The organism is Georgenia deserti (assembly GCF_042680605.1).
In the GTDB taxonomy this organism is placed as follows: Bacteria; Actinomycetota; Actinomycetes; order Actinomycetales; family Actinomycetaceae; genus Allobogoriella; species Allobogoriella deserti.
Genome location: NZ_JBHUEE010000003.1, coordinates 269493 through 326098, shown reverse-complemented (window position 1 = coordinate 326098; position 56606 = coordinate 269493). Strand labels below are relative to the sequence as shown.

Here is a 56606-nt window from a genome sequence, read left to right as displayed (position 1 = left end):
CGCCATGCCGCTCGGCACTTGGCGCGATCTCGACAGGCCACGGTAAGGGCAGTTGGGTCGCTGAAGGCCCAACAGCTGACCACTGACAACCGGAAATGAAGATTGCGTGCGGTCTATGTCAGTGTTGAAGAGCGGCCTGATCATGGGGTACAGCCATATGCACACTTACAATCGCCGTGGCCGGCCGTCCAGGAAACGGGGGATTTGTGTGCGGACAGGGACGCGTTGCCGTGCCGCGGCGGTGACCGCGTGCGCCATCGCTGTGGCGGTGGCGGCTTGCGGCCCGCCGTTGCCCAACTCCGTCGTCGCAGATTCAAGCGTTGCGGTCGGGTGGTCGGAGAGACTGACCAGCACGAACGCGGCCGCCGAGCGATCTGCGACGTCTGGAAACCTCGATATTGCCGCAATGACGCGTAGTCAGTTCGCCGAGCCTGTCGAGGACGGGTTCGAACTCGACGAGAGCTTTGGCGAGGTTGCGATCGCGGACCCGGAACCCGATTCGTTTACGGTGCGCTACGACCTGACCGAACCGCAGTGGTCGGACGGCATACCTGTGGACGCCGCCGACCTTCTCCTTGCCTGGGCCGCCGGATCCAATGCGCTCGCCCCGGAAGGCTTCGATCCCGAGGACAACCGCGGTGATGACGGGACGGTTCAGGTGCCGGCGAACGTCGCCTGGTTCGACTCGATGCCCAGCGACCTCGCCAGGAGCGAGGAGATCCCGCAGATCGACGAGTTCGCGCGGTGGATGGACGTGCGATTCACCGAACCGGTGACCGGGTGGCGCACCGCTCTTAACGTCGCCGTTCCCGCTCATGTGGTCGGGGAACGGGCGTTCGACGTCTCGGACCCCATGGAGGCCAAGCAGGCTGTCATCACCGCGATCCAGGAGCGTGATACGACCGCGCTTGCCGCGATCTCCAGGGTGTGGAACGACGGGTTCGACCTCGGTGACGGCGATGGCAGCGGCATTCCCGAGGACGCGCTCCTATCCAGTGGCCCGTACCGGGTGACCGAGGTCGACCAGAGCGTCGCCGACGCTCAGCGAGTGCGCCTCGAGGTCAACCGTGAGTACACCGGCCGCGAGATGCCCGAGTTCGAGCGGGTCGAGCTGGTACGGACCTCGTCGTCGAGTCCGGTCACGGATGTTGGCAACTCCGTGAATGTTGTGCAGGTTCAGCCCACGTCAGGGAACCGCGAGCCGGTGCGTGAACTCGAACGACGGGACTATGGGTTCTCCGCCTCGCACGACGGCACGGTGTGGGCGCTCGTGCTGCGATCGGACAACGGGGAGTTCACGAGCAAGCGAGCGCGAGAGGCGTTCCTGCGTGCTGTGCCCCGGGAGGATGTTGTCGCGCAGGCCGCCGGCCCGTGGGCCACCGAGTACGGATCGACCGACTCGCTGCTGTTCCCGCGGGGGACCGACGGTTACGACATCTCCCGTCAGGACGCCGGCTTCGATGGGGCGTTCGACGGCTCCGTCGGTGACGAGGCGATCGAGGAACGGCGGGCGGCCGGTGTTCCGGACGGCGCGCTCATCTGCGCCCTTTACGACACCGGGGACGAGTTCGCCTCGGCGGCCTTCGAGGCGCTCAAGGCCGGTGTCAGAGAGGCAGGTTGGGATGTCATCGACTGCGGCCAGGACGACGCGCAGTCGGTCGCCGAGGACAGCGACCACTGGCACGCCTACATCGCCCGGATACCGGTGCCGACGACTCCCGACGACGTTTTCGAGTACTGGGGAACCGACGGCGCATCGGCACTGACCGGCACAAAATCGGACGAGCGCGACCGGTTGATCGAACAACTGAGACACACCCCGGACGAGTACGAGGCACGCGACCTGCGCGTGCAGATCGAAGCATCCATTGTCGACGACGCAATCGCCCTGCCGCTGAGCGTGAATCCGATCGTGGCGCTGAGTGATCGGACGGTCGAGGGTGTTGAACTGCGGGCCGGCCCGGCGGCACCCCTGACCTCTCGAGTGTTCGAATGGGGGCTCGCGGAGGAGTAGATGGCATCGGATCACGCGAAGTTCGGACCGCACGGCGACCGGGTCGCCGCGTTCCTCGAGGAGGTCCGGGCGACCGACAAGGCCGGCTGGCACACGTTCGCCTCGCTCCCGCGGGAACCCGGCAGCGGCCGGCAGGCGTCAGCCGCGTTGCGCGAGATCCGGCTCCCCGGTCCCGTACAGAGCGCCGTCCACAGCGCGGCGTTGGCCGCGTTCCGCTCGCTCGAGCTCAAGGCGGACGACCTGCCGGACGGCTATCGGATCATGGCGATCCCGACGGCGATCGACGGTGCCGTGCGGGCGCTCGCGGCCGGGCCGGACCTCGCCCCCGAACATCGCGAGGCGTTGCTCGGCGAGTTCGAACGTGCCGGGTTCACGTCGGTACGGACTGACTGATGAGCTCGCGCTCTCGGCGCATCCGCGGTGACCGAGCGTGCGCCCGAACGCTCACCTGAGCACCACCCGCTCGGGTGGGCTCCACTCCGCCCTCGCTCGCGTTGCCGCCCTCCTCCGGCCCTCTTAGCGTGGCCGGTGGGGAGGGAGACCATGACCCAGCAGCGGACCGTCACGGTCCTTCTCGAGCGGCACGGCACCACGTACGCCGCTCAGGCCGGCATCACCGTGAAGGACACGCCGTCCCCGCTCTATCGGCTGCTCGTGCTGAGCCTGCTGCTCTCCGCCCGGATCAGCGGCGAGATCGCCGTCCGCGCCGCACGCGAGCTCTCGGCGGCCGGATTCCGAACCCCTCGGCGCATGGCCGACGCGACCTGGCAGCAGCGTGTCGACGCCCTCGGCCGCGCCGGCTATCGCCGGTACGACGAACGCACCGCCACCATGCTCGGCGACGGCGCGGACATACTGCTCGAGCGGTACCGCGGCGACCTGCGCCGGCTGCGGGCCGAGGCCGATGGCGCGCGCTCGCTGCACTCCGCCGTCCAGCAGTTCCCCGGCATCGGCAAGGTCGGCGCCAGCATCTTCTGCCGCGAGGTCCAGGCAGCCTGGCCGTCGCTGGCGCCCTATCTCGACCAGAAGGTGCTCGACGGCGCGCAACGGCTCGGCCTACCCACCAATCCTCGGAGGCTCGCCCGCCTCGTCGACGATGCCGATCTACCGCGCCTGGCGGCCGGGTGCGTGCGTGCCGCCCTGGATGACGAGGTTGTCCGGGACGTTCGCGACCACGCATCGTGATCCGCGACTGAACGAGGTTGCGAGATTCGTCGAAAATCTGACGGATTCTGCAACCTCGTTCGCGGCCGGCCCTACTCCCGCAGTGCGGCGACGACCTGCGGTAGCACGCGCGGATCGGTCTGGATCACCAACGTCGTCACCACGGATTCGCGCCACGCCACCGCCTGCTCGCGCAGCTGGGCGGGGTTCCCGGCGAGGGCGACGTCGAGCACCAGGTCCGTCGGCACCGCGGCGGATGCGCCCCCTCGGTCGCCGGCGGTCCACCGCCGGGTCACCTCGGCGCAGGCAGCCTCGTACCCCAACCGCTCGATCGCCCGGCGGTGGAAGTTCGTCGACGCCGACCCCATCCCGCCGATGTACAGCGCGAGATGTGGCCGGAGCCGGTCCGCCGCCTCTGCCACGTCCCGCCCGAGCGAGACCGGTACCGCGGCCGCGACCTCGAACTCCGACGCCGGCCGGGCTTCGGCGGTCCGACGTGCGAACCCGGCGGCCAGGCGCTGCGCATAGACGTCCGAGAGTCGCGGCGAGAACAGGAACGGCAGCCACCCGTCCGCGATCTCCGCCGCCAGCTCGGTGTTCTTCGGCCCCTGCGCCGCGAGCAGAATCGGCAGGTCGGCCCGCAGTGGGTGCACGGTCGCCCGCAGCGCCTTGCCCTGGCCGGTCCCGCCCGATAGTGGGAGCTGGATCTGCCGGCCGTCGAGCCGGACCGGCTCCTCGCGTCGCAGCACCTGCCGGACGACGTCGACGTACTCGCGGGTGCGTTCCAGCGGCCGCGCGTACGGCTGGCCGTACCAGCCCTCGACCACCTGGGGCCCGGAGGCCCCGAGCCCGAGGACGAACCGCCCGCCCGAGAGATGGTCGAGCGTCAGGGCTGCCATCGCCGTCGCCGTCGGCGTGCGGGCCGGCATCTGGGCGACCGCGGTGCCCAGCCGGACACGGGAGGTGCGGGCGCCCCACCAGGCCAATGGGGTGAGCGCATCGGAGCCGTAGGCCTCCGACGTCCACACCGAGTCCAGGCCCAGCTCGTCCGCGGTCGTGACCGCCTCCGCGGCGCCGGGCTGCGGTCCGGCGGACCAGTAGCCGGTGGCGAACCCGAGGCGGAGTGAGTCTGCCGTGTTCATCGCATCCCTTCGATCAGGTGCGCCGCCGCGCGGGCACCCCCGAGGGCGCGGAGGTCCGCGCCCAGTCGTGCCGCGCGTGACCGGAATGAGGCGTCGGTCGAGACGCGTCGGTACGCCGCCTTGATCGCCCGTGGCCGTGGCGTCCCGGTGCCGAGGTCGACGCCGGCTCCCAGCCAGTCGATCCGGGCGGCGATCTCCGGCTTGTCGAGATCGCCGCCTGCGACGACGAGCGGGACGTCGTGGCGCAACGCCTGAACAACCCCGCCGAAGCCGCCGTTGGTGATCACGACGGAGGTGCGTGGCAGCAGCTCCTGATACGGGATCATCTCGGCGACCCGGACGTTGGCGGGCAACGCTCCCCTCAGCGGCGCAGTTCGGTGACCCAGGCCGACCACGAGAAGGAGTTCCTCGTCGGCCAGCGCGTCGATCGTCGGTCGGATCAGGTCGGACGGATCGACGTTGGCCGTGCCCTGCGTGACGTGGACGACGGGCAGCTGTGCCGACTCCACGTCGTCCCACCACGCAGGAAGAGATGAGCGGGGGATGGCCGATTCCCCGCCGTCGTCCATGAGGTCACCGACGAACCGGACGTGACCGGGCAGGTCCGTACGCGGATAATCCAGGCTCGGGGCTCCGGGCGAGATGAGCAGCTGCGGCGAGTACCACATGGTCGGGAAGCCGACTCGGGTGCCTGGAAGCCCAGCCTCGGCCCGTGCCCGCTGATACGCCCGGTCCACCGGTGTCATGGCGAACCGCGTCACCTGGGTCAGAACGGCGTCACGAACCAGGCCGGTGGCTCCGGTCGCTGGGCGCAGGCCGAGCCCCGCCGGCGGTATGCCGCGGCCGGGAAGCCACGCCGGCACGGGGGCGAGCGTGGCCCACCGGGAGCGGGTGCGCTCGGCCGCGAACCGCGTGCCCAGCGCCAGCGGGTCGCCGACGAGGACGTCCCAAGGCTCGTCCTCGTACGCCGCGAGGAGGTCCTCGGTCTGTGCCGCTGCCGTCCCGATGAACAGGTCTTCGAGGTTGTGCAGCACCTGGCGCGGCCCCTTGCGTCCACGCATCCGCGGGAACGTGGCCGCGAGGTCCCGCTCGTCGAAGTCGGGGGCGGCGCGCCACGGGATGCCACGCGCCCCGACCGACTCGAACATCTCGACGTACGCCCGTCCGGTGTACGCCCGCACGGAGTGCCCGCGGCGGACCAGCTCCGCGGTCACCGCACGAATCGGGCGGGCGTGCCCCGCGAACGGCATCGCGGTGACCACGATCGAGGCCACGGATCAGACCTTCGGCATGACCTCGGCCGCGATGAGATCGAGCATCTCCAGGTCCGTCATGTCCAGGCACTGCAGGTAGACCCGCGTGATGCCCAGCTCGGCCAGGGCGCCGATGCCGTCGACCACCTCGGCCGGTGTCCCGGCGAGCCCGTTCTCACGGAGCTCTCCTACCTCGCGGCCGATGGCTTCGGCGCGCCGGGCGATCTCGGCCTCGTCGCGCCCGACGCACGCGACCAGCGCGACGGAGTAGACCAGGTCTTCGCCGGCGCGCCCGGCCGCCTCGGCCGCCGCGCGGACCCGGCCGATCTGCGGCCCGATCGCGTCCTTGGCCGGGAACGACTGGTTGTACTCGGCCGCGTACCGAGCGGCCACCCGAGGGGTCCGCCGCGGGCCGTTGCCACCGATGATGATCGGCAGCGGCGACTGGACCGGCCGCGGCAGGGCCGGGTTGTCGGTGAGCTGGTAGTGCTCGCCCGAGAAGCTGTAGGACTCGCCCTCGGGCGTCGACCACAGGCCGGTGAGGATCTCGAGCTGCTCCTCGAGCAGGCCGAACCGCTTGTCCGGGAACGGGATCCCGAGCGCCTTGTGCTCGGCCTCGAACCATCCGGTCCCCAGTCCGAGCTCGACGCGCCCGCCCGACATCGCGTCCACCTGAGCCACCTGGACGGCCAGCACGCCCGGGAAGCGGAACGTGGCCGAGGAGACGAGGGTGCCGAGCCGGATCGTGGACGTCTCCCGGGCCAGGCCGGCGAGGGTGGTCCAGGAGTCCGTCGGGCCGGGGCGCGGGTCGCCGCCGCCCATGCGCAGATAGTGGTCGGAGCGGAAGAAGGCGTCGTAGCCCAGCTGTTCGGCCCGCTGAGCCATGGCGACGTGGTCGTCGTAGGAGGCGCCCTGCTGCGGTTCGGTGAAGACACGAAGATCCATACGCTCACCTTGCCAGGTTCCGGCCGACTCAGCGCTCGACGGCGGGGGCCGGTTCGGCATCCGACCGGTCCGCAGCCTCATCCGGAGCACCACGCCGGCGATGGACCAGTGTGAGGACCCGGTCGATCACCAGCCCGAGGACCAGGCCCAGGCAGGTCGCGGACAGCATGCCCAGCAGCGGTCGGTCGGAGAACCAGGCGCCGCCGATGGTGCCCAGGGTGAGCATGTACAGGCTCCAGAGGGTGGCCGACAGCGCCGTCAAGGGCCGGTACGTGCGGCGCGGCACCCCGGTGGCCCCTGCTGCCAGGCCGATCGCCACGCGGACGCCGGGCACGAAGCGGCCGGCGAGCACAGCCGTGGACACCCGGCGGCGCAGGCCGGCAGCGGCTCGTACCGTGTGCCGTGCGAACCAGGGCCGGCGCATCCACCGGAACCGCCGCAGCCCGATGGCCCGGCCGATCTCGTAACTGAGGTTGTCCCCCACGAACGCGGCGACGGCCGCGACGATGCCGAGCACGGGCAGCATGGGCCGGCCGGTGACCGATCCGATCGCGGCCAGCCCCATGACGAGTGACTCGCTCGGCAGGGCGGGCACGAGCCCGTCGACCACGGTGAGGACGAAGATCGCCACCAGCGCGACCGGCGACCCGGCCGCGTCGAGGACCCACTGGCTGACGTTCTCCACGGCACCAGTTCACCCGATGATCGGCTCGCGCGGTATGGGGAACTCCCCCGATTCTCGTGGCAGCTACCCGTTCTCGGCCGCGCGTGGGCGGGTGCCCGTATCGTCCGTGCCCATGACGACGGCGGAGCTCGGCCTGCTCCGGCTGGTCGCCCAGCGGGTGGCCGGTCCCGGCCTGCCACGCCCGGCCGACGTCGTGCGGCACCTGACCGCCATGCAGGCGCAGGCCTTCCCGGCCGCCGTCGAGGCGGTCACCGTGCGGACGGCGGACCGCGACCCCGACGCCGTCGTCGGGGCCCTCAACAGCGGCGAGATCGTCCGGTCGTGGCCGATGCGCGGAACACTCCACCTGGTACCGGCCGAGGATCTGGGCTGGATGCTGGACATCACCGGGCAACGGCAGACGGCGAGCTCGGCGCGACGCCGGGCCGAGCTCGGTGTCGACGCCACCGTTATCGAGCGCGCGTCGACCGTGGCCACCGACGCCCTGAGCGGTGGCCTGGCGTTGAGCCGGGACGAGCTGGTGACGTTGTGGCGCGAGGCCGGTCTCATCGGTCCCGGGCAGGCCGGCGCCCATCTGCTCAGCTACCTCGCACAGCGTGGCCAGCTCGTCCTCGGCCCCGTCCGCGACCGCCGGCAACGAATCGTGCTGACCGAGGAGTGGATCACCGCCCCACGCCGCCTAGTGCGGGAGGAGGCACTCGGCGAGTGGGCGCGCCGCTACTTCCGCAGCCACGGCCCCGCCACCGTGCGGGACTTCGCGTGGTGGACCAAGCTCACGCTGGCCGACGCCCGGATCGGTCTCGACCTGGCCCGACCGGAACTCGACCGCCTCGAGGTCGACGGCACCACGTACCACCTCGACCCGGAGGTCCCCGAACGACTCGCCGGCCTGCGGCGGGCGGCCCGCCGGCCGCTGCTCCTGCCGGCGTTCGACGAGATCATCCTCGGCTACCAGGACCGGTCGGCCGTCCTGACGCGTGAGGAGGAACGCCTGGTGGTGCCGGGAGGTAACGGCGTCTTCCGCCCGATCATCGCCTCGGGCGGCCGCGTCGTCGGGACGTGGCGCCGAGAAGGCGCCCGCCGCGACATCACCATCGAGCCGTTCACCACGCTCCGGCCGGCGGCACAGCGGGCCGCGCTAGGGCTGATCCGGCAGTACCCGACCGCTCCGGTGACCGGGTGACGGGGCGTCGATGGTGAGATCTCCCCACAGACGGCGGCTGCGCCCGGGCTCTACTCTGTCCCGCAAGGGGGAACGATGCGCAGATGGCTGGCGGCGGCCGCGGCAATCGTGGTGGCCGGGACGGTAGCGGGGTGCGAGCCCGGGGAGCCCTCCCCGGAACCGTGCTCGGAGCCGGACCAGCCCGAGGGCCGCCCCGGGCAGGCTGCACCGCTGCTCAGTCTCGGCGGGCCGTCCGGCACCCGCGGGGCCACCCAGGTGCTCTACGAGGACGGGTGGGTCCTCACCCAGGAGGCCGCCGATGCCGACGGCCCGGCCGCGGTTCGGCCGATGTACGCCGGACCCGTCTACGACGACGACCCCCGAGTGTGGCGCAGTTCGTACGTGGGCGCCTGCGAGATCGAGCAGGTGCGCGAGCTCGCGGCCGAGACCTTTGTCGAGGGCATCGAGTTCGGGTCACCGACGGTGACGGACATGCCCTCGACCACCATGACGTGGTACGGGGACGGGAAGCCGGTCGAGGTGAGTGCCTACGCCCTCGGTCACGAAGGCGAGTACGACGGGACCAGCCGCGACGAACGGGCTGCGCGCGAGCGGCTGCATGTGCTGATCGAGCTTCTCGATGCGGGTGTGGCCACGGGGGACGTGGCCCCCACCGGCTACCTGCGTGTGGCGCGGCTCGGCTCCGAGATCGAGGATCCGCCGGACTGGCCGGGCCCGCCGACCGCCGAGCTGCTCGCCGATCAGGAGTGCGGGCGGATCGACGGCGAGGATGCCGTCGTCGTCCACGACCACCTGCTCGCCGGTGGGCAGGCACCGGAGGGCGTCTGGATCGCTGTGGGGCCGATCGGCGTCGAGCCGTGCCCGTGAGGACCGAACCATGCCAGTGAGGTGAGCCGCACCGGTGAGATCGAGCCGTACCGGTGAACAGCGGCGAGGCCGTTGCGGCGTCATCGACTCAGGACCGGTTCCTGAGGGCGGACACGTGGCGCCTCTTCGAGTGTGATCCCGAACAGCTCCCGGTACGCCGGAAGGACCGCCTCGTCGGCGAGGGTCTCCTCATGCCTCACGCCGTCGCGGGTGCGGGCGAGCTCGTTGCCGCTCAGGGTCAGCCGGCCGTCACCGGTGACCAGGGAGCACACGAGGGAGCCGGTGAACCGGGAGCGGGGCGAGGTCTGCGTCCACCAGCACGTCGGTTCGAACTCGGTGAGTAGTCGCGGGCGGGTCTCCAGGCGGTACTTGGGTGCGCCATCACAGGTCAGCAGCAGGTCACCGGAGCCGGTCTCGGACAGACGGAAGGTGCCCTCACGGTCGAGCTGGTCGGAGCGGTCGTCCAGGCGTAGCGGGTGGTACGCGAACCCGCGGCCGAAGCCGACATCGGCCAGCCACGGCCCGTCCGGCAGGTCGACCCGGACGGCCATGTGCACCAGCGGGGGAAGGGCGAGACCGTCGGCGAACGTGCTCGCCCCGAGCAGGCTGACCTCGAACCCGAGCGCCGACAGCAGCGCGGCGAATGCGCCGTTGAGTTCGTAGCAGAAGCCGCCGCGGCGACGCGCCACGATCTTCTCCACCAGCGCCGCCTCGTCGAGGACGACGGGCTCGCCGAGATGGATGCTGAGGTTCTCGAACGGGACAGACCGCTGGTGGCGGACGTGCAGGTCCCGCAACGCCTCGGCGTCGAGCTGCGCGGGTCGGTCGGCGCCGATGCGGTCGAGGTAGCCGGCCACGGCCTCGGGGGTCATGTGCTCAACGGTGCTCGGTGCCGGCCACCGACGGCAAGTCCGTTCCCGCGACCCGGCCGGTGCACGCGCTGGCGGCCTGCTCTGCACAGCAGGGGGCACACCCGGTGCGGACGTCAGCGCGGCGGCTGCCGACGACGCCGCCCGGACGGCAGAACCTGTCCGGGCAGGGAAGAACCCGCGGGGTCCCGGCCGAGACGGCCAGGGTCCGTGGTGGACGAGATCCACGGCCCCGCGGGTTCCGGTGACCACCTGGTACTCGCCGCCCGTCGAGCGGGAGGACCATCGGTCCGTCCATGACGGGCTAGCGGGTGGTCACCTCACGCGTCCGAAAGTTCTTCACCTCTGGACCACCTCCTTTCTCGTGTGTCACCACGCTACGGCGGGCACGGGGACCGTGTCACCGATTTTTCCGACGGCGTACCGGCCCACCGGCGGTCCCGACCGCTTGCACACCACCCCGTGGCAGGCTGCGGGCATGTCCCTTCTGGTCGACGACCCGGACCATCACGACCGGTTGGCGCGCGAGAGCCGCCGCCTGCTCGGATTCGCAGCCGCCAGCCGGAACGCGGCCGCGTTCGGATGGCTGGACGACCGCGGTGACTTGACGCCGGGCCGCCCGGACTTCCTCTACGTCACCTGCCGCATGACGCACAGCTTTGCCTTGGGCGGCCTCCTGGGGTTCCCGGGCGCAGCGGACCTCGTGGACCACGGCCTCGCGGCACTGCGGACCACGTTCGCCGACGAGCACCACGGCGGGTGGTTCACCGCCGTCGGCCCGGACGGCGCGCGAGCGGACCGTAAGTGGGCCTACCCGCACGCTTTCGTCCTGCTCGCCACGGCGAGCGCCTCCGTCGCCGGCCGAGCGGGGGCACGCGACCTCCTGGAGCAGGCGGCCGAGGTCCTGCGAACCCACTTCTGGGATGAGGAGGCCGGGATGCTCCTCGAGGAGTGGGACGCCGCGTTCAGCACCCTCAGCGACTACCGGGGCGCCAACGCGAACATGCACGGTGTCGAGGCCATGCTCGCCGCAGCCGACGCCACCGGTGACGAGGCGTGGCTGACCCGTGCCGAACGCGTCGCCGGCCGCATGGTGGACGCCGCGCACCGTCACCGTTGGCGCCTGCCCGAGCATTACGACGCCGCCTGGCGTCCCGACCACACCTACGGCAGCGAGCATCCCGACGATCCGTTCAAGCCGTACGGCACCATGCCCGGCCACAGCCTGGAGTGGGCGCGGCTGCTCCTCCATCTGCGTGCCGGGCTCCGGGCCCCCGGCCGCGCCGTGCCGGACTGGATAACCCGGTCGGCCGTGGCGCTCGCCGAGCGGGCGATCTCGGACGGCTGGGCCGCGGACGGCGCGCCGGGGTTCGTCTACACGGTGGACCCGGAAGGACGCCCGCTCATCCGGCAACGGCTGCACTGGGTGCTCTGCGAGGCGCTCGGAGCGGCGGCGTGCCTGTGGCGGGTCACCGGTGACGAGATCTGGGCGCACCGGTACGCCGAGTGGTGGTCGCACGCGGAGACGGCCTTCATCGACCCCACCGGGTCGTGGCACCACGAACTCGATCCGGCCGGGCGGCCGGCGGCGAAGATCCGCCCGGGCAAGGCCGACGCCTACCACGCGCTCCAGGCCACGCTGCTCCCGCGGGTGACGATCACGGCCTCCCTCGCCGGCTCGCTCGCCGCCCGCCGCGCCGCCGGCGGCGAGGCTGAGCCCGAAGCCGACCGGCCCGCTGGCACCATGGACGCATGACCGACGACTCGCCGCTGCCCGCCGATCCGAACCGTCCGTACCGCATCCTCGTCGTCTGCACCGGCAACATCTGCCGCTCGCCGATGGGTGCCGTCGTGCTGCGCGAGCGTCTGCGCGAGGCCGGGCTGGACCGCGCCGTCGAGGTGGACTCGGCCGGCATCAGCGACGAGGAACACGGCAACCCGATCGATCCCCGGGCGCAGTCCGTCCTCGCCGAGCACGGCTACCCCGTGCCGGCGCACAGCGCCCACCAGGTGACGGCGCATGAGCTCACCGATTACGACCTCGCGCTGGCCATGACCGCCCAGCACGAGCGTGCCCTCGCCCGGCTCGCGGACCGGGCGCCGGGCGAGGCGGCCCGGATCAGCATGTGGCGTGAGTTCGACGCCACCGCCCCGGCTCGCGGAACAGGGGGTGCGGACCTCGACGTCCCGGACCCGTGGTACGGCCCGCACGACGGCTTCTACGACACGCTGGCGGTCGTCGAGCGCGGCGCCGACGGCCTGGTCGAGCACCTGCGCGACCGGGTGGCGCCCACCGGCTGACCGGGGCACACGGAGCCGCTCAGGCCGCCGGCTGTGAGACCGATCCGGTGACCGCCGCGAGCACGGTGTCACGCAGGCGGCTCGCGGCTGCCGAATCCGGTGCGGCAGGGTCCCCGGCGAGCATGCTCAGCGCGACGCCGACGCAGCTCGAGGTGATGAGGCGCGCCGCGTCCTCGCGCGGCACGGCCAGACGACGCTGCGCGGCGCAGCGATCCAGCGAGTCGAGCAGTTGCTCGTGGATGCGCGCCAGCACCGTCTCGGACGCCAGCACGCCAGGGGCGAACATGGCTCGGTACTGGGTGGGTTGCCGACGGGCGAACTCCAGGTGGGCGTCCCACCGGTACGTGAGCTCTTCGACCGGATCGAGGTGGTCGGGCAGGGTCGCGGTCGCCTCGAGGTACTCGCCGAAGCTGTGCTCGATGATCGCGGTGAGCAGACCCACCCGGTCTCCGAAGTACTGGTTGACGGTCGCCGGAGTGACCTCCGCCGCTTCGCACAGCTCACGGACGGCGATCTCCCCGTCCGGCGACATCGCCAGCACAGTGGCGCCCGCGCTGACGATCCGTTCTCGTGCCCCCATGGTGTTTCGACACTAACACTGCAGGTCAGAGCGACGGAGGTCGAAACAAGACCTGCGGGAAACCGCAAACGTGACGGTCTCCGCTGCGGTTTCCCGCAGACCCTTAGCTGCCCTGGCGCCCGCCCGTCGTCGTCGAACGGTCGAGGTGCGAGAGCGCGGCTGCGAGGCCGGCCCGGGACGAGGTGCCCGTCTTGCGGAACAGCTGGGTGACCGTGGCCTCCACCGACCGGACCGAGAGGTACAGCTCGGCAGCGATGTCGCGGTTCCGCATGCCTTTGAGGATGCGGGCGGCGACGTCCGTCTCCCGTGTGGTGAGGTCGAGCGCCCGGGGCGGCACCGGCCAGTCCTGGCTCTCCAACACCGAGGCGCCGGCCAGGGCGCGTGCACCCTGCGGAGCGAGCGTGCGTTCGACGGCGGGCACCGCCCACGCCGGCACGCCGGTCAGGTCCGGAACGGTCGCACCGTCCTCCAGCAGCGCCTGGGCCAGGCGACGGGCACGCTCGGCATGCGGGGACTCACCGGCCCGTGGATGCAGCGCGGAACGGACGTAACGGCGCGCCTCGTGCAGCCGGCCGGCACGGACGCACAGGGCCACCTGCAGCACGGGTCCGACGAGTTCGAGATCCACCTGGCCGAGGGTGGTCCCGCGCGGAACGTCCCCGCGCGAAACCGCCCGGTTCACCTGGTTGAGCAGTCGCTCCGCCTCCTGCGTGTCCCGGCCGGCGGCGAGTAACCACGCGGCACGCGCGAGATCGACGTGCGCCCGGCGCAGCACTTGTGCGGCTCCGCTCGCCATCGTGGCCGCCGCCTCCACCCGAGCTGGCAGAGCCACGCGAGCCGCGACGGCGGCCGTCCGCAGGTGCGAGACCGTTCGGGTGGTGGGCATGAAGTGTCCGAGGACCTGGAGGTCCTCCAGCTCGGTGAGATACCGGGTGGCGTCCTGCGCCCGTCCGCGTGCGCTCTCCACATGGGCGCTCAAGGCCAGCACGACGGCCCGGTGCAGCGGCGAGAGCTGATGGCCGAGCTGGGCGCGCAGGTGCCGCGCCGCGACGGCGGTCTCCTCGTGCGCGGCGATCTCCGCATGTAGGTCGAAGGAGAGTTCGTGCGAGTCGGTGGTGTCGACGAGCCACCGCCGCAAGTGACGGCGCAGATCCGGCGTCGCGACTCCCGGGGTGAGGCGGAGATGCAGGTACTGCCAAGCCGGGGTTTGCCGCTCGTGGGCGGGCAGCTGCGGCTCGACGAGGTCGAGCACGTCTTTTGCGCCGGCGAGATCGCCGAGGGCGATCGCGGTGAGGGTGAGCGTCCGGGCGAGTCGCGCCGTGGCTTCGGGTTCGTGCTCCACGTGCACGAGGAGTTCATCGATGAGCGCGCTGAAGCCGACCTCCTCGCCGAGCAGCGCCCGGGACAACAGGGCGATCCGGGCGAGTTCGAGACGTTCGCGGGACGGCGCCAACCGGGCGAGATCGTCAGCCGCCAGGTCGGCGGCGTCCTGGAGATGCCCGCTGAGGAAGGCGACCAGGCTTCGGGCTGCGGCGAGCTGAGGGTAGGTCTCTGCCGTGCTGTGCGCCATGGTGAGCGTGATGAGCTCGTACGCGCGGCCGATCCGGCTGTGGGCAGCGGCGTCGACAGCGGCCGCAGTCAGCGCCGGCACGAGCGCGGTGTCGCGGTCGGCGACGGCGGCCGACAGCAGCAGCCGGTCCTCGTCCGGCAGGACCGTCTCCGCCGCCGCGAGAACCCGCCGGCAGGCGTCCTCGCGGGTGCAGCTGTCACGGTAGGCGAGGTACCGGGCGACGATCCCGTCTGCGACGCAGACACGTGCACCGACCGACCGAACGAGCTGAGCCTGGCGGAGTCGACGCTCGTCGACGCCCATCTCGTGCGTCAGTGCCGTGAATGTCGGTTCGTCGAGGTTGCCGATGAGTGCCACGATGGTCAGAACGTTACGGATCTCGGGAGTGACCTGCGCGAGAGCGCGCTCGGCGTGACGGCGGGTCGGTTCAGCCGGCGGACCGGGCATCAGTCGGCGGGTCCCGGCCAGCGCACTGGTTGTCGTGGCCTGGATCAGGCCGGCCAACATGGTGGTGTGGCCGCCGGTCCACTCGTGCAGCAGGCGGGCCACGCGCGCCGGCGGTGGGAAGCCGGTCTTCGATTCCACCGCGGCACGGACGCCGTCGACTGTGAGTGGCTCGAGTTCCAATCGCTGGTAGGACTCGAGCGCCGGGACCGGCCAGGTGGCTGTGCAGACCACCCCTCCGGGCAGGTGTGCCGTGCGCGCGATGACGTACCGCAGACCCCGGACGAACTCCTCATGCAGGGCGTCCACGTCGTCGACCAGGATCCAGACGGGACGGGGGTCGCCGTCGCCGGCGGCAAGGAGGCGCTCGACCTGCCGGACCAGCTCGGTACCCGGATCTGCGCCCGGTCCAAGAGCCGGCGGCGCGTCGCCGCCTGGAGCGCCCTCGGCACCGAGAAGGTCGTCGACCTGGGCGGCGGCCGCATGCAGCAGCATCGTCTGGTCCTCGAGCGAGCCCCACATGACATTAAGGCGGATCACCCGCCGGCCGGGTGCCCTCGCCAGCCGGTCCAGCATGGCCGTCTTGCCCGAGCCCTGCTCACCACGGACGACCAGGCAATCGACGCCGGAGCGGATCTCCCGGTCGAGCAGGCGCGTAGCCTGTGGTTGCAGCCGTTCGACGAACTGCACGCGTATCCCCCCAGTGGTCGTTCAGGTACTCACCGATGACATAGCCGGAGGGAGGCGGATCATCGTTGATGCAAGAGGGATGCTATCGGACCGCGCCGGAACCGGAAGAGGGCTGTCACACCGTGGACGCTGCGCACGGCGTTGACGAGAAACGAGGGGCCCGATGAGCGAAAGCCGGCACCTCTGGTTCGGGGTGAACGGCGATCGGGACGACGGCGGCGGCATCTGGGCCGGCACGCTGAGCACGGCCGGCACCGTGACCGGCGCCCGCCGCGTCGCCGCCGTCATCAACGCCTCCTTCCTGGCGCGCCATGCCCGGCTGCCCGTCCTGTACACCGTCTCGGAGCAGGCCGGCGGCACCGTTGCGGCGTACGCCGTCCGTCCGGGTCAGACCCTCGAGCCCCTCGGCCCGCCGGTGCCGGTCGGGTCCGCGCCGTGTCACCTCCTCGTGCATCCGGACGGCGGCTGGCTCTACGCCGCGTGCTACGGCGACGGCACGACGGCCGCGGTCCCGCTGGCCGACGACGGCCGACCCACCGACGCCGTCGTCCGTCTGCGGTACAGCGGGTCGGGGCCGGTGAGCTCCCGGCAGGAGGGACCGCACGCCCACTCGAGCCTGCTCAGCCCGGACCGGAAGGATCTCCTCGTCGCGGATCTCGGCAGCGACAGCATCTGGGCGCACCGCCTGGCCGCCGGCCGACCCGAGCCCGACGCCCACCGCCTCGCCATGCCCGCCGGCTTCGGACCCCGCCACCTGCTCGTCCACGCAGGCCGGATCCTCGTCACGGGCGAACTCAGCGGCGAGGTGGCCGCCGTGGCTTGGGACGGGACAGCCGGCAGGGTCGAGCAGATCGTGCCTGCCGCCACGTTCCCGGCGCGTGACGACGGCCCGGCACACCAGCTCTCCCACCTGGCCGAGGTGGACGGACACCTGCTCGTCGGGGTCCGCGGTGCGGACACGCTGTCCTGGCTGCGTCTCGGCACCGACGCCCCCGTGCTGACCGGCGAGGTGACGACGACCGCCTCGCCCCGCCACTTCGCCGTCGTCGACGATCACGTGGTCGTGGCCGGGGCGGGAGCGGGTGAGGTCGGCGTGCACCGGCTCGACGACGGGGCCGTGGGACCCCTTCGCGAGCGTCATCGCCTGCCCGGGGTCATGTCCGTGCTGGCCGCCTGAGCCGGCCGGCTCCCGCGGCGCGACCGGCGAGCCTACTCCTCGCGTGATCCGCTCAACGCGGAGCGCAGAGCGAGGTACACCACGACCGCGACCACGGCGACGACCGCGAGCTTGGCGAGCATCCACATGAGAGAGAAGAGCGCGTCGACCAGGAACCAGGCGACGACGATCGCCACGATCACACCGACGACGGTCCAGAAGCTGCGGCTCACCGGGCCAGCCTACGGGGCCGGGCGGTCGTGCCGCGTGCTACCGGCGGACAGAGACGTGGACGTGATCGTAGTGACCGCCGGTGGCATCGCTCGGGTCGTAGACGCCACCACCGTCGTAGCGAGCCCAGCCCTGGTCGGCACGGTCGGCACGCCAGATCCGTCCCTGCCAGATGAGGTAGCGGACCTCGAGTGCCTCGGCGTGCCTGCGGAGCCACTGGGCCGCGCGCCAGCCCTCGAGGAGATCGGCAGTGGCGGCGCGCTCGCCGGCCGAGCCGAAGAACAGGTCACATCCGCGCCCGGCAGGATGGTCCGAGCGCGGGTTCCAGGCGTGCTCCGACCAGCAGGTCACGGGCACGTCGCCGAACGCGGTGTCGACCTCGCCGACGAGCCACGCCGTCGCGGCGGTCACGCATCCCTCCGTCCCGGTGGGATCCGGCACGGTGCACCCGGTGGACTCACCGGACCACGGCCGGGGAGGGGCCGGAAGCGTGACCGCGGGCCCCGGGTTGCGCACCGGCACCGACGCCGGTGGGCGGTCCAGCAGGTCCGTGACGACCGCAGCCACCAGCACCAGGGCGGCGAGCACCATCAGGCGCATCAGCCGCACCCGGCGCCGGACCATGCGCCGCCGCGCAGCCGGTGGCCGACGTCGAGGGGTCACCGCCCCACTCAAGCACGGCGGGCGGACGGGTGCGGGGCACGTCCGCTAGGTTTACGACGTATGACTCCCCGTCCGCCCTCTCGTCGCCCGCAAGGTCGCCACGCCGGGATCACCCGCGCCGCGGTGCTCGACGCCGCGCTCGCCTTCGTCGACCGCGAGGGCCTCGAGGCGCTGTCGATGCGTCGCCTCGGCGGTGAACTCGGTGTCGAGGCGATGACGCTCTACCACCACGTGGGTAGCAAGGAGGCGCTGCTCGACGGAGTGGTGGAGCGCCTGCTCACCGACCTCGTGCCGGAGCGCGAGGACGCGGCGTCCTCCTGGCGTGAGCTGCTGCGCACCTCGGCGTGGGCGCTCTACGACCGTCTTGCCGCCCACCCTCACCTCATCCCGGTCGTGGCCACCCGTCCGGCGGTCACTCCCGGGACGCTCGCCGTCCTCGAGCGCGAGGTCGCCGCCCTCCACGCGGCCGGGTTCGCGCCCGCCCGGGCGCTGGAGATCGCCTACGCCGTCATCGGCCTCGTGCTCGGGCATGTCGGCGTCGGCGGCCGGTTCGACGACCTCACAGGCGAACGCAGCCGAAACCTGGCGGGCGCCGATCTCAGCGACTACCCGTTGCTGTGCCGCGCGGTCGAGGACGGCGTGGACGTTGACGGGTCGAGCTCCTTCACCCTCGCGCTGGACGCCGTGCTCGACGGACTTGCGCCGCCGCGGTAGAGCGCTGCGGCCGCGGTAGGGCGCCGCGGCCGAGCAGTCTCGGCCGGCGTCGGGCCTCCTGGACTACTCGGCCATCGCCTCGTTGCCCGCCTCCTGCGCGCGCTGCAGGGCCTCCGGGACCGGGATGTCGCCGAGGAACATGTCCTGCAGGATCGGCACGAGCGCGTCGTTGCCGGCGTTGACGTTCGGTCCGAGGGGCGCCGGTGCGGTCTCGCCCTCCGCGGCATCGAGGAACGGCTGGAGATCCACGTCCCGCTCGGCCCAGTAGTCGACGAAGGTCTGCTGGGCATCGACGGCGGCCGGGAAGGCCACGCCCTGGCTGGCGAGCGCGCTCTGCCCGTCGGCGGAGCCGAGCCACCGCAGCACTTCGGTGGTCGCCTCGACGTTCTCCGAGTTGGCATTGCCGACCGCGGCGACGCCGTGGACGACGCCGATGCGCCCCTCCGGGCCCTCGACCATCGGCGCGATCCCCCACTCGAACTCGGCGTTGTCGGCGATGGTGCGCAGGTTGTAGGGGCCGGACTGGTAGAGCCCGAGCCGCTGCTGCAGGAACATATCTCGCGTGATGTCCCCGTTCGGGTTGGTGTCGGCGGCGGACGGGGCCACGTGGTGGGTGTTGATCATGTCGACGAGGTACTGGAAGGCCTCCTCGCCCTCCGGGGTGGCGAACGCGAACTCGTCACCGTCCTGCCACGTACCGCCGTTCTGCGCCAGGAAGTCGATGTAGATCGCCTGCAGGTCGGCCTGGGAGTTGAACCCGAAGACCTGGGTCGAGCCCCGATCGAACCCGCGCTGACCTGGGTGGCGGCCCTGCTCGTCCGTGGTCAGCGCGCGGGCCGCGTCGAGCAGCGTGTCCTCCGGTCCGGCGTCCTGACCGCCGGCCTGAGGCGGCTGCCAGCGCAGCGACTCAGGATCGACACCGGCCTGCTCGACCAGGTCCGCGTTGTAGTAGAGCGCGATCGAGTCCCACAGTTGGGGCACGCCCCACAGCGAGCCGTCGCGCTCGTACAGCTCGGCCACGGAGGCTTCCCACTCGTCGTGGTCGGTTCCCAGTGCCTCGCTGATGTCGATGAGGTCGCCGCTGTCCGCGTACCGACCGAAGTTGGAGGTGTTGGTCCAGAAGATGTCCGCCATCTCGCCGGAGCTGAGGTCCAGCGGCAGCCGCTCCCAATAGTCCGCCCACGGGACCACCTCGACCTCGACCCGGATGTCGGGCTGCTGGGCGTTGAAGGCGTCGAAGGACTCCTCGTACGCCGGCGCGGCGCGCTCGTCCCAGAGCCGGAACGTGACCGTCGTGCCGCCACCCTCGCTCGCGCTGCCGCCGTCGTCGGCGTCGTCCGCGCCGGGGGAGCAGGACGCGAGGACCACGGCGGCCGCGGCGGCGGCCGCCGTTCCCAGGGTGCGGCGTCGCCGGCGCGCGGTTGTCATGTGCCCCTCCTCGACAGTTCCCCCTGCGGGGGCGGCCTGGCGCAAACTTACTGCTCATGGGGCCGATTTTGCTAATCGGACAAGGTCTCGCTGCCGAACCGTGACCTTTCTCCGCGGTTGGTCAACGCAGCCCGATCCCGATCGAACGCGTGATCTGTTTCTGGAAGACGAGGAACAGCACGACGAGCGGCAGCAGTGCGATCGTCGTGGCAGCCATGACCAGCGTCCAGTTGCCCGAGTACTGGGTCTGCAACGAGGCCGTGGCCACCGTGATGACGTTCCACTCCGGGGCCGGGGCGATGATCGACGGCCACATGAAGTTGTTCCACTGCGTGACGACCGTGATGAGCAGCAGCGTGGCGAGGATCGGCCGGTTCATCGGCAGCATGACGTACCACAGCCGCCGCAGGACCCCCGCGCCGTCGATGGTGGCGGCATCGAGCAGCTCCCGCGGCGTCGAGCGGAAGTTCTCCCGCAGGAGGAAGACCGCGTACGGGCTACCGAGCAGGAACGGGACGACGAGCCCGGCGAACGTGTTCCGCAGTCCCGCCTGCGCCATCATCGAGTACAGCGGGATGATGACCACCACGGCGGGGATCATCAAGGTGGCGACGTACGCCCAGAAGATGACGTCCCGGCCGGGGAAGCGCAGCGTGGCGAACGCGTAGGCGGCCAGGACCGAGGCGGTCATCTGACCGGCCACGAGCACGAGGACCACCTGCGCCGTCACGGCGATCGGGACGACGAAGTCGTAGGTGTCGGTGAACAGTGTGGTGAAGTTCGCCGTCGTCAGTGGCTCCGGCAACGACAGCGGGACCGTGGTGCTGAACTGCCGGGGTGTCTTCAGCGCGGTCATGACCGAGAAGACGAACGGTCCGACCATCAGGCCGGCACCGGCGAGCAGCATGAGGTACGTGAGGGTGTTGGCGAGCCAGCGCGTCGTGCGCGCCGAGAAGCGCGGCGCCCGGGCAGTGGCGGGCCGCGAGGTTCCGGGGGCCGGGATCGGCGTCTGGGGAGCAGTCATGTCATGTCGTAGGTGATCCGGCGGCGGAAGTAGCGCTGCTGCAGGAGGGTCACGGCCACGAGCACGACCATGAGCAGCACCGCCATGGCGGCGGCTCGGCCAAGCCGCAACGCGACGAACGCCTCGTCGTAGATGTGTGCGGCGATGATGTCGGTGGACCCGGCGGGGTACCCGCGGGCGGCGCCGGTGAGGCCGTAGACCAGGTCGAACACCTGGAAGGACGCGATCATCGACGTGACCGTGACGAAGAACGTCGTCGGCCGGAGCAGCGGCAGCGTCATCGAGACGAGCATCCGGACCGGGCCGGCGCCGTCGATCCGTGCCGCCTCGTACACCGACGGCGGAATCTGCTGCAGTCCGGCGAGGAAGAACAGGGAGATGTAGCCGACCGTCTGCCACACGTAGACGAAAGCGACCGCCGGCAGCGCGAGCGACGGGTCGGACATCCACTCGACGCGCCGGCCGAGCAGGGTGTTGACCGCGCCGGTGGTCGGGTCCAGCAGCCATCGCCAGACCACGCCGAGAGCAAGCGGGGCGCACACCCACGGCAAGACGTACAGCACCCGCAGCAGGGAGGTCCCCGGCAGGCCGCGGTTGACGGCGACGGCGAGCAGCAGTCCCAGCGCGATCGACGTCGGCAGCGACATGAGGGTGAACAGCACCGTCACGCGCAACGAGTTCCAGAACGCGCCTGAGCCCAGCAGGTGTGTGTAATTGCCCAGCCCCACCCACGACGGGTCCGAGATGAGGTCCCACCGCGTCAGCGAGATGAGGACGACGAGCACGACGGGAACGAGGAGGAACCCGCCCACGCCGATGATGCTGGGCAGGAGCAGCGCGTACCCCGCGAGCGCCTCGCGGCGCCGGCGTGCGCGTCGGGATGCCGGGACGGCGCTCACGTGCCCGTGTGGACCAGGTCCGTGTCCTGATCGGTGGACAGGATGCGGGCCAGCTCACGCTCGTACGCCGGACCGGGCGAGACGGCCTGGCCGCGGTAGGTCCAGTGCAGGAGGTACGCCGCGTTGAAGGAGCGGTCGCACCGCGAGCAACTCGCGGGCCTGCTCGGGCGCCGGTGTCGCTCGAAGCTGTGGCCGTGCGGGCAGACGCCGCGCCACGGGGCGGGGGGTCTCGGGGCGTCGGCGTCGACGAGCCGTCGGCCGCTGCAGCCGATGCGGTGTGCGGTCGCCCGCCACACCGCGTCGTGCCCATGCTCGGGTCCGACCAGCGCGTGCGCGATCTCGTGCAGCACGGTGTCACGGACGTCGTCCTCGTCGTAGAGCGCCATCAGGTGCCGGGAGACCGAGATCGTCCGCGCGTCGAAACGGCAGGCACCCGCCCGCCGTTTCGCGTTGTCGAAGCGGAGCCGCCACTCGGTCAACCCGTGCTCGGCCAGGAGCCGCTCACCGAGCGCCCGCACTGCCGTCAGCTCCACCCGCCACCTCCGCGACGATCACCACGACTGGAACGCCGCCCAGCCTACGAGCCCGCGCCCACAGGAGCCGCACGCCGGCCGGCCCGCACGGGATGTGAGACACGCGAACCGAGCGGCCGGCTCCTGCTCCGGCCGGGGCCGGCCTCAGCCGGCGGGGCGGACCTTGGGCTCGGGCAGCGGAGGCGGCGTCGCTGCGGGCTGCTGCTCCAGCAACGACAGTGCCTCGGTGATCGCCCGGTCGAGCTGCGGGTCGTGCTCGGCGAACAGGTCGGACGGGGTGTGCACCACCTCGATGTCGGGGTCGACACCGTGGTTCTCCACGTCCCAGCCCTTCCGCTCGAGCCAGAACGCGTACCGCGGCTGCGTGATCGCCGTGCCGTCCACGAGGTCGAACCGGCCGTCGATGCCGACGACTCCGCCCCAGGTGCGCACACCGACGACGGGTCCGACGCCCAGCGCCTGTGCGGCGGCGTTGACGATGTCGCCGTCCGAGCCGGAGAACTCGTTCGCCACCATCACCACCGGGCCGCGTGGTGCCCGCTCGGGGTACGTCGTCGGCGCGGCGTAGTGCCGGGAGGTCGCCCAGCCGACCACACGGGCCGCGAGCCGGGTGATGACCAGTTGGCTGGTGTGCCCGCCGCGGTTGTACCGCACGTCGGCCACGATGCCCTCGGCCTCGCTCGCCAGCCGCAGGTCGCGGTGCAGCTGGGCCCAGCCGTAGCTCATCATGTCCGGCACGTGCAGGTAGCCCAGCCGGCCTCCGGTGCGCTCGCGGACGTACTCGCGCCGAGACCGCACCCAGTCCTGGTAGCGGATGACCTCCTCGTCCGCGAGCGGGACCACCACGACGCGGCGGTCCTCGCTGCCGCGGCGCAGCGTCAGCTCGACGGGCTTGTTCGCCGCACCGATCAGACCGGCGGCGGGTCCGGCCGCCGGGTTGACCGGCACCCCGTCGACCGCGACGACGAGGTCGCCCTCGCGGGCGTCCACGCCGGCCGCACGCAGCGGCGAGCGGGCGTCGGGCTCGCTCGACTCACCCGGCAGGATGCGGTCGATCCGCCATCCGCCGTCGGCAGGGGAGAGGTCCGCCCCGAGGAAGCCGAGGCGCCGATCCTTGTTCCCCAGGGGTGCGGCGGGCATGACGTAGGCGTGCGAGGTGTTGAGCTCGCCCACGGTCTCCCACAGCAGGTCGACGAGGTCGTCGTGGGTCCGGACGCGTTCGACGACGGGGCGCCACCGGGCCACGACGCTGTCCCAGTCGACGCCGTCCATGTCGGCCCGCCAGAAGTGGGTGCGCATGATCCGGGCGTTCTCGTCGAACATCTGGCGCCACTCGGCCGGCGGATCGACCTCGAAGCGGAGCCGGTCGAGGTCCACGGCGACCAGCTCGTCGTCGTCCTCCTCGACCTTGCGGGTAGCGGGGGTGACCGTCACCGCGTCCTGGTGCCGGACCACGAGGCGCTCGCCGTCGCCGGAGACGGCGAAGGCGTCCGCCTTCTCGACGATCGTGCTGACCTTGCGGTCCGGGAACGACCACCGTTCCACCCGGTCCGGGGTTCGCTCCCCGCTCACGCCCGCCCGGCGGCTGCCCAACGTGCCCTCTTCCTCGGTCACTCGGATCCACACGACGCCGTCGCTGACCGCGCGCAGGTCGCGGTACTCGGCGGACGGGACCGGGAACGGCACGATCCGCGCCTCGGCGCCGTCGGCGTCCAGGTCCGGGCAGGTGACGGGCTTCGGCGTGTCCTTCGCGGTCTCGTCGGTCGGTTTCGAGACTCGCCACCCGTCGGCGCTGGGCCCGAACGGCGGCGGCTCGGTGGCCGCGAGCGGGATGAGCCAGGGGCGCGTGGCCGCGGTGAAGGACAGCGCGAACTCGTGCTTGTCGTAGTCCGGGTCGAAGGTCCGGTCGGAGAGGAAGACGACGTACTTCCCGTCCAGCGTGAACGCCGGCGAATGATCGTGGTACTGCCCGGTGGTCAACGGCACGGGAGTGGCCTGAGGGCGGGTCACCTCGAGCACGACGATCTGGTGCAGCTCGCCCTCGCCGCCGGTGGGTTGAGACCAGAGGAGGTAACGACCGTCCGGGGAGAAGCTCGGGTCGAGCGCCTCACCCTGGAGCGACCGGCCGACCTCGCGGACGGTTCCGGCGACCGGTTCGACGAGGCGGATCGCGCCGTCGTGCGAGATGACCGCCAGCCGATCACCGGCCGGGTCGGCCGCCAGGTGCAGCACCCGGCCGAGCTCCCCGCCGAGGAGGCGCTCGGGCGGCCGGGAGCCGTCGAGCGTGTGGATCTCGAGCGCATCCTCGCCGTCGGCATCGGTGACGACGGCGGCCCGGCCGGTGCGGCCGAGGACGACCGGTTCGCGCACTCGGACACCGGAGGAGGCCACCAGGGCGTGCGCCGGCCCCTCGCGGTGCGCCAACCAGAACGCGGTGCCCCGCCAGGAGACCAGGCTGTGGTCGCCGCCGTGGTCGGGGGCCAGGGCCGTGAGGTTCTCCGTCGGGGCGGCCGTGGTGCGCGCCGGCGCGGTGCCCGGCAGGCTCACCTCGAGCGAGCGTGGCGCGGCGTCCACGCTGTCCAGCAGCCAGATCCGGCCACGGCTGTGCCAGGTGACGCGAACGCCGTCGGTGGTGGCGTCACGGACGTAGCCGGTCGCGGCGTCCTGGGTGGTCAGCTGACGCGGCTGCGAACCGGGCACGGTGGGCTCGTCCCAGACCCACAGGTTGGCCTGCTCGTCCGCGCGGTCCGGGAAGCGGGCGGCGCGGTCGGAGACGAACAGCAGGCGGTCGCCGATCCAGAGCGGGTCGACCAGGGACGCGTCCTCGTCCGGCAGCAGCCGTTCCCACCCGCCGTCACCGGACCGGTCGAGCCACAGCCGCGGTGCCGTCCCGCCCCGGTAGCGCTTCCAGTGCGCGGGCGGACGGCTCCACGGCGTGCTCAGCGCGACGGCGCCACCGGGGTGGACCGCCAGGCCGGAGGCTGCGCCGTACCGCAACCGTTCGCTCGTGCCATCCAGCGCGACCGCCTTGACCACGGCGTGGCGGATGCTGGCCTCTCCGGCGTTCGAGGCGACGAGGATCCGCCCGTCGGCGGACCAGTCGAGCATCGTGGTGACCGTCCCTCCCCACCAGGTGAGCCGGCGGACCTGCCCGGAGTCGACGTCGGCGACCATGACCTCGGGGTGCCCGTCCCGGTAGGAGACGAATGCGACGGCGCTGCCGTCCGGTGCCAGTCGCGGTTGACGGACCGGTGCACGGTCGGTGGTCAGGCGCCAGGCGCGACCGCCGTCGACGGTGGTGAGCCAGACGTCGTCGGCGGCGACGAACGTCACGAGGTCACCTCGGACGTGGGGATAGCGCAGGTACGGGGTGGCGGCAGATGCGTCGGTCACCCGCTCAACCTAACCAGGCCTCTCGGTGAGGCCTAGGGATTTGCCATCGCCCCGGCCCGGGCTCTGCTGTGTCCCCGGCCTGGCGGCACGTGACCTGGGGCACGGCCTGCCGCGGAAGCAGTCGCCGGCGGTTCGTGTTGACGGGGTATGACCACGCCCGCACCGACCCGCCGCGCCGACGTCGTGGTCGTCGGGGCCGGGCAGGCAGGCCTGTCTGCCGGTTATCACCTGCAGCGGCGTGGCTTCGTGCCGGCGTCGCCGCACCAGGTGGCTGCGGACGACCCGGGCGCAACGGGTACGTTCCTCGTCCTGGACGCGGAGAGCGGTCCGGGTGGTGCGTGGCGGCACCGCTGGCGCTCGCTGCGCATGGCGACCGTCAACGGCATCTTCGGCCTGCCAGGGATGGACGTACCCGATGTCGATCCCTGCGAACCGAGCCGGGAGGCGCTGCCGCGCTACTTTGCGGACTATGAGGCCGACCGTGGTCTCCCGGTCCTCCGTCCGGTGCGAGTGAGAGCGGTCCGGCGCGCGGACGACGACCCCGCCGGCAACCTGCTCGTCGAGGTGAGTGGCGAGGCGTTCACCGGCACGATCGCCGCGCGCGGCGTCATCAACGCCACCGGCACCTGGAGCAAACCGTTCTGGCCCGTCTACCCGGGACGAGCGGACTTTCGCGGCCGGCAGCTCCACGTGGCCGACTACGTCGGGGCCGAGGAGTTCGCGGGCGGGCACGTCGCCGTCGTCGGGGGCGGGATCTCCGCGGTCCAACTCCTCGACGAGATCTCGCGGGTGGCGACCACCACCTGGTTCACCCGTCGAGAGCCCCGCTGGCGCGAGGACTTCGACAGTGAGGCGGGCCGCCGCGCCGTCAGCATGGTCGCCGACCGGGTCCGCCGCGGTCTGCCGCCACGGTCCGTGGTCTCCGTGACCGGGCTGATCCGCACGCCGGAGGTGCGTGCCGGGCAGGCCCGGGGCATCTACGACCGGCACCCGATGTTCACCCGGATCGAGCCCGAGGGGCTCCGGATGGCCGACGGCTCGTTCCTGGCGGTCGACGCCATCGTCTGGGCCACCGGGTTCCGCGCCGCCCTGGATCACCTCGCGCCGTTGCGGCTGCGATCGCCGGGCGGCGGAATCGTCATGGACGGCACCGCGGTGGCCGCCGAACCGCGGCTGCATCTCGTCGGGTACGGCCCCTCGGCCTCGACCGTCGGCGCCAACCGGGCGGGCCGCGACGCGGTGGTTCACCTGAGCGAGCGGCTCGCCCCGGTGGCCGCCTGAGAGTTGCGGCGCCGATCGCGCTGCCGCGAGACTGCCCCCACCCGTGCGGTGACGACGCCGCCTGGTCCGACGAGGGGCTGCACATGGAACTGAACCTGCTGCTGGCGTTGGCACTCGGTGTCGCCACGATCGTCGTCGTGGTGCTGTTCACCAGACTGGACGCGTTCGTCGGCCTCATCGCGGCGGGGCTCGTGACCGGACTGGTGGCCGGAGGCTCGCCGACCGACATCGTCGGGTGGATCACCGAAGGATTCGGCAGCACACTCGCCAGCATCGGCATCGTGATCGGCCTCGGTGTGGCGATCGGCAAGATCCTGGAGGTCTCCGGCGCCGCGGACGCGTTGGCACGCGCCTTCCTGCGGGCGTTCGGCAAGGGCCGTGAGGAATGGGCGATGGCCAGTGTCGGCGCCGTCGTCTCCGTGCCGGTCTTCTGCGACTCGGGGTACGTGATCATGAACCCGCTCGCCCGGTCGATCGCCCGGGTGAAGCGCGGTGGCTACGTGGCGCTCGCGCTCGCACTGGGCTGTGGCATGACCTTGACGCACCACCTGGTCCCGCCGACGCCAGGTCCGCTCGGCGTGGCCGGCATCCTGCAGGCCGACCTCGGCGCCGTCATCCTCACCGGCCTGGTGTTCACCGTGATCCTGCTGCCGGTCGTGGTGCTCTACGCCCGGTGGATCGGGCCCAGGCTCGAAGCCGAGATCGTCCCGGCGGTGCGTGAGGCGGTCTACCCGGAGCCCGCCCGGGTACGCGGGACCGGCGGAACGGACGCACACCGGGGCTCGGCACAGGAGCACTCGGGCGAGGCGGGCACGACGGTCTCGGCCCCGGAAGCGGCCGGCGACGCGGCAGAGGCCGGCGAGGCCCCCGCCGAGGAGGGGCGAGCGCGCCGGATCAGCGGCTTCCTGGCGTTCCTGCCGCTCGCGGTCCCGCTGGTCCTCATCGTGGCGAACACCGTCACCGCCGCCATCGATCGAAGCAACCAGGGCGCGCTGTACGGCGACTACGAGGCGGCGGCGTGGACCCAGCCGTTCGCGTTCCTCGGCGACCCGGTCATCGCACTCATCATCGGCCTGGTCATCGCCGTCTACGCACTCCTGCCCCGGTGGACGCCACGCGGGCGGGTGCACTCCTGGCTCGCAGAGGCAGCCGCGTCGGCCGGCCTGATCCTGCTCATCACCGGCGCCGGGGGCGGTTTCGGGCTGGTGTTGCGCGAGTCCGGCGTCGGCGACGCCCTCGCGGAGGCGGTCGGGGCCACCGGACTGCCGGCGTTCCTCGTCCCGTTCGTCATCGCGACGCTGGTCCGGCTGGCGCAGGGCTCCGGCACGGTCGCGATGATCACGGCGGCGTCGGTCACGGCCCCGCTGGTCGCCGGGTTGGGAATCTCCCCCGTCGTCGCCGCGCTCGCGTGCACCGCCGGGTCGATGTGCTGCTCCTACTTCAACGACTCCTACTTCTGGGTCGTCACGCGGTTCACCGGACTCGACGGCACCGCGGCGTTGAAAGGGTGGTCCGGGATCACGACTGTGGCGTGGGCGGCCTCGATCCCGCTCTTGTTCGTCGCGAGCCTCATCCTGTGACGAGGTTGCCGGAATCGTCGTTTTTTCGACGGATTCTGCAACCTCGTTCGGGGAAGAGGAGCGAACCGAACCGGGGCGTTCAACTCCGGCGCGGCCGCGTCTCGCGTGCGAGCAGGGTGCACACGGTCGAGATCGCGCCCAGCGACATGATGTAGACGGCGATCCCCCAGGTCGCGCCGTCCTGCAGTTCCAGCAGCGAGGCGGCGATGAGGGGAGAGAGCCCACCGGCGAGCATGGCGCCGATCTGGTAGCCGATCGAGGTGCCGGACAGGCGCACCTTCGTGCCGAACAACTCCGAGAAGTAGACCGCCTGCGGCCCGTAGATCATGTCGTGCAGCAGGTTCGCGCCGATGATCATCCCGATCGTCACCCACACGACACTCGCCTGGTCGAAGAGCAGGAACGACAGCGGGAAGTACAGCGTGCCGAGGATGCAGCCGGCGAGGTAGACCGGCTTGCGGCCGATGCGGTCGGTCAGCCAGGACCAGCCCGGGATCGTCGCGAATCCGACCACCGACGAGATCATGACCGCGTTCAGCCCGACCTGCTCGTCCATGCCCAGCCGCCCGGAGATGTAGCTGAGCATGAAGGCCGTGTAGATGTAGAAGACGGCGTTCTGGAACAGCTTCATCCCGATGGTCAGCAGCAGCGTGCGCCACTGCTCGACGATGACGTCGCGGGACGGCCGCTCGGCGCGGGTGTCGGTGTCCAGCAGCTTCTGGAACTCTGGTGACTCGGCGAGCGTGAGCCGCACGACGACCCCCACGACGATGAGGACAGCCGAGAGCAGGAACGGAATCCGCCAGCCCCAGGCCACGAAATTCTCGCCCGTCAGCTGGTGGACGAGTCCGAAGACGCCGGAGGAGAGCAGCAGCCCCACCGGCACGCCGAGCTGGGGGAAGGAGCCGAACAGCCCCTTCTTGTCCTTCGGAGCGTGCTCGACCACCATCACCACGGCCGAGCCCCACTCGCCGCCGACGGCGAACCCCTGGATCAGGCGTAGCACGCACAGACCGATGGGCGCCCACAGACCGGCGGTGTCGAACGAGGGCAGGAGCCCGATCCCGAACGTTGCCGCGCCCATGATGATCAGGGAGAACATGAGCATGGTCTTGCGGCCGATCCGGTCGCCGAAGTGGCCGAAGACGAACCCGCCGAGCGGCCGGGCGGCGAACCCGACGGCGTAGGTGGCGAAGGATTTGATGATGCCGACGCCGTCCGCGTCTCCCGGGAAGAACACCGCGGGCAGGATCAGTGCGGCCGCCGCGCTGTAGAGGTAGAAGTCGTACCACTCGATGGACGTGCCGACGAAGCTGGAGACGGCGGCCTTGCGGGACTCGCGCCGGGTGTCGATCGGGCCCGGCGTGGTCGTGGTGGCGGAATAAGTCATGGTTCCTTGGCGGTGTGCGTTCGGATACGAAGCGGAGCGGGGGTGTCAGCGGCGGATCACGAGACCGCCTCGAGCAGGACGGCCAGACCCTGACCGCCACCGCCGCACAGGGTGGCGACGGCGTATCGGCCGTGGCGGGCGCGCAGGGTCCGTGCTGCGGTCAGCGCCAGCCGGAACCCGCTGGCGCCGAGCGGGTGACCGAGGGCGATCGCCCCGCCGTGGACGTTGACGGCGGCGTCGTTCACGGCGAGCTCGCGCGCCGTGGCGATCGCGACGCCGGCGAACGCCTCGTTGATCTCCCACACGTCGACGTCCGAGGGGGCCAGCGCGTTCGCCTCGAGCACCTGCCGGGCCGCCCGCGCCGGCTTGAGATGCAGGGACGTGTCCGGGCCGGCGACGAACGCCCAGTCGACCACGCGCGCCAACGGCGTGACGCCGGAGGTCTCGGCCACGGGCGCCGAGACGACGAGCCCGGCGGACGCGCCGTCGGCCGTCTGGGACGCGTTGCCCGCGGTGATGGTGCCGTCCGCACCGAAGGCAGGCTCCAGGGCGGCCAGGGACTCGAGCGACGACGTCGCCCGGACGCCCTCGTCGTCGCGGTGGACAGCACCGTCGGGCAGGTGGACGGGAACCGTCTCGCCGCGCAGGAAGTCTCGCCCGGCCACCGCGCGCTCGTGCGAACGGTGCGCCCAGGCGTCCTGGTCACCCCGGGTCAGCCCGAGTTCGGCGTTGGCGGCGTCGGAGACCACGCCCATGGACCGGCCGCTGGCGGCGTCGAGCAGCCCGTCGTGCAGGACGACGTCCGACTCACCCCCGAGCCGCGCCCGGGTGGACATCGAGTCGAACCCGCCGACCAGGTAGGCCCGTCCCTCCCCCACGGCGATCCGGCGAGCGGCGTCGCATACGGTCTCGAGCGAGGCGAGGCAGACGCTGTTGAGCGTCACGGCCGGCACCGTCGGGTCCATCCCCCCGGCCAGCGCCGCGATCCGGGCCGGGTTCTGACCGAGGCCCGCCTGGACGACCACGCCGAGCAGCGCGGCGTCGACGGGCACCTCCGGGTGACGCCGCAGCACCTCGGCCACCGGCACCGAGCCGAGGTTCGTGGCGGAGAGTTCGGACAACGCCCGGCCCACGCGGCCGAAGGGCACGCGCACGCCGTCGAGCAGATACACGGGCGGGACGGTGGTCACGAGGCCTCCTCGACGGCGACGGCTGCGATGACGTGGCCGCCCACCGCCGTCGGTCGGACGCGGACGGCGGATCCGACGGCGGGCACGGCCGGGCCCTCCAGCACGTGCGCGAGCATCCGTGGACCCTCGTCGAGAACGACGACGGCGAGCAGGTACGGGGCTGCCGCGGCCCACGCGGGATGGCCGGGTCGGTGCACGCGGGACCAGCCGGCCACGGTGCCGCGCCCGGAGGCAGGCCGCCACCGCCACTCCTCGCGCCAGCAGGTGGGGCACATCGCGCGCGGATAGAAGAACCAGGTCTCGCAGCGCGTGCAGTAGGGCAGCTCGAACCGGCCGTCGGCCAGGGCGTCCCAGAAGTGCTGGGTCTCACCGGTCGGAGTCGGTGCCGGGACGGTGAGGTCGGCGAGTTTGCTCATGCTGTATCTGCCTTCGCGTGAGTACTGCGGTGCCTCGCTCCGGTACACCTCGTTCCTCGGCGTCCCTGCGCGGCGGCTCCTCGCACTCACGCTGTGTGTTCTATCGCGCGAGTGCTGCGGTGCCTCGCTCCGGTACACCTCGTCCCTCGGCGTCCCTGCGCGGGGGCTCCTCGCACTCACGCTGTGACTCCTTCGCCGCGCAGCACGAGGGCGACGGCCTCGCTGAGGGTGGCGCCGTTCCCGGTGACCAGAGCGGTCGAGGGCCGACCGTCCGCGCGGTGGTGCTGGCGGCCGCGCGCGGTACCGCGAAGCTGATGCACGGCCTCGATCGCGTGGCTCATGCCGCCCGCCAGGTCCGCCTGTCCGCACCCGAGCTGACCGCCGTGCGGGTTGTAGGTGACCTCGCCGCGGTGGGAGACGTCCCGCTCGCCGAACCATCGGGCGAAGCCGCCGGGAGGACACAGGCCCGCGTCCTCGAGGGTCAGAGCGGTGACGACCGTGTAGCAGTCGTACAGCGAGAGGACGTCGAGGCCCCCCGGGCCGGTCTCCGCCTGGGCGTAGGCCTGGGCGATCGCCGGCCGTAGCGGCCCCGAGGTCAGCGACGGCGCCTGGCTCATCGCCCGGTGGGTGACCTTCTCGCCGGCGCCGAGCAGGTGCACCGGCGGGTGCGGGAGCCGGCCGTCGGCGGCGAGGGCGGCGGCCCGCTCGGGGCTGACGACCACCACGGCCGTCGCTCCCGCGACCGGCATGACGATCTCGAGCAGGTGCAAGGGCTCGGCGATGTACGGCGAGTCGAGAACGTCCTGCAGCGTGGCCGGCGTCCCGTGGAAGATCGCTGCCGGGTTGTCCTGGGCGTGCGCGCGGGAGATCGCGGCGATCTGGGCATAGTCGGCGTCGGCCGTGCCGTGGGCCGCCATGTGCGCCGACTTGAGGAACGCGTAGGAGGCGTTCGCGCCGCTCGCGCCGTGCGGGACGTCGAACTCGCGGATCGGGTTCCGGTTCGGCGAGCGCACCGGCTCCGGATTGCGGTGGTTGCCCACCAGGCACAGCACCGTCTCGGCCATCCCCGCGTCGATGGTGGCCGCGGCACGCCAGATCATCCCCGGGCCGGTGGCTCCGCCGAGGTCGACCACGTTGGCGGCACGTGGCGCCAGACCCAGGTACTCGGCGAGGGTGGCGGGGACGTGCTGCGGTGTCTCGCCCACCTGCGGGCCCATGAACAGGCCGTCGACGTCGCCCGGTTCCAACCCGGCGTCGTCCAGCGCGAGCCGGGCGGCACGGGCGAGCAGCCCCATGGTGGTCGCACCCTCGGTGCGTCGCACCGGGGTCAGCTCGCCGACGCCGATGATCGCCGCGCGCGAGGTCCCGGGCGGCCGCGTCACACCGTCTCCTGCGCGAAGAGCTGGCGGTAGGCGGACAGGCACTGCGGGTTGGCCAGTGACGCCTCATTCTTGACCGGCAATCCGGCCGCAGCCGCCTTGGCCGCGCCCTCGGCCTTCTTGCCGTTGTGCGTCACCGGGACCGCGGGTACCGCGAACACCTGCGCCGGCACGTGCCGCGGCGAGGCTTGCGCACGGATGTCCGCCCGCAGAGCGCTGACCAGCTCGTCGCTGAGGTCCACGCCGTCGGCGGGGACGACGCACAGCACCACGTCCTCGTCCGTGGCCCGCTGGTGCCCGAACACGACGGCGTCGGCGATCTCCGGGCGGCGGTCGACCACGCGGTAGATCTCCGCGGTGCCGATCCGCACCCCCTGGGGCTTGAGCGTCGTGTCGCTGCGGCCGTAGACGACCACCGAGCGGCGCGGCGTGATCTCGGCGAGGTCGCCGTGGGTCCAGATGTCGGGGCGGTCGGCGAAGTAGGCGTCGTGGTAGCGGCGCAGGCCTCCCTCGCCGAGGAAGGTCAGCGGCATGGAGGGGAACGGCTCGGTGCACACCAGCTCGCCCTTGACCCCGACCACCGGGGCGCCGCGCTCGTCCAGGACGGCCATGGCGTGGCCGAGGGCGAGGCAGGTGATCTCCCCGCGCCGGACGGGATGGATCGGCGAGCCGAGCTGGAAGCAGCCGTGGATCTCCGTCCCGCCGCAGATCGAGGCCACGATCATGTCGGCCTTGACGTGGGCGTACAACCAGTCGTACTGCTCCGGGCTCAGTGGCGCCCCGGCGGAGAGGACGGAGCGGAGCATTCCCAGGTCGTGGTGCTCGGCCGGTCGGTAGCCGGCACCGGTGAGGCCGGAGAGGTAGGCGGGCGAGGTGCCGAAGTGCGTGATCCCGGCGTCCTCGGCCAGCCGCCACAGGTGCCCGCGGTCCGGTGTCCCGTCGGGCCTGCGTGGGGCCGGGTTGCCGTCGATGAGGACGACGGCGGCGCCGGCCGCGAGCACCGAGACGACCCAGCCGTACATCATCCACCCGGTCGAGGTGAACCAGGAGTGCACATCGCCCGGGCGGACGTCGCCGTGCAGCACGTGTTCCTTGAGGTGCTGGAGGAGCACGCCGCCCGCGCCGTGCACGATGGCCTTCGGCAGCCCGGTGGTCCCGGAGGTGAACATGATGAGCCCGGGGGTGTCGAACGGGTGCCGCTCGAGGACGAGCTCCGCGCCGGTGTCGCAGAACTCCTCCTGCCACTGCGGAGTACCGGTGACGACGAGCTCCGCGCGGGCCTCGAGACCATCGAGGACCTCACGAGCCTTGGCGGCGACGTCGAACGCCCTGCCGTTGTAGGTGTAGCTGCCGGCCGAGATGACGAGCGCGGGGGAGACCTGCCCGATCCGGTCCCGCAGTCCCACCGGCCCGAAGTCGGGCGAGCAGCCGGCCCAGGCCGCGCCGAGGCTCAGGGTGGCGAGCATCGCGGCGAGATTGTCGACGTCGTTCGGCATGATGCCGGCGACGACGGAGCCGCGGCGCACGCCCCGAGCCCGCAGCCCGGCCTGGACGGCCGCCACCCGGCCGCGGAGCTGGTCCAACGTCAGGCGAGTGTGGACGCCCGTCTCGTCGGCCGCGACGACGGCGAGGCGGCCGCCGGCGCCCCGCAACAGGTTCTCCGTGACGTTCAACCGCCCGTGCGGGAAGAAGCGGGTGCCGAACATGTGGCCGTGCCGCAGGGACGCCAGCTCCTCCTGGTGCGCCGTCGCCCCGGGGGGCTGCTCGATGACGTCACCCTTCTCGCCGACGACGCCGGCGAAGTCCCACAGCGCGGACCAGAAGCCGGCGCGGTCGGTGACCGACCAGGCGTGCAGCTCGTCGTAGCGGTGCGGGTCGAGGCCCTGGGCACGGGCGAAGCGCGCCATCGCCGAGTCCTCGAACGCCGACTCCGGCGGCGTCCACAGCACGGTCGGTTCGGGCATGTGGCCGGGCCTCCTCTCCGGTCTCGTCACGGACTCGTATCTACGCACACGCGGTACGCAGACGGGTGCAGGGTGCAGGCTGCCCCTTATCCCGCCGCGTGAGAAGGACGGGGACGGCATGTGAGACCGCCGGGCCGGCCGGGACCAGCATCCGAGACATCGGCGAGGGCGCTTGCCCTCGGTGGTGATCGCTCACGCTCACCGACCGAACGCGCGCCGACCCACCGGCGGGGGCGTACCCTGGCCACGACGCGGGGTGCCGTGCACCGGCACGGCTGAGAGCACACCCGTTGAACCTGATCTAGTTCGTACTAGCGAAGGGAACGTCGCAGATGTCTGCACCCTCCACTCCCGTCGACACCGTTGATCCGGGCGGTCTGGCAGCCGCCCTGTCCGCGCTACGGGAGGGCGCCCCGCTGGTCCAGTGCCTGACCAACGTCGTCGTCGCCCAATGGACCGCGAACACGCTGCTCGCCGCCGGTGCCAGCCCGGTGATGGTCGACAACCCGCAGGAGGCCCGCGCGTGCGCCGGCGTGGCCGGCGGCGTCCTCGTCAACGTCGGCACTCCCCAGGAGGAGACCGCCGCCGCCATGACCGAGGCGGTGGCGGGCGCCGCCGAGGCCGGCACGCCGTGGGTGCTCGACCCGGTCGGGGCAGGTGCCCTGGCGTGGCGGACGCGCATCGCCCATGACCTGCTCGGCCGCCACGCACCCGCCGTCATCCGCGGGAACGCCTCGGAGATCCTCGCCCTCGACGGGGGCACGGGCGGAAAGGGTGTCGAAGGCGTCGACGCCGCCGAGGACGCCATGCCCGCCGCCACCGCGCTGGCTCACGAACTGGGTTGCGTCGTCGCCGTCAGCGGTCGGGTGGACCACGTCACCGACGGCGAGCGAGTGGTGCGGGTGTCCAACGGCAGTCCGCTGCTGACCAAGGTCACCGGTGCGGGCTGCGCCCTCGGCGCGCTCATGGCCGGGTTCACCGCCGTCGTCGCCGACCGCCTGGTCGCCGCGACGGCCGCGACAGCGGTCTTCACACTCGCGGCCGAAGCCGCCCAACGCGCCGCCCGGGGACCGGGCAGCTTCGCCGTCGCGCTGCTCGACGAACTGGACCGCCTCCAACCTGCGGCCGTCGCCGACGGCGTCCGCCTCTCATGACGTCCGTGCGACCAGCGCCGGACTACTCGCTGTACCTGGTCACCGACACCGGGATGTGCGGCGAGCGGGGGGTGCCGAAGACCGTGGCCGCGGCCGTGCGGGCCGGGGTCACCATGGTCCAGCTGCGGGATCCGGACGCCGGTGACCGGGAGCTGGTGGCCCTGGGGCGGGCCGTCCGGGACGTGCTGGCCGGGACCGGGGTGCCGCTGCTGGTCAACGACCGCGCGGATCTCGTCGGCGAGATCGGGGCGGACGGCGCACACATCGGCCAGGGCGACATGTCCGTCCCGCGGGCTCGTGCCCTGCTCGGCGAGACGCGACTGCTGGGGCTGTCCGTGCACGACGTCGGGCAGGTCGAGGCCGCGCGTGAGTACGGCGAGGCCCTCGACTACCTCGGCGTCGGGCCGGTCTGGGCGACGTCGACCAAGCCCGGGCACGCCCCGCCGGGCGGCCCGGGTCGGCTGCGCGACGTCGTGGCCGCGAGCCCGTGGCCGTGCGTCGCCATCGGCGGGATCGACGCCGGGCGGATCGCCGAGGTGCGGGCGACCGGCGTGGCCGGTGCCGCCGTCGTCAGCGCGATCTGTGCCGCCGACGAACCCGCGGCGGCCACGCGTGAGCTACGCGACCGCTGGGACGCCGCGAGGGAAGGAGCCTCATGACCGCGATCCCCGTCACGCTGACCATCGCCGGATCCGACCCCTCGGGCGGCGCCGGCATCCAGGCGGACCTGAAGACCTTCTCCGCGCTCGGCGCCTACGGCTGCGCGGTGCTGACCGCCCTGACCGCCCAGTCCACCCAGGGCGTGACCGGGGTGCACCCGGTGCCGCCGGAGTTCGTCCGGGAGCAGCTCGAGACGCTCGTGGACGACGTGTCGCTCGACGCCGTCAAGATCGGGATGCTGTCCTCGGCCGCGACCGTCCGGACGGTGACCGACTTCCTGGCCCGATGGCCCGGGCACGCCGTTGTCCTCGATCCGGTGATGGTCTCCACGGCCGGTTCCCGGTTGCTCGACGACGATGCCGTCGGCGCAGTCCGGGACCTCCTGCCGCACGTCTCGGTCGTCACGCCCAATGTCCCGGAGGCGGCGGTCCTGCTGGACGGCGAGGAGGCCCACGACGTCGACGGCATGCGCGCCCAGGCCCGTGCGCTCCAGCGGCTGGGCGCCGCACGGGTGCTGCTCAAGGGCGGCCACCTGAGGGGTGACGAGGCCGCCGACGTCTGGGTCGACGAGGCCGGTGAGGAGGTCCTCGTCCGATCCCGGGTCGAGACGCCGAACACGCACGGCACGGGATGCTCCCTCTCGTCCGCGATCGCGGCCCTGCGTCCGCGTCGGACGAGCTGGCGGGACGCGGCGGCCGACGCCAAGTCCTGGCTGACCGGGGCGCTGCGTGCCGGCGCCGGCCTGGAGATCGGCCGGGGGCCCGGGCCCGTGCACCACTTCTACGAGTACTGGAGGCAGTGATGACCACGCCGGCCACCGAGACCGTCTCCGCCGGTGCGGGGCGGACCTTCACCGACGAGGCGTGGGAGCGCGCCGCCGCAATCCGTGCCGCCGTGGACGAGCTGCCGTTCCTGCGCGAGCTCGAGGCCGGCACCCTGCCACACGAGGTCTTCACGGGCTACCTCGCCCAGGACGCGCTGTACCTGGCCGAGTACGGCCGGTCACTCGCAGCGTGCGCCGTCCAGGCGCCGCGGCCGGACCACCTGCTGTTCTGGTCCACCAGCGCCGCCCGCACGGTCGAGGTCGAACGGGTGCTGCACGGCGCGCACGTGGCCGATCTGACGGCTGCCGAACCGAGCCCGACGACGACGGCGTACACCTCCTACGTCCTTGCCCTCGCGTCGTCGGGTAGCTATCCGGTGCTGGTGGCCGCCGTCCTGCCGTGCTTCTGGATCTACGACGATGTCGGTACACGCCTGAAGGAGCGCATCGGCGACCTGTCCGCACACCCGTACGCGGACTGGATCGGCACCTACGGCGACCCGGACTTCGCCGCCTCGACGGCGCAGGCCCGCGCGATCGTCGACGAGGTTGCGGCGCAGTCCGATCCGGGCACCGTGGCGCGGATGCACGAGTCCTTCCGCCGCGGGGTCCAGTTCGAGTGGATGTTCTGGGACGCGGCGTATCGCCGGGAAGCGTGGCCGGTCTGAGCCTCGCCCGCCGACCCCGCCCGCGCGCTCAGCCGCTGCGGCCGCTCGCCCCTGCCCCTCCGCCATGAGCGCGAGTCGTCAATCATGTGCTGAGTGGTCAATCGTGTGCCGAGTGGTCACTTTCGTGCCGAGTGGTCATTCGCGCGTCGAGTGGTCAGTCATGTCCGCGGCTCGCTCCATGCGCAGCAGCAAGGCCGCCGACGGCGTGACGGCACCCGAGGCGTACGTCGACAGCCGCGTCCTGGACGTGCCGATCTCGCGGGCGAACTCGGCCTGTGTCGATCCCGAGACCGGGACGAGCCACGCACGTTCTGGGCAACTGACTCGGTCAGAGTGCGGCGAGGGCCTTGCGGATGCGCTTCTCGGAGACCTTGACCGGGGTGCCGAGCTGCTGGGCGAAGAAGCTGACGCGCAGCTCCTCGATCATCCAGCGCACGTCGTCGAGGGCGTTCTCCCGGGCCGGATCGGGAGCCAGCCGATCGGTGGCCTGCACGGCGGCCTCGTAGGCGTCCTCGAGCTCGCCGATCGTCCACGCGAGCGTCGCGTCCTGGTGCACGTTCTGCTGGGCCCGCTCGATCCGCCGGCGTGCGGCCTTGAGGTACCGGGGTAGATGGACCAGCTGCGCCGCCGGCGTCTGGGAGACGAAACCTGGGTAGACGAGCCGGGCGACCTGGTCTTTCACATCGGTGAGCGTGTTTAGCAGGTGCATCGAGGTGGCGTTCTTGATGGTCGCGTCGAGCTCGCGCTTGGCCTCGAGCGTGGCGACGACCTGGCGGATGATCTGGTGCACCCGGTCCTCGAGCTGCTCCCGCACATGGGCCAGGACGTCCCGGTAGGCGGCGGCGTCCCAGATCTGGCCCCGGCCGGAGACCCACTCATCCACCAGCGCGGTCACCGCGGCCAGTTGCACGTCCGCCACCAGCGCGTCGGTGTCGCGGTACGGCGACGTCGCCAGCGTCAGCGCCTCCGCTCCGGTCCACCGGGTGGTGATCCGCTGGGTGTTCAGGGCGGTCTCGCCGAGCACCAGGCGCCGCAGGCCGAGCCGGTGCGCCCGGGCCTGCTCCGCGGCGTCGGCCAGGATCCGCAGCGCCACCGTCGCCGCGCCGCCCTTCGCCGGGATCTCGACGAGCGCGGGGTAGCCGCGGACCACCAGCCCGTGTGCACCTGCGGACTCCACCTGCCGCGGGATCACCCCGTCCGGCACCTCCGGCCAGGCCGTCAGCTCCTCCTGTTCCGGCAGTGCCGCGGAGGAGGTGGTTGCGCCGGACGAGTGACCGGCCACCTGGGACGGGGAGGGTGCGGCAGCGGGGCTTGTGGGGCCAGGCACGCGCGACGACCGGGCCGAGGATTGGCCAGGGCGCTGTCGTCCCGCAGAGCGGCCTCCCCGTCCCTCGAGGTGACCGGACGCTTCCATCGCCGCCGCCACCGCACCGCGCACGGCCGATGACACCGCCTGCTGCGTCTGCGGCGCGAGCTCACGCTGCAACGCCACGAGGTCCTTGCCCTCGGAGAGCACGGCACCGCGCTGGGAGAGGACCCGGAAGGTCATGCGTAGATGGTCGGCCAGCCGGTCGGGCTCCCAGTCCCCCTCCGGGATGTCGACGTCGCGGATCTGACGCACCGCGGCGGTGAACGCCTCCCGATACGACGGCGCGCCCTCCGGCGCGGGGGCGACCTCGGCCCACGGCGGCAGTCGCGTGACCACCTCGCGGGCGACGTCGGGCGCCGGGACCAGCTGGCGACGCGTGGGCTTGGGGAAATGGCGGATGGTCGCCGTCGCCAGTTCCAGGGCCAGGCCCGGCACCATCCAGTCGAAACCGTCCGGACGCAGCCGCCCCAGCACCTCGACCGGAACGTGGACCGTCACGCCGTCGGCATGGGTGCCGGGCTCGAACTGGTAGGTCAGTGGCAGCGTGAGGTCACCTTGGCGCCAGGTGTCGGGGAAGTCCTCGGCGGTGACCTCCCCGGCGCCCGGGACCAGGAGGTCCATGGTGAAGGTGAGCAGGTCCGGATCCTCGCGGCGGGCCTTCTTCCACCAGGAGTCGAAATGGCGGGCCGAGGTGACGTGCTCGGGGATGCGCTCGTCGTAGAAGTCGAACAACCCGTCTTCGTCGATGACGAGGTCGCGACGACGTGCCCGGTTCTCGTACTCCTCCGCCTCGGCGAGCAGCTCGCGGTTGCGCTCGTAGAACTCGTGGTGGGTGCGCCAGGCGCCGCCGACGAGCGCCTCGCGGATGAACATCTCACGCGCCAGCTCCCGTGCGGTGACGTCCCCGAGCACGAGGTCGCCGAGCCTCCCGAGCGGCACCGAGCGGTCGGCCACCAGCGTCATGCCGTAGAGCAGGACCTTTTCTTTGACCATGGCCGCGCCCTGCTTGGTCGACCAGTACGGCTCGGAGTAGTTCCGCTTCACGAGGTGCGAGGCCAGTGGCTCGACCCACTCGGGCTGGATGCGCGCGACCGTCCGGGCGAACAGCCGCGAGGTCTCGACGAGCTCGGCGGCCATCACCCACGCCGGCGTCTTCTTCGCCAGTCCGGAACCCGGCCAGATGACGAACCTCGTCCCGCGCGCGCCGGCGTACTCGCGGCGGCGCTCGTCGTAGGAGCCGAGGTTCGACAGCAGACCGACCAGCAGCGATTGGTGGATCGCGTCGGCGCTCGCGGCGTCGGCGGACTTCCCGACGGCGACTGCGGCCCGTGCGGTGTCCGGCCGCCCGTCCGGGGTATTCTCCGCGGTCGCGGCGATGTCATCGGCGTGCGGCAGGGCGATCGGCTTCATCGACAGCCCGAGCGGCTTCGCGAGCTGGCGCAGCTGCGCGACGACGTCGTGCCATTCGCGCACCCGCAGGTAGTTCAGGTACTCGTTGCGGCACAGCCGCCGGAACGCCGATCCGGACAGGTCCCGTTGCTGGGTGCGCAGGTACCGCCAGAGGTTGAGGTAGGCGAGGAAGTCCGACGTCGGATCCGTGAAGCGGCGGTGCATCTGGTCTGCCTGCGCCTGCTTGTCCGCCGGGCGCTCGCGCACGTCCTGCGCGGACAGCGCCGCGACGATGACCATGACCTCGGCGGCGCAGCCGTTCTTCTGCGCCTCGAGCAGCATGCGGCCGAGCCGCGGGTCGATGGGGAGCTGGGCGAGCTGGCGGCCGACGCCGGTCAGCCGCTTGCGCGGGTCGCGGGCCTCGGGGTCGAGGGCTCCGATCTCGTGCAGCAGCTGGATGCCGTCCCGGATGGCGCGGGTGTCCGGCGGGTCCACGAACGGGAACGCCGCGACGTCGCCCAGACCGAGCGCCGCCATCTGGAGGATGACGCTGGCCAACGAGGTACGCAGGATCTCGGGTTCGGTGAACTCGGGGCGGGCGGCGAAGTCCTGCTCCGAGTAGAGCCGGATCGCGATGCCGTCGGCCACGCGGCCGCACCGCCCGGAACGCTGATTGGCACTGGCCTGCGAGATCGGCTCGATGGGCAGACGCTGGACCTTCGTGCGGTTGGAGTACCGGGAGACGCGCGCGGTGCCGGGGTCGATGACGTACCGGATGCCCGGCACCGTCAGCGACGTCTCTGCGACGTTGGTGGCGAGCACGATCCGGCGGGTCGTGTGCTGCTCGAAGACGCGGTGCTGCTCGGCGGCGGACAGCCGTGCGTACAACGGCACGACCTCGACGGCGTCGGGTCGGTGTCCGGATCCCTTCGCCGTTCCCGGTGCGAGGTACCGCTCGCCCAGGTGATCGGCGAGGGCGACGTGGGTGTCCCGGATCTCCCGTTCACCCGAGAGGAAGACCAGGATGTCGCCCGGGCCCTCGGCCATGAGTTCGTCGGCGGCCATGGTGATGCCGGTGATCTGGTCGATCGGCTCCTCGGGCGCGACGGCCTGACCTCCGTCACCGAGAGGGCGATTCCGGTCGCTGTCGGCAGCCGGATCCTCCCCCTCGGGCGAGTCGTCCGGGGCGAGTGGTCGGTACCGGATCTCGACCGGGTAGGTGCGGCCGGAAACCTCGACGACCGGGGCCGGCTCGACCAGTGCGCCGTCGGGCCGTCCACCCTCGTGGGTGCCGAAGTGGGAGGCGAACCGCTCGGAGTCGATCGTGGCCGAGGTGATGACGACCTTGAGGTCCGGTCGCTGCGGCAGGAGCTGGGCCAGGTAGCCGAGGATGAAGTCGATGTTGAGGCTGCGTTCGTGCGCCTCGTCGACGACGACCGTGTCGTAGCGGCGCAGCAGCGGGTCGCGCTGGATCTCGGCGAGCAGGATCCCGTCGGTCATCAGCTTGACCAGCGTGGTGTCCGAGACCTCGTCGGTGAACCGGACCTGGTAGCCGACGGCGCCGCCCATCTCGACACCGAGCTCCTCGGAGAGGCGTTCGGCCACGGTCCGCGCGGCGATCCGGCGCGGCTGCGTGTGGCCGATGGTCCCGGTGATCCCGCGGCCGAGCTCGAGGCAGATCTTCGGGATCTGCGTCGTCTTGCCCGATCCGGTCTCCCCGGCGACGATCACCACCTGGTGATCGCGGATCGCGTCCGCGATGTCCTGCCGACGCGCCGAGACAGGCAGCTGCTCGGGATAGGAGATGGCGGGACGGGCGGCCCGGCGAGCGGCCAGCTGCTCCTCGGTCCACGGCCGGAATTCCGCCCGCCGCGGACCGCCGCGACGGCCACGCCCACCTCGCCGGCGGTTGCCCCGGCCGGGCCGTGCCGAGGGCGCAGCAGTCTCCCGGTCCGTACTCACGATGCTCCATTGTCACCGATGGGGCGCCCGTGCTTCACGGCATATCTCTCAGGGCTGAGGACACCTCTGCGGCCGCGCCGTCCGATCCGGCCCTCAGCCCGTTGTCGGTACCGGCTCGGCCCGGAAGCGACGCCGGTACTGCAGGGGGCTCAGGCCGCGGGAGCGCGCGAGGTGGTGCCGTAGCGTCGCCGCGTTGCCGAACCCGACGTCGTCGGCGATGCGGTCCACGGACAGGTCGGTCTCCTCGAGCAGCTGCTCCGCTCGCCGCACGCGCTGGGCCGTGATCCACGCGTGCGGCGTGGTGCCTGTCTCGGCACGGAAGCGGCGGGCGAAGGTGCGCGGCGACATGATGAACCGCGCGGCCAGACTGTCCACGGACAGGTCGTCCTGGAGATGTTCGACGATCCAGGACAGCACCGGGCCGAGCGTCTCGGCGTCCTGATCCGGGACCGGTGTGGTGATGAACTGCGCCTGGCCTCCGTCGCGCTGGGGCGGCACCACCATCCGCCTGGCCACCAGGCTCGCCGCGGCCGCGCCGAACTCCCGGCGCCAGAGGTAGAGACTGGCGTCGAGCCCGGCAGCGGTGCCCGCGCTGGTGAGGATCCCGTCGTCGTCGACGTAGAGCACGTCCGGCTCGACGCTCGCCTGGGGGAATCGGGTCGCCAGCTCGTCGGCGTACCGCCAGTGCGTCGTGCAGCGCCGACCGTCGAGGAGGCCGGCGGCACCGAGGGTGAACGCGCCGGAGCATACGGACATGACCCACGCCCCGCGCGCGTGCGCGGCCCGGAGGCACTCGAGGATCGCCGGTGGGGCGTGCAGGGCGTCGTCGGCGGCGGGCGTGACCACGAGGTCGGCCTCAGCGACCCGGTCGAGGGAGTGCGGGGTTTGGATGTCGAATCCCGCGTTGGTGCGGACGCTGGAGGTCGGTGCGCAGACGGCGAAGTCGAAGACGGGCAGGCCCATCTCGGAGCGATCGATGCCCCACGCCTCGCACACCACCCCGAGTTCGAACGGGGCGACGCCGTCGAAGGCCAACGCCACGACGTTGCGGATTCCGCGACTCATGTCGGCATCGTGCCAGAAGTTGGCAGGAAATCGATGCAGCGTGGCAAACCGGCCACTCGTGGCAGATAGTGATCACCGGAACGATTTCTGCCATGTCCTTCGTACTGATCGCTTCGGGATTCGCTCTGATCGTCTACATCGCCCACCTCGTGTGGGCGCCGCGCGGCGAGGGCAGCGATGACACCGATCCTGGGTCACCACCTCCGGATCGCCCGCTCGAGGGCGCGAGCTGGCCACCGCGAAGCCTGTGACAGCCAGGATCGTCGGTTCGGCACAGCGTTGACGAGTCGGCACAGGAATGACGAGTGAGCACAGGAATGACGAGTCGGCACAGGAATGACGAGTGAGCACAGAAGTGACGACTCGCGGGGGGTGGGGGGCGCGGACGTAGGCTCGACGCGTGAGTGAGGACTATCGACGCACCCCCGGTGCGTTGGTCGTCCTCCTCGGCGCCCTGACCGCCATCGGGCCACTGACGATCAACCTCTACCTCCCGGCCTTCCCGGCGATCGCCGACGAGCTCGGCGCCTCCCACGGCGAGGTGCAGCTGACGATGACGGCGACGCTGGTCGGCATCGCCGTGGGCCAGCTCGTGCTCGGGTCCGTCTCGGACGCCACGGGCCGGCGCCGCCCGCTGCTGCTCGCCTACGGGGCGTACACCCTTGTCTCGCTCGGCATCGCGGCCGCCGGCAGCATCTGGGTGCTGCTCGGTCTGCGGGTACTCCACGGCTTCCTCGGGGCGGCCGGGATGGTCATCGCCCTCGCCGTCGCCCGGGACACCTCGGCGGGGCTGGCCGTGGGCCGGACCATCTCACGGATCATGCTCGTCGTCGGTATCGCACCCCTGGTCGCACCGGCGCTGGGTTCCCAGCTTCTGCTCATCGGCTCGTGGCGGCTGCTGTTCGTCGCTCTCGCCGCCCTCGCGGCCGTCCTGTTCGTTCTCGTCCTGCTGGCGTTGCCGGAGACCTTGCCGCCCGAACGCCGTCGTCGCGGTGGCGCCGCCACGGCCGCGGCCACCTACGGTGGGTTGCTGCGCGAGCCGGTGTTCCGCGGGCTGGTCCTCGTCGCCGGGCTGACGATGGCCGGCCAGTTCACGTACATCACTGCCTCCACCTTCGTCTTCCAGGACACCTACGGCCTCTCGGCCCAGCAGTACGGCGTGCTCTTCGGGGCCGGGGCCGTCATGGTCACCACCGGCACGCAGATCGCCGGGTTCCTCATGGGCCGCGTCGAACCGGTCCGGCTCGCCGGCGGTGCGCTCGCCGTCGCGCTCGCGGGTGCCACCACGATGGGTGTCCTCGCGCTGACCATCGGCACCGGGCCGGACCGGCTGTGGCCGATGGTCGCCGTGCTGCTCCCCACCGTCGGCGCCATCGGCGTCATGATCCCCACCATCCCGGGCATCGCGCTGGCGCGGCAGACCCACGACGCCGGCAGCTCTGCCGCCCTGATCGGCGCCTCCCAGTTCGGTCTCGCCGCTGCCGGCGCACCGCTCTCCGGCCTGCTGGGCGGGTCCGTCGTGGCCATGGCGGGTGTCATGGCCGCCGCCTATCTGAGCGCCTCGCTCGTGCTCGCGGTGGCCGTGCGCCGCTGAGGAGATGCTTCAATGACCCGGTGCGTATTGCGGGCTGGATCGTCGTGCTCATCCTGTCCGTCGCGGCCGTGCTCACGCTCAACCCCGACTGGATTGGCGTCCTCGTCCCGCCGTGGGCGGAACTGAGCACCCGGTTCCCGATCAGCCAGGCGATCGCCGTGCGTGCCTTGCCGGCCGGCGCGTTCGTCCTGGTCGGCGTCATCATCCTCATCGTCGCGTTGGTCCGGAAGATCGGCTTCCGTGGCGGGAACCGCACGCTGGCCCTTGCGCTCGTCCTCGTGCTCGTTGGCGTCGGCCACGCCGGTTACCTGTGGACGCGTGGCCTGGAGAATCCCGCCGAGCTCGGCCCGGACCGCGGCCTACGGCCGACCGAGGAGGGCGACGGCGCCATCACGCTGCTGACCTACAACACGGCAGGCGGGCGGACCACCTCCGAGGAGGTGGCGAACCTCGCCGAGCAGTCGGGGGCGGACGTCCTCGTGCTCCCGGAGGCCGGGCCCGAGTTCGCCGAGCAGACGGCGTCCTTCCTCGCCAGCGCGGACGAGACCTACCAGATCTTCACCCGCCGGGCGCCGGAGGAGCAGAGCGACAGCGTTCCCGGTAGCGGGGACGACGGCGAGGACGAGCGTCCGGAGTTCATCGGACACACGGCCGTCCTGGTCTCCTCCAACCTCGGCGAGTACGTGCGCAACGAGACGGCGCAGACCACGCTCGGCGCGTTGCGCGTGGAGCCCGCGTCCGGTGTCGGGCCCGTCGTGGTCGGCGTGCACGCCGCCGCCCCTGTGCGTGACCAGCACGAGGAGTGGCTCGGCGATCTCGAGACGATCATGGCGCTGTGCGGGTCGAGTGGGCCGGACGGCGTGGTCGTCGCGGGGGACTTCAACGCCACGCTCGATCACGCCCCCATGCGGGACCTGGGGCGATGCGTCGACGCCTCCGTCGAGGCGGGCATCGGCGGGATCGCGACGTGGCCGTCGAACCTTCCGCAGCTCGTCGGCGCACCGATCGACCACGTGCTCGTCGACGCCGCGGCCTACGAGGTCGGACAGGGGCGCGTCGACGAGGCCGGCGACAGCGACCACCGCGGACTCGTGGTGCGCATCCGCCCGACCACCTGACGCTGACTGGTGAGAGGTCCCCGGCAGGCCGGCCGGAAAAGCCGGTGCGGGCGGGGGTGTGATGCTGCCAGGCTCGGATCATGAACGCCTACCGCATCGTCGAGGTCCCGGCCCCGGCCGCTGCCGACGTCACGCCCACGCCGGCGTATCTCGCCATCAGCGAGATCGAGGCCGAGCACGGGCGCGAGACGGTCGGCCACGAGGACCTGGCGGATCCGCCGGAGCGGCTCGTGGCCGCGGCTGTGCCGCAGCGGCACTCCCGGCACATCCACCTGATCGCCGTCTCCGACGACGTCACCGACCAACCGAGCGAGCCCGCGCAGGTCCTCGGCGTCGCCTCGCTCGATCTGCCCATGGACGACAACACCCACTTCGCCGAGCTGTGGATCGGGGTCCGGGCGGCCCACCGGCGCCGGGGTATCGGCCGTGAGCTCTGGCGCGCCGCCGAGGAACATGTGCTCTCGCACGGACGGACCACGGTCGCCGGCTGGTCCGCCCACGGCGGGGAGGCCACCGAGGCGGAGGAAGCCGTCCACGCCGAGTCCGGCGTGGGCCGCATCCGCGCCGCCGACGCCGCCGCGATCTTCGCCCGCCGGCTCGGCTTCACGCTCGAGCAGACCGAGCGGCAATCCACCCTCCGGCTGCCGATCGACCCGCAGACCCTGCAGGCGTGGCGACTCGAGGCGCAGAGCGTGGCCGGTCAGGACTATCGGCTCGTGCAGTGGGTGGGCCGCACGCCCGAGCGCTGGCTCGAGGAGATGGCCGAGCTCAACCGCCGCATGAGCACGGATGTCCCGATGGCCGACCTCGACATGCAGGAGGAGTCCTGGGACGCCGGCCGCGTCAGCGACTACGACGACCGCCGCGAGCTCCGCGGGATGCAGACGGTGCTGTCCGCCGCCGAGCACGTGCCCACCGGTGTTCTGGCCGCATACACCTTCGTGGTCCTCCCGCGTGACAAGCCCGAGGTCGCCTACCAGGAGAACACGCTGGTGCGCGCCGAGCACCGGGGCAATCGCCTCGGACTACTCGTCAAGGCCGCGAACGTCGAGCAACTCGCCGACCGCTTCCCGCAGGTGCGGCGGATTCACACGTGGAACGCGGGCGAGAACGAGCACATGCTCGCCATCAACATCCGCATGGGCTTCCAGGTCGCCGCGGTCGAGGGAGCGTGGCAGCTCCGGCTCACGCCGCGCGGGTGAGCTGCTCCTCGACCCAGCTCAGCGCGAGGTCGGTGACGACGTCGAGTCGGGCCTTCATCCCGTGCCCGGCACCGTCCACGACCTCGAGCCGTGTGCCGGCCGGTAGCAGGGGCAGCGCCTCCCGGGAGAGTTCGACGAGGTCGGTGCCGTCGTCATCGGACTCACCGTGCACGAGGAGCACGGGCACCTCGACCGCGCCGACGAGCTCGGCCGGATCGATGAGGGAGTAGTCGGCCAACGTCTGTTTGGAGATGACGGCGTACTCGCGGGCCGCGCCCTCGTTGTCGTCCGGGATGCGGGCGTAACCGTGGGTCTCCAGGTCGTCGAGCTGGTCGGCGGAGAAGATGTCCTCCCACGGGTACGACATCGGGCCGAGCAGCGGCCCGGTCAGCACCATGGTGACGACGTCGCGAGGACTGGACCGCAGCGCCGCCAGGGTGCCGAAGGAATGGGCGTGCAGGATCTGCTGCTCGAAGCCCTGCTCGGCCAGCCAGGCCGATGCGGACCGCAGGTCCTCGACCTCGCCCGCTGCCGTGACGACGTCGTCGCCGGACGCGCCGCAGCCGGAGAAGTCGATCTGCAACGTCGCGTGGCCGGCCTCGCGGTACGCGGCGGCGAGGACGTCGAACCGGCCCGAGGAGTGCCGGTCCGAGAGGAACCCGTGCGCGAACAGGACCGCCGAGGTCGCCGGGCCAGGCTCGAACGTGCCCGCCAACGTGACGCCACGCGGGGTCGTGATCTGAACCTCGGCCATGGTTCCACCGTAGGCGTTCCCGTGCCCGCCGGCGGCGGATGGCGCCCTGCGTCTCAGGTTTCGGGGCGTGCCGCCCGACCTGGGAGGATCCCGAGGGGACCGGCGAAAGGAAGCGGTGCGATGCGCCAGCAGCAACGGCTGAACGCGATCCTCGACGCACTCGGCGCTGAGGGGCATCTGAGCATCGACGCGATCGTCCGGCGGTTCGCGGTCTCGGCAGCGACGGCGCGGCGCGACCTCGACGTCCTGGCGCGGCAACGGCTCGTCACCCGGACCCACGGAGGCGCCGTCGCGGCGGGAAGTGCCTATGAGCTGCCGCTGCAGTACAAGATCGCTCGCCACGCGCGGGCGAAGGTCGCCATCGCGGAGCGGGCGGCGCAGCTGGTCGCCCCCGGCGAGGTGGTCGGACTGACCGGCGGCACGACGACGACGCAGGTCGCCCGCGCCCTCGGGGCGGCCCCGCGGATGTCCGCGGACCGGGGCCATGGGGTCACGGTGGTCACCAACGCCTTGAACATCGCCTACGAGCTGGCCATCCGGCCGCACGTGAAACTGGTGGTGACCGGTGGCGTCGCACGCCCGCAGACCTTCGAGCTGGTCGGACCGATGGCCGGGGCCACGATGGCCGGCCTGGCCCTGGACTGGGCGGTGATCGGCGTCGACGGCCTGGACGCCCGCTACGGGGCGACCACACCCGACGAGGGCGAGGCAGCCGTCAACCGCGACCTGGTCACCACGGCCCGCCGCGTCGTCGTGGTGGCGGACGGCTCGAAGCTCGGCCGCTCGACCTTCGCGCGGATCTGCTCCCTCGAGGAGATCTCCACCGTCGTCACCGACGCCGAGCCCGAAGCGGATCTCGCGGACGCCCTGGCCGCTGCCGAGGTCGAGGTCATCGTGGCGCGCCCGGCCCGGCCGGACGGGCGGCCGTCGTCACCAGGCGGATGACGGCGATCGCCTCGGCCGTCAGCGCCTCCCGGCCGGCCCGGAGATACTTCCGGGAATCCACCAGGTGCGGGTCCTCGGTCAGGCGCCGGCGGACGGCGGCGGTGAAGGCGTCGACGAGCTGGGTCGAGACGTTGACCTTGCGCATGCCGGCCCGGATCGCCGCCGCCAGATTCGCCTCCGGCACCCCGCTGGAGCCGTGCAGCACGAGCGGTACCGGTACGGCGGCGGCCAGCCGGCCCACCAGCTCCACATCCACCTCGGCGGACTTCGTCGTCATGGCGTGCGAGCTGCCCACGGCGACGGCGAGGGCGTGCACCCCGGTCTCGGACACGAACCGTGCCGCCTCGGCGGGATCGGTCCGCACGCCCGGTGCGTGCACGCCGTCCTTCCCGCCGACCTCGCCGAGCTCGGCCTCCACCAGCACCTCGTGTGCGGCGGCCGCCTCGACGATGGCGCGGGTGGTCGCCACGTTCTGCGGGTACGGCAGCGACGACCCGTCGTACATCACCGACGACAAGCCGCCGGCGAGCGCCTCGTCGACCAGATCGGCGTCCTCGGCGTGGTCCAGGTGCAGGGACAGCGGTGCGGAGGACGTCTCGGCCACGGCACGGGCAGCGGCTGCGATCCGCGCCAGTGACCCGTGGTAGCGCACGCAGTTCTGGGAGATCTGCAGCACCACGCCCTGCCCGGTCTCCTCCGCGGCCGCGGCGATCGCCTCGGCCGACTCGAGATGGATGACGTTGAGCGCGGCCAGGCCCCGGCCGGCCGCCACGGCGCCGTCGAGGAGCTCGCGGGTGGTCACCAGGGTCACGGGGGATCCTCCTCGCTGGGTCCGGGGTCGGGTAGGTCCGTCACGTGCACGCTCAGGTCGGCGAGTGCGGCGTCGTCGATGCTGCCCGCGGCGGGGGTGAGCACCGCAGCGGCCGACCACCTCACCGCACGGGCGAGCGTGCGGTCCGGCCGATAACTGCCCGTCGACAGGTCGGCGGCGATCGCGGCGACGGCGGCGTCCCCGGCACCCGTCGGGTTGCCGGTCAGCGGGGCGTCGAGGCGACCGTGCCAGGCATCCGGCCCGTCGACGGCGAGCATGCCGGCCTCACCGAGCGAGGCGAAGACGGCGCCGCCGCCGCGGGTGGCCAGGCGCCGGGCGGCCGCGAGCAGCTGCGGCAGACCGGCGTCGGCCGAGCCGCCGACCGCCGCGAGCAGCTCGTCCCGGTTCGGCTTGAGCACGCGTGCCCCCGTCTCGGCGGTGGCGGTCAGGGCCGGCCCGGAGGTGTCGACGACGGCGGGGACGCCGGCCTGCCGGACGAGGGTGAGCAGGTAGGTCAGCACCGACGGGTCGGTCCCACCCGGGAGCGACCCGGAGAAGACCACCACGGTGGCCTCGCGCAGGGCGTCGGTGAGGACATCGCCCAGCGCGTCGACGCTCTCCGGCGGCAGCGGCGGGCCGGCCTCGTTGAGGTTGGTGGTCTCGGTGTCGGTGACGACGGCGACCGTGTGCCGGGTCGGCACGCCCGTCTCGATGAGCTGATGCGGTAGCCCGGAGCTGTCCAGGTCGGCACGGATCTGATCGCCCGGAGCGCCGCCGACCGGGGCCAGCGCGAGTGTGGCGTACCCCTGCGCGGCGAGCACCCGCGCGACGTTGAGGCCCTTCCCCCCGGCCCGCCGGACGACGTCGGCGACCCGGTGACTGTGGCCGGGACGCAACGCCGGCATCCGGTAGGTGACGTCGACCGCGGGGTTCAGCGTGACGGTGACGATCACGGGCGCTCCCCCGCGGCGAGCAGGCCGGCGCCCCGCAGTCCGGCCTCCGCGCCCAGGGCGGTCAGACGCAGCTCGGGGCGGCGTGGCACGGACAGGAGGGTCCCGAGCCGGTCCGCGACCGGGTCGAGCAGGGCGGTGCCGGCGCGGGCGAGGCCGCCGCCGAGGATCACGAGCTCCGGGGCGAGGGTCGCGGCGAGCTGGGCGATGAGCAGCGCGAGCGTATCGGTGGCCTCGCGCCAGACCTCGGCCGCGTCCGGGTCGCCGGCCTCGGCGGCAGCGAGGACCTCCCGCACGCCGGGGACCGCACGCCCGGTCCGGGCGGCGTACCGGCGGGTGATGGCGCCGCCCCCGGCCAGTGTCTCGACGCAGCCGCGGGCGCCGCACCGGCACCGCTCCCCGGCCAGCCCGACGGGGGAGTGGCCGACCTCGCCGGCGTAGCCGCCGCCGCGCACGGCCCGGCCCCCGCTGACCAGAGCTGCGGCCACGCCGGTCCCGAGCACGAGGACGGCCAGGTCGTCCACCCCGAGGCCCGCGCCGAGCCGACGTTCTGCCAGGCCGGCGGCGGTGACGTCGTGCCCTACCGCGGCGGGCAGGCCGGCGCGGCGCGTGAGCAGCTCGGCGAACGGGACGTCGCGCCAGTTCAGGTTGGCGGAGTACACCGCCGTCCCGGTCGCGTCGTCGACGATCCCGGGCACCACCATGCCGACGGCGGTCAGGTCGGGATGGTTCGCGCGGGCGCGGGTGACGTGCTCGGCCGCCAGGCGGAGCACCCCCTCGGCGGCGTCCGGCGCCGACGGCGTCGGCACGGACCGGACCTCGGTGAGCCCGCCGTCGGGCAGGACGATGCCGGTCTTGGTGTCGGTGCCGCCGACATCGACGACGGCGATCGGCCCGGTCATCCGTCCAGGATGACCGACCGGGTCAGCGCCCGCGGGCTGTCGGCGTCGAGCCCCAGGGCCCGGGCGCGCTCGAGCGCCACCCGCTGCGCCAGAACGAGGTCGGCCAGCGGATCGATGTCGGTACGGCCGAGGAACGTGGCTCCGGTGCGGGTGACCTCGCCGGAGAGCCCGCCCGGCGCCGGCCCGAAGGACCAGACCACGCGGCCCGGCGCGGCGACGGCGATCGGCCCGTGCCGGTAGTCCATGGCCGGGTAGGACTCGGTCCACGACTGGGACGCCTCACGATTCTTCAGTGCCGCCTCGTGCGCGAGCCCGACCGTCCACCCGGTCCCGAGGAACGTCATCTGCTGCGCGCTCACGGCCGCCTCCGGCAGCGGTGCGTCCAGGGCGGCCACGCAGTCCTCGATCGAGGGTGCGACGTCGATGCCGAGGCTCGCTCGCAGCAGCGTCAACGCCCCGGTCGCGAATCGGGTCTGCACCACGGACCGCTCGTCGGCGAACGGCATGGCGAGGACGTCGCCGGCCTCGCGTGCCAGCGGCGTGTCCGGATCGGCGACGACGGCGAGCGTGCGGGTGCCGGCCGGCACCCGGCCCACCGCCTCGACCACCTCGGTGGTCGTGCCCGACCGGGACAGGGCGACGACAACGTCGTACTCGCGGTGCAACGGCGCCTCGGAGGCGACCCACGCATCGGTCAGACCGCCGTCGTCGGCACGTTCCCGCAGCGCCGCGTACGCCTGAGCCATGAACCACGATGTGCCGCACCCGATGATGGCGACGCGTTCACCGCGTCCCGGCAGCGGTGCGTCACCGGTGAGGTCGGCCGCCCGGCGCCAGACCTCAGGCTGGCTGCGTAACTCCGCCTCCATGTGTGCGCCGAGGGCGCTACCTGCGGGGCCAGTCATCACTCCACCACTCCACTTTCCGGTGCGGGAACGTCCACCGTCGCGTCCTGACCACGCACATCTTGACATGATGTGAGTGGCAGAGACGGTAATCGCTCACGAACGCTCACCGAATGCGACGGTGTGCCCGCCTGGCGGGTCGGTCGTGACGCCAGGGCGTCGTGCACGCGAGACTCTGTGACGGCAGACCGTTCCGACCGAATCGGCCAGCGACGTCACGCGACGGCCGGAAGAAAGGCCACATGCCCACCCCAGCGCACCTGATCGACTACAGCCCCGGCTACGGCGCCCTGCCACCGCGCGCCCACCTGGACACGGACGCGCCCTCGCTCGACCTGACGGGCACCTGGGACTTCCGCCTCCACCCGGTGGCCGACCCGGGCCCGGCCCCGTGGGAGGACGACGCCGCAGCCCCCTGGGAGGCCCTCGACGTCCCCTGCCACTGGGTTCTGGCCGGCGAGGGCCGGTACGGCCGGCCGGCGTACACGAACGTGCGCTACCCCTTTCCCGTCGACCCGCCGTTCGTGCCGGACGAGAACCCGACCGGTGACCACCGGCGTTCCTTCACCCTGCCGCGCGACTTCGACGGCGCCGAGCGCGTGCTGCTCCGCTTCGACGGCGTCGAGTCCGCCTACCAGGTCTGGCTCAACGGGGCCGAGATCGGCGTGGGCAAGGGCAGCCGCCTGGTCCACGAGTTCGATGTCACCGCGCATCTGCAGCCCGGGGAGAACGTCCTCGCCGTCCGCGTCCACCAGTGGTCCGACGCCTCCTACCTGGAGGACCAGGACCAGTGGTGGCTGCCCGGCATCTTCCGTGAGGTCACGCTGCTCGCGCGGCCCGCCGGAAGCCTGGAGGACGTGTGGCTGGACGCCGGCTACGACCACCGCACCGGCAGCGGCACGCTGACCCCTCAGATCCGCGCGGACGAAGCCGCCTACCCGGTCCGGCTGACCGTCGACGAGCTCGGCGTGGACGTGACGTGGCAGCGGCCGGAGGACGTCGCAGTGGTCGAGGTCGGCGCCGTCGAGCCGTGGACCGCCGAGACCCCACGCCGGTACGAGGCGGCGCTGGCCTCTCGGGGCGAGCGGGTGCGCCTGCGGCTGGGCTTCCGCACCGTGCGGATCGCCGGCGAGACGTTCGAGGTCAACGGCCGCCAGGTGATCTTCCGCGGGGTGAACCGGCACGAGATCGAGGCGACCCGGGGCCGGGTGTTCGACAGGGAGCACGCGCGGGCGGACCTGGCGCTCATGAAGCGGCACAACGTCAACGCCATCCGCACCAGCCACTACCCGCCACACCCCGGAGTGCTCGAGCTCGCCGACGAGCTGGGTTTCTGGGTGATCGACGAGTGCGACCTGGAGACGCACGGCTTCTACCCGGACGGATGGCGCTCGCGGCCGGCTGACGCCCCCGCCGACGACGACCGCTGGCGCGCCGCCCACCTGGACCGCATCGAGCGCACGGTCGAGCGGGACAAGAACCACCCGGCCGTGATCATGTGGTCCCTCGGCAACGAGTCCGGCTCCGGGCGCAACCTCGCGGCCATGGCCGCGTGGGTCCACCATCGCGACCCCGGCCGGCCCGTCCACTACGAGGGCGACTACGAGGGCCAGTACACCGACGTCTACTCCCGGATGTACCCCACGCTGACCGAGCTGGACGCCATCGGCGGCCAGGCCGGTGAGATCGCCTACGTCACGCCCGGGCAGGCGGAGCGGCTGCGCCGTAAGCCGTTCCTCATGTGCGAGTACATCCACGCCATGGGCAACGGGCCCGGCGCGATCGCCGAGTACGACGAACGCATCCGCGCCTACCCCCGCATCCACGGGGGTTTCGTCTGGGAGTGGCGTGACCACGGCCTGCTGACGACGACGGACGACGGCACCGCGTACTACGGCTACGGCGGCGACTTCGGCGAGTTGATCCATGACGGGAACTTCGTCACCGACGGGATGATCCTCTCCGACGGCACCCCCTCGCCGGGTCTGCGTGAGTACGCCGCCGTCGTCGCGCCGGTCCGTGCCACGGCTGACAGCCGGACCGGCGAGATCACCCTCGTGAACGAGCGGCACACCGCGGACAGCTCGGACGTCGCCGTCCGGTGGCGGCTCGAGGTCGACGGCGAGGTGGTCGCCTCCGGCGACGTCGACGCCCCCACGGTGGCGGCCGGGGCGACGGTGACGATCCTGCTGCCCGCGGACGCGACGGCGGCGCTGGCCCGCGCCGGCCGCCAGGCACCCACCGGCGCGGAGATCTGGCTGGCCCTGAGCGTCGAGCTCGCGGATGACACGCCATGGGCACCGGCGGGCCATGCGATCTCGCGGAGCCAGGCCGACGTCACCGACTCTCCGCTCCTCGGGCAACGGCCCGCCCGGCCCGGGAGCGTACCGTCGGCCGGCACTGCGCCGTCGGCCGGCGCGGCCGCACCGGCCCGGGACGGCGAGACCATCGTGCTCGGCCCGGCGCGGATCGACGCGCGCAGCGGAGGCCTGACCGCCCTGGACGGACTCGAGGTCACGGGCCCGACGCCTCAGCTGTGGCGCGCGCCGACGGACAACGACCGCGGCGGCGCGTCCGGCATGTACGAGGACGCCGCGCCCGGCCAGGCGCGGCGCTCAGACGAGGCCGTCCCGATCGCCGACCGGTGGGCCCACCGCGGCCTGGACCGGCTGACCCACCGCACCGTCGCCGTCGAGCCCGGGCCGGACCGGGTGGTCACCAGGCTGCGCAGCGCGCCGGGGGCGGCACCGTTCGGGATCGTGACCTCGCTGACCTACCTGGTGGACGACGACGGCGGCCTGGTGATCCGCGTCGAGATCACCCCCGACGGGCCGTGGCGGGGGACCTGGCCGCGGGTTGGCGTCCATCTCGCCCTACCGCCGCAGATCGCCACCGCCCGCTGGTTCGGTACCGGCCCGGAGGAGTCCTACGTCGACCTCGCCCACGCCGCGCTCGTCGGCCGTTACGAGTGCGCGGTCGACGACCTCGGCGTCGACTACGCCCGGCCGCAGGAGACGGGGCACCGGCCCGGACTGCGGGCCCTCACGCTCGCGGCGCCGGACGGCACCGGGCTCGAGGTGCGCACGCACACCGGGCTCGGCGGTGCGGGGGGCACCGTTCCCGCGGTGCGGCCCGGCTTCACGGCTTCGCGGCACACGTCCCAGGAGCTGTCCGCGGCCCGGCACCCCCACGAGTTGCCACCGAGCGAGCACGTCCACCTCTACCTCGATGCCGCACAGCAGGGTATCGGCTCCGGGGCGTGCGGGCCGGGCGCGTTGCCGGAGCACCAGCTCTGGCCGGGCGCCTACACGTTCGCGGTGACGCTGCGTGCGGTGACCGCCGGCGGCTGAGCTCGGCACAGCGCCTCAGGGGGTACGCCGCCGCAGG

General features: G+C 72.3%; 49 protein-coding genes, 1 pseudogene and 1 riboswitch (2 of these 51 cut by a window edge). Of the genes and pseudogenes, 22 read left to right on the top strand and 28 right to left on the bottom strand.

Features of this window, described 5'->3' with window-relative positions; all coding sequences use genetic code 11:
• The 4 genes from ACFSE6_RS08260 to ACFSE6_RS08245 all read left to right on the top strand — a co-directional run.
• A protein-coding gene (locus tag ACFSE6_RS08260; protein WP_388004881.1) for a hypothetical protein crosses the window boundary here: on the top strand, positions 1–46 show its 3' end. It extends 671 nt beyond the left edge of the window; 46 of the gene's 717 nt are visible here — the last part of the coding sequence; its start codon lies beyond the left edge, outside the window; it ends in the stop codon at positions 44–46.
• Between the two features lie 360 nt (positions 47–406).
• Positions 407–2014: an ABC transporter substrate-binding protein gene (locus tag ACFSE6_RS08255; RefSeq protein WP_388004878.1), complete on the top strand. Its 1608-nt coding sequence runs from the start codon at positions 407–409 to the stop codon at positions 2012–2014.
• Positions 2015–2407 (top strand): hypothetical protein, encoded by a 393-nt coding sequence (locus ACFSE6_RS08250; RefSeq protein ID WP_388004875.1) that lies wholly within the window; start codon positions 2015–2017, stop codon positions 2405–2407.
• A 150-nt stretch (positions 2408–2557) separates the two neighbouring features.
• Positions 2558–3199, top strand: a complete 642-nt coding sequence (locus tag ACFSE6_RS08245) for an endonuclease (protein ID WP_388004872.1) — start codon at positions 2558–2560, stop codon at positions 3197–3199.
• Positions 3200–3270: 71 nt separating this feature from the next.
• Here ACFSE6_RS08245 and ACFSE6_RS08240 read toward each other — a convergent pair whose 3' ends face one another.
• The 4 genes from ACFSE6_RS08240 to ACFSE6_RS08225 are packed head-to-tail and all read right to left on the bottom strand — an operon-like array spanning position 3271 to position 7203.
• Entirely contained in the window at positions 3271–4320 is a 1050-nt protein-coding gene (locus ACFSE6_RS08240) for an LLM class F420-dependent oxidoreductase (protein ID WP_388004869.1), read from the bottom strand.
• On the bottom strand, positions 4317–5594 hold the full coding sequence (locus tag ACFSE6_RS08235) for a glycosyltransferase (RefSeq protein ID WP_388004866.1): 1278 nt from the start codon (positions 5592–5594) through the stop codon (positions 4317–4319). The genes ACFSE6_RS08240 and ACFSE6_RS08235 overlap by 4 nt, the downstream gene beginning before the upstream one ends.
• A gap of 3 nt (positions 5595–5597) precedes the next feature.
• The gene (locus ACFSE6_RS08230) at positions 5598–6518 is read right to left on the bottom strand and encodes an LLM class F420-dependent oxidoreductase (RefSeq protein ID WP_388004863.1); all 921 of its coding nucleotides are present in this window, start codon (positions 6516–6518) and stop codon (positions 5598–5600) included.
• 28 nt (positions 6519–6546) lie between these two features.
• A complete protein-coding gene (locus tag ACFSE6_RS08225; protein ID WP_388004860.1) occupies positions 6547–7203 on the bottom strand; it encodes a DedA family protein in 657 nt (218 codons plus the stop codon).
• A gap of 112 nt (positions 7204–7315) precedes the next feature.
• Between ACFSE6_RS08225 and ACFSE6_RS08220 the strand changes: the two genes are divergently transcribed.
• Positions 7316–8386, top strand: a complete 1071-nt coding sequence (locus tag ACFSE6_RS08220) for a winged helix DNA-binding domain-containing protein (protein WP_388004857.1) — start codon at positions 7316–7318, stop codon at positions 8384–8386.
• A 75-nt stretch (positions 8387–8461) separates the two neighbouring features.
• Positions 8462–9253, top strand: a complete 792-nt coding sequence (locus ACFSE6_RS08215) for a hypothetical protein (protein ID WP_388004854.1) — start codon at positions 8462–8464, stop codon at positions 9251–9253.
• A gap of 80 nt (positions 9254–9333) precedes the next feature.
• Here ACFSE6_RS08215 and ACFSE6_RS08210 read toward each other — a convergent pair whose 3' ends face one another.
• A complete protein-coding gene (locus tag ACFSE6_RS08210; protein ID WP_388004851.1) occupies positions 9334–10125 on the bottom strand; it encodes an arylamine N-acetyltransferase family protein in 792 nt (263 codons plus the stop codon).
• A gap of 475 nt (positions 10126–10600) precedes the next feature.
• On the opposite strand from ACFSE6_RS08210, the gene ACFSE6_RS08205 reads away from it, so the two are divergent.
• Both ACFSE6_RS08205 and ACFSE6_RS08200 read left to right on the top strand, forming a co-directional pair.
• Positions 10601–11878: an AGE family epimerase/isomerase gene (locus tag ACFSE6_RS08205; protein ID WP_388004848.1), complete on the top strand. Its 1278-nt coding sequence runs from the start codon at positions 10601–10603 to the stop codon at positions 11876–11878.
• Positions 11875–12423 carry a low molecular weight protein-tyrosine-phosphatase gene (locus ACFSE6_RS08200; protein ID WP_388004845.1) on the top strand — a complete coding sequence of 183 codons (549 nt, stop codon included), beginning with the start codon at positions 11875–11877 and terminating at the stop codon, positions 12421–12423. The genes ACFSE6_RS08205 and ACFSE6_RS08200 overlap by 4 nt, the downstream gene beginning before the upstream one ends.
• Positions 12424–12442: 19 nt before the next feature.
• Here the strand turns inward: ACFSE6_RS08200 and ACFSE6_RS08195 are convergent, their stop codons facing one another.
• Together ACFSE6_RS08195 and ACFSE6_RS08190 are read right to left on the bottom strand one after the other, a co-directional pair.
• Positions 12443–13003 carry a TetR/AcrR family transcriptional regulator gene (locus tag ACFSE6_RS08195; RefSeq protein WP_388004842.1) on the bottom strand — a complete coding sequence of 187 codons (561 nt, stop codon included), beginning with the start codon at positions 13001–13003 and terminating at the stop codon, positions 12443–12445.
• A 103-nt stretch (positions 13004–13106) separates the two neighbouring features.
• Positions 13107–15707, bottom strand: coding sequence for a LuxR C-terminal-related transcriptional regulator (locus ACFSE6_RS08190; protein ID WP_388004839.1), 2601 nt, complete (start codon positions 15705–15707; stop codon positions 13107–13109).
• A gap of 163 nt (positions 15708–15870) precedes the next feature.
• Here ACFSE6_RS08190 and ACFSE6_RS08185 point away from each other — a divergent pair, with 163 nt between their 5' ends.
• Entirely contained in the window at positions 15871–16884 is a 1014-nt protein-coding gene (locus ACFSE6_RS08185; RefSeq protein ID WP_388004836.1) for a lactonase family protein, read from the top strand.
• Between the two features lie 32 nt (positions 16885–16916).
• Here ACFSE6_RS08185 and ACFSE6_RS08180 read toward each other — a convergent pair whose 3' ends face one another.
• The gene (locus ACFSE6_RS08180; protein WP_388004833.1) at positions 16917–17096 is read right to left on the bottom strand and encodes a hypothetical protein; all 180 of its coding nucleotides are present in this window, start codon (positions 17094–17096) and stop codon (positions 16917–16919) included.
• Between the two features lie 37 nt (positions 17097–17133).
• Positions 17134–17757, bottom strand: coding sequence for a VldE C-terminal domain-containing protein (locus tag ACFSE6_RS08175; RefSeq protein WP_388004830.1), 624 nt, complete (start codon positions 17755–17757; stop codon positions 17134–17136).
• 60 nt (positions 17758–17817) lie between these two features.
• On the opposite strand from ACFSE6_RS08175, the gene ACFSE6_RS08170 reads away from it, so the two are divergent.
• Positions 17818–18471 carry a TetR/AcrR family transcriptional regulator gene (locus tag ACFSE6_RS08170; RefSeq protein ID WP_388004826.1) on the top strand — a complete coding sequence of 218 codons (654 nt, stop codon included), beginning with the start codon at positions 17818–17820 and terminating at the stop codon, positions 18469–18471.
• A 63-nt stretch (positions 18472–18534) separates the two neighbouring features.
• Here ACFSE6_RS08170 and ACFSE6_RS08165 read toward each other — a convergent pair whose 3' ends face one another.
• The 5 genes from ACFSE6_RS08165 to ACFSE6_RS08145 all read right to left on the bottom strand — a co-directional run bounded on the left by ACFSE6_RS08165 (position 18535) and on the right by ACFSE6_RS08145 (position 25748).
• A complete protein-coding gene (locus ACFSE6_RS08165) occupies positions 18535–19899 on the bottom strand; it encodes an ABC transporter substrate-binding protein (RefSeq protein WP_388004823.1) in 1365 nt (454 codons plus the stop codon).
• A 121-nt stretch (positions 19900–20020) separates the two neighbouring features.
• Positions 20021–20923, bottom strand: a complete 903-nt coding sequence (locus ACFSE6_RS08160; RefSeq protein WP_388004820.1) for a carbohydrate ABC transporter permease — start codon at positions 20921–20923, stop codon at positions 20021–20023.
• The gene (locus tag ACFSE6_RS08155; RefSeq protein WP_388004817.1) at positions 20920–21822 is read right to left on the bottom strand and encodes a carbohydrate ABC transporter permease; all 903 of its coding nucleotides are present in this window, start codon (positions 21820–21822) and stop codon (positions 20920–20922) included. Before ACFSE6_RS08155 ends, ACFSE6_RS08160 begins: the two co-directional genes overlap by 4 nt.
• Positions 21819–22355, bottom strand: a complete 537-nt coding sequence (locus ACFSE6_RS08150; RefSeq protein WP_388004814.1) for a SprT-like domain-containing protein — start codon at positions 22353–22355, stop codon at positions 21819–21821. Before ACFSE6_RS08150 ends, ACFSE6_RS08155 begins: the two co-directional genes overlap by 4 nt.
• 144 nt (positions 22356–22499) lie before the next feature.
• Positions 22500–25748: a S41 family peptidase gene (locus tag ACFSE6_RS08145; protein ID WP_388004811.1), complete on the bottom strand. Its 3249-nt coding sequence runs from the start codon at positions 25746–25748 to the stop codon at positions 22500–22502.
• A gap of 147 nt (positions 25749–25895) precedes the next feature.
• Between ACFSE6_RS08145 and ACFSE6_RS08140 the strand changes: the two genes are divergently transcribed.
• Positions 25896–27029 carry an NAD(P)-binding domain-containing protein gene (locus tag ACFSE6_RS08140; RefSeq protein ID WP_388004808.1) on the top strand — a complete coding sequence of 378 codons (1134 nt, stop codon included), beginning with the start codon at positions 25896–25898 and terminating at the stop codon, positions 27027–27029.
• An 83-nt stretch (positions 27030–27112) separates the two neighbouring features.
• Positions 27113–28609, top strand: a complete 1497-nt coding sequence (locus ACFSE6_RS08135) for a GntP family permease (RefSeq protein WP_388004805.1) — start codon at positions 27113–27115, stop codon at positions 28607–28609.
• A 79-nt stretch (positions 28610–28688) separates the two neighbouring features.
• On the opposite strand, the gene ACFSE6_RS08130 is transcribed toward ACFSE6_RS08135, so the two are convergent.
• From ACFSE6_RS08130 to ACFSE6_RS08110, 5 genes are all read right to left on the bottom strand, one after another.
• A complete protein-coding gene (locus ACFSE6_RS08130; protein WP_388004802.1) occupies positions 28689–29999 on the bottom strand; it encodes an MFS transporter in 1311 nt (436 codons plus the stop codon).
• 56 nt (positions 30000–30055) lie between these two features.
• Positions 30056–31189 carry a thiolase family protein gene (locus ACFSE6_RS08125; RefSeq protein WP_388004799.1) on the bottom strand — a complete coding sequence of 378 codons (1134 nt, stop codon included), beginning with the start codon at positions 31187–31189 and terminating at the stop codon, positions 30056–30058.
• Entirely contained in the window at positions 31186–31605 is a 420-nt protein-coding gene (locus ACFSE6_RS08120; protein ID WP_388004796.1) for a Zn-ribbon domain-containing OB-fold protein, read from the bottom strand. The genes ACFSE6_RS08125 and ACFSE6_RS08120 overlap by 4 nt, the downstream gene beginning before the upstream one ends.
• Positions 31606–31781: 176 nt before the next feature.
• Positions 31782–32987, bottom strand: coding sequence for a thiolase family protein (locus tag ACFSE6_RS08115; protein WP_388004793.1), 1206 nt, complete (start codon positions 32985–32987; stop codon positions 31782–31784).
• Positions 32984–34948 (bottom strand): acetoacetate--CoA ligase, encoded by a 1965-nt coding sequence (locus tag ACFSE6_RS08110; RefSeq protein ID WP_388004790.1) that lies wholly within the window; start codon positions 34946–34948, stop codon positions 32984–32986. Before ACFSE6_RS08110 ends, ACFSE6_RS08115 begins: the two co-directional genes overlap by 4 nt.
• Positions 34949–35190: 242 nt before the next feature.
• Positions 35191–35289: riboswitch (TPP riboswitch) on the top strand.
• Between ACFSE6_RS08110 and thiM the strand changes: the two genes are divergently transcribed.
• From thiM to ACFSE6_RS08090, 4 genes are all read left to right on the top strand, one after another.
• The gene (gene thiM, locus ACFSE6_RS08105; RefSeq protein ID WP_388004787.1) at positions 35281–36102 is read left to right on the top strand and encodes a hydroxyethylthiazole kinase; all 822 of its coding nucleotides are present in this window, start codon (positions 35281–35283) and stop codon (positions 36100–36102) included. It overlaps the preceding riboswitch by 9 nt.
• Positions 36099–36761: a thiamine phosphate synthase gene (thiE, locus tag ACFSE6_RS08100; protein ID WP_465254127.1), complete on the top strand. Its 663-nt coding sequence runs from the start codon at positions 36099–36101 to the stop codon at positions 36759–36761. The genes thiM and thiE overlap by 4 nt, the downstream gene beginning before the upstream one ends.
• Positions 36758–37564 carry a bifunctional hydroxymethylpyrimidine kinase/phosphomethylpyrimidine kinase gene (gene thiD / locus ACFSE6_RS08095; protein WP_388004781.1) on the top strand — a complete coding sequence of 269 codons (807 nt, stop codon included), beginning with the start codon at positions 36758–36760 and terminating at the stop codon, positions 37562–37564. The genes thiE and thiD overlap by 4 nt, the downstream gene beginning before the upstream one ends.
• Complete coding sequence (locus ACFSE6_RS08090; RefSeq protein ID WP_388004778.1) at positions 37564–38253, top strand: TenA family protein; 690 nt, start codon at positions 37564–37566, stop codon at positions 38251–38253. The genes thiD and ACFSE6_RS08090 overlap by 1 nt, the downstream gene beginning before the upstream one ends.
• Positions 38254–38388: 135 nt before the next feature.
• On the opposite strand, the pseudogene ACFSE6_RS08085 reads toward ACFSE6_RS08090, so the two are convergent.
• The 3 genes and pseudogenes from ACFSE6_RS08085 to ACFSE6_RS08075 all read right to left on the bottom strand — a co-directional run.
• A pseudogene (locus tag ACFSE6_RS08085) lies at positions 38389–38523 on the bottom strand (helix-turn-helix domain-containing protein); the annotation flags it as partial.
• Between the two features lie 58 nt (positions 38524–38581).
• The gene (gene hrpA / locus ACFSE6_RS08080) at positions 38582–42973 is read right to left on the bottom strand and encodes an ATP-dependent RNA helicase HrpA (RefSeq protein WP_388004775.1); all 4392 of its coding nucleotides are present in this window, start codon (positions 42971–42973) and stop codon (positions 38582–38584) included.
• Positions 42974–43066: 93 nt separating this feature from the next.
• The gene (locus ACFSE6_RS08075; protein ID WP_388004772.1) at positions 43067–44038 is read right to left on the bottom strand and encodes a helix-turn-helix domain-containing protein; all 972 of its coding nucleotides are present in this window, start codon (positions 44036–44038) and stop codon (positions 43067–43069) included.
• Between the two features lie 92 nt (positions 44039–44130).
• On the opposite strand from ACFSE6_RS08075, the gene ACFSE6_RS08070 reads away from it, so the two are divergent.
• From ACFSE6_RS08070 to ACFSE6_RS08055, 4 genes are all read left to right on the top strand, one after another.
• The gene (locus ACFSE6_RS08070; RefSeq protein ID WP_388004769.1) at positions 44131–44289 is read left to right on the top strand and encodes a hypothetical protein; all 159 of its coding nucleotides are present in this window, start codon (positions 44131–44133) and stop codon (positions 44287–44289) included.
• A gap of 149 nt (positions 44290–44438) precedes the next feature.
• A complete protein-coding gene (locus ACFSE6_RS08065; RefSeq protein ID WP_388004765.1) occupies positions 44439–45632 on the top strand; it encodes a Bcr/CflA family efflux MFS transporter in 1194 nt (397 codons plus the stop codon).
• Between the two features lie 20 nt (positions 45633–45652).
• Positions 45653–46750, top strand: coding sequence for an endonuclease/exonuclease/phosphatase family protein (locus ACFSE6_RS08060; RefSeq protein WP_388004762.1), 1098 nt, complete (start codon positions 45653–45655; stop codon positions 46748–46750).
• Positions 46751–46830: 80 nt separating this feature from the next.
• Positions 46831–47952 (top strand): GNAT family N-acetyltransferase, encoded by a 1122-nt coding sequence (locus ACFSE6_RS08055; protein WP_388004759.1) that lies wholly within the window; start codon positions 46831–46833, stop codon positions 47950–47952.
• Here the strand turns inward: ACFSE6_RS08055 and ACFSE6_RS08050 are convergent.
• Positions 47936–48706: an alpha/beta hydrolase gene (locus ACFSE6_RS08050; protein WP_388004756.1), complete on the bottom strand. Its 771-nt coding sequence runs from the start codon at positions 48704–48706 to the stop codon at positions 47936–47938. The two genes, ACFSE6_RS08055 and ACFSE6_RS08050, sit on opposite strands and share 17 nt — an antisense overlap.
• Positions 48707–48826: 120 nt before the next feature.
• Here ACFSE6_RS08050 and ACFSE6_RS08045 point away from each other — a divergent pair, with 120 nt between their 5' ends.
• Positions 48827–49651, top strand: coding sequence for a DeoR/GlpR family DNA-binding transcription regulator (locus ACFSE6_RS08045; RefSeq protein ID WP_388004753.1), 825 nt, complete (start codon positions 48827–48829; stop codon positions 49649–49651).
• Here the strand turns inward: ACFSE6_RS08045 and ACFSE6_RS08040 are convergent.
• From ACFSE6_RS08040 to ACFSE6_RS08025, 4 genes are read right to left on the bottom strand one after another with little or no spacing between them, the layout of a single operon-like run.
• Positions 49596–50462, bottom strand: a complete 867-nt coding sequence (locus tag ACFSE6_RS08040; RefSeq protein WP_388004750.1) for a class II fructose-bisphosphate aldolase — start codon at positions 50460–50462, stop codon at positions 49596–49598. The two genes, ACFSE6_RS08045 and ACFSE6_RS08040, sit on opposite strands and share 56 nt — an antisense overlap.
• Positions 50459–51415, bottom strand: a complete 957-nt coding sequence (locus tag ACFSE6_RS08035) for a 1-phosphofructokinase family hexose kinase (protein ID WP_388004747.1) — start codon at positions 51413–51415, stop codon at positions 50459–50461. Before ACFSE6_RS08035 ends, ACFSE6_RS08040 begins: the two co-directional genes overlap by 4 nt.
• Entirely contained in the window at positions 51412–52314 is a 903-nt protein-coding gene (locus tag ACFSE6_RS08030) for an ROK family protein (protein ID WP_388004744.1), read from the bottom strand. The genes ACFSE6_RS08035 and ACFSE6_RS08030 overlap by 4 nt, the downstream gene beginning before the upstream one ends.
• Positions 52311–53219 carry an SIS domain-containing protein gene (locus ACFSE6_RS08025; RefSeq protein WP_388004741.1) on the bottom strand — a complete coding sequence of 303 codons (909 nt, stop codon included), beginning with the start codon at positions 53217–53219 and terminating at the stop codon, positions 52311–52313. The genes ACFSE6_RS08030 and ACFSE6_RS08025 overlap by 4 nt, the downstream gene beginning before the upstream one ends.
• Before the next feature lie 242 nt (positions 53220–53461).
• Between ACFSE6_RS08025 and ACFSE6_RS08020 the strand changes: the two genes are divergently transcribed.
• Entirely contained in the window at positions 53462–56569 is a 3108-nt protein-coding gene (locus ACFSE6_RS08020) for a glycoside hydrolase family 2 TIM barrel-domain containing protein (protein WP_388004738.1), read from the top strand.
• Between the two features lie 15 nt (positions 56570–56584).
• Here the strand turns inward: ACFSE6_RS08020 and ACFSE6_RS08015 are convergent, their stop codons facing one another.
• Positions 56585–56606, bottom strand: the 3' end of a protein-coding gene (locus ACFSE6_RS08015; RefSeq protein ID WP_388004735.1) for an ABC transporter permease. The gene runs 692 nt beyond the window's last position; the window shows 22 of its 714 coding nt (coding positions 693–714); the start codon falls outside the window, past its right edge; its stop codon occupies positions 56585–56587.

What these genes read in the sequence shown, in the direction of transcription:
- ACFSE6_RS08250 (WP_388004875.1), top strand. Translation starts at nt 2,015, where the DNA reads ATGGCATCGGATCACGCGAAGTTCGGACCGCACGGCGACCGGGTCGCC.
- ACFSE6_RS08200 (WP_388004845.1), top strand. Translation starts at nt 11,875, where the DNA reads ATGACCGACGACTCGCCGCTGCCCGCCGATCCGAACCGTCCGTACCGC.
- ACFSE6_RS08245 (WP_388004872.1), top strand. Translation starts at nt 2,558, where the DNA reads ATGACCCAGCAGCGGACCGTCACGGTCCTTCTCGAGCGGCACGGCACC.
- ACFSE6_RS08165 (WP_388004823.1), bottom strand. Translation starts at nt 19,899, where the DNA reads ATGACAACCGCGCGCCGGCGACGCCGCACCCTGGGAACGGCGGCCGCC.
- ACFSE6_RS08110 (WP_388004790.1), bottom strand. Translation starts at nt 34,948, where the DNA reads ATGCCCGAACCGACCGTGCTGTGGACGCCGCCGGAGTCGGCGTTCGAG.
- ACFSE6_RS08160 (WP_388004820.1), bottom strand. Translation starts at nt 20,923, where the DNA reads ATGACTGCTCCCCAGACGCCGATCCCGGCCCCCGGAACCTCGCGGCCC.
- thiM (WP_388004787.1), top strand. Translation starts at nt 35,281, where the DNA reads ATGTCTGCACCCTCCACTCCCGTCGACACCGTTGATCCGGGCGGTCTG.
- ACFSE6_RS08230 (WP_388004863.1), bottom strand. Translation starts at nt 6,518, where the DNA reads ATGGATCTTCGTGTCTTCACCGAACCGCAGCAGGGCGCCTCCTACGAC.
- ACFSE6_RS08210 (WP_388004851.1), bottom strand. Translation starts at nt 10,125, where the DNA reads ATGACCCCCGAGGCCGTGGCCGGCTACCTCGACCGCATCGGCGCCGAC.
- ACFSE6_RS08140 (WP_388004808.1), top strand. Translation starts at nt 25,896, where the DNA reads ATGACCACGCCCGCACCGACCCGCCGCGCCGACGTCGTGGTCGTCGGG.
- ACFSE6_RS08130 (WP_388004802.1), bottom strand. Translation starts at nt 29,999, where the DNA reads ATGACTTATTCCGCCACCACGACCACGCCGGGCCCGATCGACACCCGG.
- ACFSE6_RS08240 (WP_388004869.1), bottom strand. Translation starts at nt 4,320, where the DNA reads ATGAACACGGCAGACTCACTCCGCCTCGGGTTCGCCACCGGCTACTGG.
- ACFSE6_RS08135 (WP_388004805.1), top strand. Translation starts at nt 27,113, where the DNA reads ATGGAACTGAACCTGCTGCTGGCGTTGGCACTCGGTGTCGCCACGATC.
- ACFSE6_RS08220 (WP_388004857.1), top strand. Translation starts at nt 7,316, where the DNA reads ATGACGACGGCGGAGCTCGGCCTGCTCCGGCTGGTCGCCCAGCGGGTG.
- ACFSE6_RS08255 (WP_388004878.1), top strand. Translation starts at nt 407, where the DNA reads ATGACGCGTAGTCAGTTCGCCGAGCCTGTCGAGGACGGGTTCGAACTC.
- ACFSE6_RS08170 (WP_388004826.1), top strand. Translation starts at nt 17,818, where the DNA reads ATGACTCCCCGTCCGCCCTCTCGTCGCCCGCAAGGTCGCCACGCCGGG.
- ACFSE6_RS08075 (WP_388004772.1), bottom strand. Translation starts at nt 44,038, where the DNA reads ATGAGTCGCGGAATCCGCAACGTCGTGGCGTTGGCCTTCGACGGCGTC.
- ACFSE6_RS08185 (WP_388004836.1), top strand. Translation starts at nt 15,871, where the DNA reads ATGAGCGAAAGCCGGCACCTCTGGTTCGGGGTGAACGGCGATCGGGAC.
- thiD (WP_388004781.1), top strand. Translation starts at nt 36,758, where the DNA reads ATGACCGCGATCCCCGTCACGCTGACCATCGCCGGATCCGACCCCTCG.
- ACFSE6_RS08205 (WP_388004848.1), top strand. Translation starts at nt 10,601, where the DNA reads ATGTCCCTTCTGGTCGACGACCCGGACCATCACGACCGGTTGGCGCGC.
- ACFSE6_RS08195 (WP_388004842.1), bottom strand. Translation starts at nt 13,003, where the DNA reads ATGGGGGCACGAGAACGGATCGTCAGCGCGGGCGCCACTGTGCTGGCG.
- ACFSE6_RS08020 (WP_388004738.1), top strand. Translation starts at nt 53,462, where the DNA reads ATGCCCACCCCAGCGCACCTGATCGACTACAGCCCCGGCTACGGCGCC.
- ACFSE6_RS08045 (WP_388004753.1), top strand. Translation starts at nt 48,827, where the DNA reads ATGCGCCAGCAGCAACGGCTGAACGCGATCCTCGACGCACTCGGCGCT.
- ACFSE6_RS08120 (WP_388004796.1), bottom strand. Translation starts at nt 31,605, where the DNA reads ATGAGCAAACTCGCCGACCTCACCGTCCCGGCACCGACTCCGACCGGT.
- ACFSE6_RS08070 (WP_388004769.1), top strand. Translation starts at nt 44,131, where the DNA reads ATGTCCTTCGTACTGATCGCTTCGGGATTCGCTCTGATCGTCTACATC.
- ACFSE6_RS08025 (WP_388004741.1), bottom strand. Translation starts at nt 53,219, where the DNA reads ATGACTGGCCCCGCAGGTAGCGCCCTCGGCGCACACATGGAGGCGGAG.
- ACFSE6_RS08090 (WP_388004778.1), top strand. Translation starts at nt 37,564, where the DNA reads ATGACCACGCCGGCCACCGAGACCGTCTCCGCCGGTGCGGGGCGGACC.
- thiE (WP_465254127.1), top strand. Translation starts at nt 36,099, where the DNA reads ATGACGTCCGTGCGACCAGCGCCGGACTACTCGCTGTACCTGGTCACC.
- ACFSE6_RS08050 (WP_388004756.1), bottom strand. Translation starts at nt 48,706, where the DNA reads ATGGCCGAGGTTCAGATCACGACCCCGCGTGGCGTCACGTTGGCGGGC.
- ACFSE6_RS08030 (WP_388004744.1), bottom strand. Translation starts at nt 52,314, where the DNA reads ATGACCGGGCCGATCGCCGTCGTCGATGTCGGCGGCACCGACACCAAG.
- ACFSE6_RS08055 (WP_388004759.1), top strand. Translation starts at nt 46,831, where the DNA reads ATGAACGCCTACCGCATCGTCGAGGTCCCGGCCCCGGCCGCTGCCGAC.
- ACFSE6_RS08215 (WP_388004854.1), top strand. Translation starts at nt 8,462, where the DNA reads ATGCGCAGATGGCTGGCGGCGGCCGCGGCAATCGTGGTGGCCGGGACG.